General features: G+C 68.1%; 50 protein-coding genes and 1 pseudogene (1 of these 51 running past the window's edge). 32 read left to right on the plus strand and 19 right to left on the minus strand.

Features of this window, described 5'->3' with window-relative positions:
* Positions 1 to 180, minus strand: a 180-nt coding sequence (locus A8G15_RS31470; RefSeq protein WP_211270193.1) for a hypothetical protein, incomplete at its 3' end; no start/stop codon positions are given.
* A gap of 20 nt (positions 181 to 200) precedes the next feature.
* Here A8G15_RS31470 and A8G15_RS17975 point away from each other — a divergent pair.
* From A8G15_RS17975 to A8G15_RS18035, 13 genes are all read left to right on the plus strand, one after another.
* Positions 201 to 389, plus strand: a complete 189-nt coding sequence (locus A8G15_RS17975) for a hypothetical protein (RefSeq protein ID WP_068162629.1) — start codon at positions 201 to 203, stop codon at positions 387 to 389.
* A 275-nt stretch (positions 390 to 664) separates the two neighbouring features.
* Positions 665 to 1477 carry an MlaE family ABC transporter permease gene (locus A8G15_RS17980; protein WP_068162485.1) on the plus strand — a complete coding sequence of 271 codons (813 nt, stop codon included), beginning with the start codon at positions 665 to 667 and terminating at the stop codon, positions 1475 to 1477.
* The gene (locus tag A8G15_RS17985) at positions 1474 to 2328 is read left to right on the plus strand and encodes an MlaE family ABC transporter permease (RefSeq protein ID WP_068162488.1); all 855 of its coding nucleotides are present in this window, start codon (positions 1474 to 1476) and stop codon (positions 2326 to 2328) included. Before A8G15_RS17980 ends, A8G15_RS17985 begins: the two co-directional genes overlap by 4 nt.
* Position 2329: 1 nt before the next feature.
* On the plus strand, positions 2330 to 3619 hold the full coding sequence (locus A8G15_RS17990; RefSeq protein ID WP_068162491.1) for an MCE family protein: 1290 nt from the start codon (positions 2330 to 2332) through the stop codon (positions 3617 to 3619).
* Complete coding sequence (locus A8G15_RS17995) at positions 3616 to 4653, plus strand: MCE family protein (RefSeq protein ID WP_068162494.1); 1038 nt, start codon at positions 3616 to 3618, stop codon at positions 4651 to 4653. Before A8G15_RS17990 ends, A8G15_RS17995 begins: the two co-directional genes overlap by 4 nt.
* Positions 4650 to 4868 (plus strand): hypothetical protein, encoded by a 219-nt coding sequence (locus tag A8G15_RS18000; RefSeq protein WP_156665449.1) that lies wholly within the window; start codon positions 4650 to 4652, stop codon positions 4866 to 4868. Before A8G15_RS17995 ends, A8G15_RS18000 begins: the two co-directional genes overlap by 4 nt.
* Entirely contained in the window at positions 4868 to 5917 is a 1050-nt protein-coding gene (locus A8G15_RS18005; protein ID WP_068162632.1) for an MCE family protein, read from the plus strand. Before A8G15_RS18000 ends, A8G15_RS18005 begins: the two co-directional genes overlap by 1 nt.
* A gap of 8 nt (positions 5918 to 5925) precedes the next feature.
* The gene (locus A8G15_RS18010) at positions 5926 to 7047 is read left to right on the plus strand and encodes an MCE family protein (RefSeq protein WP_068162636.1); all 1122 of its coding nucleotides are present in this window, start codon (positions 5926 to 5928) and stop codon (positions 7045 to 7047) included.
* Positions 7044 to 8123 (plus strand): MlaD family protein, encoded by a 1080-nt coding sequence (locus A8G15_RS18015; RefSeq protein ID WP_082899979.1) that lies wholly within the window; start codon positions 7044 to 7046, stop codon positions 8121 to 8123. The genes A8G15_RS18010 and A8G15_RS18015 overlap by 4 nt, the downstream gene beginning before the upstream one ends.
* A complete protein-coding gene (locus tag A8G15_RS18020) occupies positions 8120 to 9340 on the plus strand; it encodes an MlaD family protein (protein ID WP_068162500.1) in 1221 nt (406 codons plus the stop codon). The genes A8G15_RS18015 and A8G15_RS18020 overlap by 4 nt, the downstream gene beginning before the upstream one ends.
* 67 nt (positions 9341 to 9407) lie before the next feature.
* A complete protein-coding gene (locus A8G15_RS18025) occupies positions 9408 to 10316 on the plus strand; it encodes an oxygenase MpaB family protein (RefSeq protein WP_068162503.1) in 909 nt (302 codons plus the stop codon).
* A gap of 25 nt (positions 10317 to 10341) precedes the next feature.
* The gene (locus A8G15_RS18030; RefSeq protein WP_245687887.1) at positions 10342 to 11076 is read left to right on the plus strand and encodes an oxygenase MpaB family protein; all 735 of its coding nucleotides are present in this window, start codon (positions 10342 to 10344) and stop codon (positions 11074 to 11076) included.
* 42 nt (positions 11077 to 11118) lie between these two features.
* Entirely contained in the window at positions 11119 to 11823 is a 705-nt protein-coding gene (locus A8G15_RS18035; protein WP_068162508.1) for a type 1 glutamine amidotransferase, read from the plus strand.
* 73 nt (positions 11824 to 11896) lie between these two features.
* Here A8G15_RS18035 and lhgO read toward each other — a convergent pair whose 3' ends face one another.
* Complete coding sequence (gene lhgO, locus A8G15_RS18040; RefSeq protein ID WP_068162511.1) at positions 11897 to 13096, minus strand: L-2-hydroxyglutarate oxidase; 1200 nt, start codon at positions 13094 to 13096, stop codon at positions 11897 to 11899.
* A gap of 68 nt (positions 13097 to 13164) precedes the next feature.
* Between lhgO and A8G15_RS18045 the strand changes: the two genes are divergently transcribed.
* A complete protein-coding gene (locus A8G15_RS18045) occupies positions 13165 to 13503 on the plus strand; it encodes a winged helix-turn-helix domain-containing protein (protein WP_068162514.1) in 339 nt (112 codons plus the stop codon).
* A 30-nt stretch (positions 13504 to 13533) separates the two neighbouring features.
* Here A8G15_RS18045 and A8G15_RS18050 read toward each other — a convergent pair whose 3' ends face one another.
* Positions 13534 to 14730, minus strand: coding sequence for an FAD-dependent monooxygenase (locus A8G15_RS18050; protein ID WP_068162515.1), 1197 nt, complete (start codon positions 14728 to 14730; stop codon positions 13534 to 13536).
* A gap of 43 nt (positions 14731 to 14773) precedes the next feature.
* Positions 14774 to 16024 carry an MFS transporter gene (locus tag A8G15_RS18055; protein ID WP_068162518.1) on the minus strand — a complete coding sequence of 417 codons (1251 nt, stop codon included), beginning with the start codon at positions 16022 to 16024 and terminating at the stop codon, positions 14774 to 14776.
* 90 nt (positions 16025 to 16114) lie between these two features.
* Here A8G15_RS18055 and A8G15_RS18060 point away from each other — a divergent pair, with 90 nt between their 5' ends.
* The 4 genes from A8G15_RS18060 (at position 16115) to A8G15_RS18075 (ending at position 19614) form a co-directional block, all read left to right on the plus strand.
* A complete protein-coding gene (locus A8G15_RS18060; RefSeq protein WP_156665457.1) occupies positions 16115 to 16921 on the plus strand; it encodes an IclR family transcriptional regulator in 807 nt (268 codons plus the stop codon).
* Between the two features lie 75 nt (positions 16922 to 16996).
* Positions 16997 to 18067 (plus strand): cupin domain-containing protein, encoded by a 1071-nt coding sequence (locus A8G15_RS18065; RefSeq protein WP_068162526.1) that lies wholly within the window; start codon positions 16997 to 16999, stop codon positions 18065 to 18067.
* Positions 18068 to 18072: 5 nt separating this feature from the next.
* Entirely contained in the window at positions 18073 to 18894 is an 822-nt protein-coding gene (locus tag A8G15_RS18070; RefSeq protein WP_068162529.1) for a fumarylacetoacetate hydrolase family protein, read from the plus strand.
* A 6-nt stretch (positions 18895 to 18900) separates the two neighbouring features.
* Positions 18901 to 19614, plus strand: coding sequence for a maleylpyruvate isomerase family mycothiol-dependent enzyme (locus tag A8G15_RS18075; RefSeq protein ID WP_068162532.1), 714 nt, complete (start codon positions 18901 to 18903; stop codon positions 19612 to 19614).
* A gap of 82 nt (positions 19615 to 19696) precedes the next feature.
* Here the strand turns inward: A8G15_RS18075 and A8G15_RS18080 are convergent, their stop codons facing one another.
* Positions 19697 to 20089 (minus strand): excalibur calcium-binding domain-containing protein, encoded by a 393-nt coding sequence (locus A8G15_RS18080; protein WP_068162536.1) that lies wholly within the window; start codon positions 20087 to 20089, stop codon positions 19697 to 19699.
* A gap of 133 nt (positions 20090 to 20222) precedes the next feature.
* Here A8G15_RS18080 and A8G15_RS18085 point away from each other — a divergent pair, with 133 nt between their 5' ends.
* The gene (locus A8G15_RS18085; protein ID WP_068162540.1) at positions 20223 to 20999 is read left to right on the plus strand and encodes an alpha/beta fold hydrolase; all 777 of its coding nucleotides are present in this window, start codon (positions 20223 to 20225) and stop codon (positions 20997 to 20999) included.
* Between the two features lie 95 nt (positions 21000 to 21094).
* Here A8G15_RS18085 and A8G15_RS18090 read toward each other — a convergent pair whose 3' ends face one another.
* A complete protein-coding gene (locus tag A8G15_RS18090; RefSeq protein ID WP_068162544.1) occupies positions 21095 to 26572 on the minus strand; it encodes an ATP-binding protein in 5478 nt (1825 codons plus the stop codon).
* Between the two features lie 738 nt (positions 26573 to 27310).
* Here A8G15_RS18090 and A8G15_RS18095 point away from each other — a divergent pair.
* Both A8G15_RS18095 and A8G15_RS18100 read left to right on the plus strand, forming a co-directional pair.
* Complete coding sequence (locus A8G15_RS18095) at positions 27311 to 28489, plus strand: hypothetical protein (RefSeq protein ID WP_068162641.1); 1179 nt, start codon at positions 27311 to 27313, stop codon at positions 28487 to 28489.
* A gap of 75 nt (positions 28490 to 28564) precedes the next feature.
* A complete protein-coding gene (locus tag A8G15_RS18100) occupies positions 28565 to 29032 on the plus strand; it encodes a hypothetical protein (protein ID WP_082899980.1) in 468 nt (155 codons plus the stop codon).
* A gap of 12 nt (positions 29033 to 29044) precedes the next feature.
* Here A8G15_RS18100 and A8G15_RS18105 read toward each other — a convergent pair whose 3' ends face one another.
* Positions 29045 to 29875, minus strand: a complete 831-nt coding sequence (locus A8G15_RS18105) for an oxygenase MpaB family protein (protein WP_068162547.1) — start codon at positions 29873 to 29875, stop codon at positions 29045 to 29047.
* Between the two features lie 164 nt (positions 29876 to 30039).
* Between A8G15_RS18105 and A8G15_RS18110 the strand changes: the two genes are divergently transcribed.
* The 3 genes from A8G15_RS18110 to A8G15_RS18120 all read left to right on the plus strand — a co-directional run bounded on the left by A8G15_RS18110 (position 30040) and on the right by A8G15_RS18120 (position 32580).
* Positions 30040 to 31140, plus strand: a complete 1101-nt coding sequence (locus tag A8G15_RS18110; RefSeq protein ID WP_068162552.1) for a zinc-binding dehydrogenase — start codon at positions 30040 to 30042, stop codon at positions 31138 to 31140.
* A gap of 76 nt (positions 31141 to 31216) precedes the next feature.
* Positions 31217 to 32074, plus strand: a complete 858-nt coding sequence (locus A8G15_RS18115; protein ID WP_068162556.1) for a ParA family protein — start codon at positions 31217 to 31219, stop codon at positions 32072 to 32074.
* A complete protein-coding gene (locus A8G15_RS18120) occupies positions 32071 to 32580 on the plus strand; it encodes a hypothetical protein (protein ID WP_068162560.1) in 510 nt (169 codons plus the stop codon). The genes A8G15_RS18115 and A8G15_RS18120 overlap by 4 nt, the downstream gene beginning before the upstream one ends.
* A gap of 6 nt (positions 32581 to 32586) precedes the next feature.
* On the opposite strand, the gene A8G15_RS18125 is transcribed toward A8G15_RS18120, so the two are convergent.
* Positions 32587 to 33006 (minus strand): CoA-binding protein, encoded by a 420-nt coding sequence (locus A8G15_RS18125; protein ID WP_068162562.1) that lies wholly within the window; start codon positions 33004 to 33006, stop codon positions 32587 to 32589.
* An 8-nt stretch (positions 33007 to 33014) separates the two neighbouring features.
* Positions 33015 to 33803 (minus strand): hypothetical protein, encoded by a 789-nt coding sequence (locus A8G15_RS18130; protein ID WP_068162565.1) that lies wholly within the window; start codon positions 33801 to 33803, stop codon positions 33015 to 33017.
* 94 nt (positions 33804 to 33897) lie between these two features.
* Between A8G15_RS18130 and A8G15_RS18135 the strand changes: the two are divergent.
* Positions 33898 to 34735, plus strand: a pseudogene (locus A8G15_RS18135) (enoyl-CoA hydratase-related protein).
* Here A8G15_RS18135 and A8G15_RS18140 read toward each other — a convergent pair.
* The 4 genes from A8G15_RS18140 to A8G15_RS18155 form a co-directional block, all read right to left on the minus strand.
* The gene (locus A8G15_RS18140) at positions 34695 to 34988 is read right to left on the minus strand and encodes a cytochrome C oxidase subunit IV family protein (protein WP_068162567.1); all 294 of its coding nucleotides are present in this window, start codon (positions 34986 to 34988) and stop codon (positions 34695 to 34697) included. The pseudogene A8G15_RS18135 and the gene A8G15_RS18140 overlap by 41 nt on opposite strands.
* Positions 34989 to 34991: 3 nt before the next feature.
* The gene (locus A8G15_RS18145; RefSeq protein WP_156665458.1) at positions 34992 to 35510 is read right to left on the minus strand and encodes a cytochrome c oxidase subunit 3; all 519 of its coding nucleotides are present in this window, start codon (positions 35508 to 35510) and stop codon (positions 34992 to 34994) included.
* Between the two features lie 111 nt (positions 35511 to 35621).
* A complete protein-coding gene (locus A8G15_RS18150; protein ID WP_068162575.1) occupies positions 35622 to 36368 on the minus strand; it encodes a hypothetical protein in 747 nt (248 codons plus the stop codon).
* Positions 36365 to 37105, minus strand: coding sequence for a hypothetical protein (locus tag A8G15_RS18155; RefSeq protein ID WP_068162647.1), 741 nt, complete (start codon positions 37103 to 37105; stop codon positions 36365 to 36367). The genes A8G15_RS18150 and A8G15_RS18155 overlap by 4 nt, the downstream gene beginning before the upstream one ends.
* A 188-nt stretch (positions 37106 to 37293) precedes the next feature.
* Between A8G15_RS18155 and A8G15_RS18160 the strand changes: the two genes are divergently transcribed.
* From A8G15_RS18160 to A8G15_RS18170, 3 genes are all read left to right on the plus strand, one after another.
* Complete coding sequence (locus A8G15_RS18160) at positions 37294 to 37896, plus strand: TetR/AcrR family transcriptional regulator (RefSeq protein ID WP_068162649.1); 603 nt, start codon at positions 37294 to 37296, stop codon at positions 37894 to 37896.
* Between the two features lie 250 nt (positions 37897 to 38146).
* Positions 38147 to 40039 carry a TerD family protein gene (locus A8G15_RS18165; protein WP_082899991.1) on the plus strand — a complete coding sequence of 631 codons (1893 nt, stop codon included), beginning with the start codon at positions 38147 to 38149 and terminating at the stop codon, positions 40037 to 40039.
* A gap of 52 nt (positions 40040 to 40091) precedes the next feature.
* Positions 40092 to 40943, plus strand: coding sequence for a sulfurtransferase (locus A8G15_RS18170; RefSeq protein ID WP_068162578.1), 852 nt, complete (start codon positions 40092 to 40094; stop codon positions 40941 to 40943).
* 157 nt (positions 40944 to 41100) lie between these two features.
* Here the strand turns inward: A8G15_RS18170 and A8G15_RS18175 are convergent, their stop codons facing one another.
* The 5 genes from A8G15_RS18175 to A8G15_RS18195 all read right to left on the minus strand — a co-directional run bounded on the left by A8G15_RS18175 (position 41101) and on the right by A8G15_RS18195 (position 47930).
* Complete coding sequence (locus tag A8G15_RS18175; RefSeq protein ID WP_068162580.1) at positions 41101 to 41982, minus strand: YncE family protein; 882 nt, start codon at positions 41980 to 41982, stop codon at positions 41101 to 41103.
* 193 nt (positions 41983 to 42175) lie between these two features.
* Positions 42176 to 44428, minus strand: coding sequence for a glycoside hydrolase family 3 C-terminal domain-containing protein (locus A8G15_RS18180; protein WP_082899981.1), 2253 nt, complete (start codon positions 44426 to 44428; stop codon positions 42176 to 42178).
* A 94-nt stretch (positions 44429 to 44522) separates the two neighbouring features.
* Positions 44523 to 45224, minus strand: coding sequence for a hypothetical protein (locus A8G15_RS18185; protein WP_156665451.1), 702 nt, complete (start codon positions 45222 to 45224; stop codon positions 44523 to 44525).
* Positions 45225 to 45303: 79 nt separating this feature from the next.
* Positions 45304 to 47589 carry a TPR repeat domain-containing protein gene (locus tag A8G15_RS18190; RefSeq protein ID WP_068162587.1) on the minus strand — a complete coding sequence of 762 codons (2286 nt, stop codon included), beginning with the start codon at positions 47587 to 47589 and terminating at the stop codon, positions 45304 to 45306.
* Positions 47586 to 47930: a hypothetical protein gene (locus A8G15_RS18195; protein WP_068162590.1), complete on the minus strand. Its 345-nt coding sequence runs from the start codon at positions 47928 to 47930 to the stop codon at positions 47586 to 47588. The genes A8G15_RS18190 and A8G15_RS18195 overlap by 4 nt, the downstream gene beginning before the upstream one ends.
* A gap of 242 nt (positions 47931 to 48172) precedes the next feature.
* Here A8G15_RS18195 and A8G15_RS18200 point away from each other — a divergent pair, with 242 nt between their 5' ends.
* Entirely contained in the window at positions 48173 to 52747 is a 4575-nt protein-coding gene (locus tag A8G15_RS18200; RefSeq protein ID WP_068162660.1) for an AAA domain-containing protein, read from the plus strand.
* Positions 52748 to 52838: 91 nt separating this feature from the next.
* Here A8G15_RS18200 and A8G15_RS18205 read toward each other — a convergent pair whose 3' ends face one another.
* Positions 52839 to 53414, minus strand: coding sequence for a DinB family protein (locus A8G15_RS18205; protein WP_068162593.1), 576 nt, complete (start codon positions 53412 to 53414; stop codon positions 52839 to 52841).
* 288 nt (positions 53415 to 53702) lie between these two features.
* Here A8G15_RS18205 and A8G15_RS18210 point away from each other — a divergent pair, with 288 nt between their 5' ends.
* The 3 genes from A8G15_RS18210 to A8G15_RS18220 form a co-directional block, all read left to right on the plus strand.
* Entirely contained in the window at positions 53703 to 55280 is a 1578-nt protein-coding gene (locus A8G15_RS18210; RefSeq protein ID WP_068162664.1) for an amidase family protein, read from the plus strand.
* Positions 55277 to 56614, plus strand: a complete 1338-nt coding sequence (locus tag A8G15_RS18215) for an MFS transporter (protein ID WP_082899984.1) — start codon at positions 55277 to 55279, stop codon at positions 56612 to 56614. Before A8G15_RS18210 ends, A8G15_RS18215 begins: the two co-directional genes overlap by 4 nt.
* Positions 56615 to 56924: 310 nt before the next feature.
* Positions 56925 to 57671 carry the 5' portion of an ABC transporter ATP-binding protein gene (locus A8G15_RS18220; RefSeq protein ID WP_082899985.1) on the plus strand. It continues 300 nt past the right edge of the window, so only the first 747 of its 1047 coding nucleotides appear in the window; its start codon is at positions 56925 to 56927; its stop codon lies beyond the right edge, outside the window.

Here is a 57671-nt window from a genome sequence, read left to right on the forward strand (position 1 = left end):
GCGGCGGTCGCGGGGGCCGGTGGGTCTGCCGGTGGTCCGTCGCGCGGCCCCGGTGCCGTCTCCGCGCAACAGGGTCGTCACGCCCGTCTCGCTCCACGTCGCGGTTTCGTCCGGCGCGCGGCGTTCCCTGCCTTCCGTCCGCCCATCGTCCAGGAGTCCGACCGGTGCTCGATGCTGCACGCAAAGTCCTGTCCTACGAGATGTCCGTCGCCGAGTTCGCCGGCCTCGTCGTTCTCGTCGCCATTCCCTACGGCTTGATCGGTGTGGTCTGGACGCTCACCCACACCTCGCACCTCGCCGACATGGAGGGCGTCGATCTGGTGATCTCGTTCCTCGGATCCGTCGTCTGCTGGCCGGTGCTGACCTTCTCCGACGTTTGTATGACCTGACGGGTATCGGCGTTCTCGTAGTGCTCCCGACGTGGATGGGAGAGGGGCCGGACCGTTTCGCGAAAACGGCTGTCGGTAGCCGGTTGTTCGCAGGTCGTGGGCATTCGCTCCCGTTCCCTCTCCGTCGGGAGCACCGTCACAACCGGTGAGAATCGCGGTTCACTTAGCTCTTGCTCTGCACCGGTGGGTGTGTCACACTTCACCTCGAATCCACGTCTGCTTCCGTACCCGATCGACGGAGCCACCCCTGTGCGAAAACCGAAGGGATGCAGTAGATGACCTATGAATTGCCGGCTCCTCGTGGGCCGGTTCGCGACGTCGCGACCGAGGGTGGTTTCCTCATCGGGTTCGCCGTTCAGTCGCTGGTCGTAACGCTCGTCGCGGTGTTGCGGCGCCGGCTGTCGCTGCACGAGACGGTCACCCAGACGCTGTTCATCGGGCGCGTGTGCACGGGTCCGTCGCTGCTGCTGATGATCCCGGTCGGTGTGTTCATCGCAGTGTCGGTCGGCGAACTCGCCGGCCGCATCGGTGCCGGTGGTTATTCGGGCGCCGTCGTCGCGTTCATCATCGTCGGCCAGGCCTCCGCGCTCGTGTGTGCGCTCATGCTCGCGGGGGTGGCAGGCTCGGCCATCTGCACCGACCTCGGTTCGCGCAAGATCCGCGAGGAGATCGACGCGATGGAGGTCATGGGACTCGACGTTCTCGAACGTCTCGTCGCGCCCCGCCTCGTCGGCGCGGTCGTCGTCTCCCTCGCGCTGTGCTCGATGGTCACCCTCGGTGGTGTCGGCGCGTGCTGGCTCTACCACATCTACGTCCAGCATCTGCCCGCCGGAACGTTCATGGCGACCTTCGCCGAATACGGCCGACCGGCGGATTTCGTGATGGCGCTGGTCAAGTCGGCCGTGTTCGGTCTGCTCTCCGCGCTCGTCGCGACGTTCAAGGGCCTGCACACCAAGGGAGGCCCGCGCGGCGTCGCCGATGCGGTCAACGAAGCGGTCGTCATCGCCTTCGCACTCGTGTTCATCGTCAACACCGCGCTCTCGGCGCTCTACACGGTCATCGTTCCGGCGGTGGGTGAGTTCCGGTGACACTGGCCACCCGCGAACCGGTTCTCACCGCGACCCGCGCGGCCACCCGTGTCGGCGACAACCTCGCGACACTCGGCATGCACGTGTCCTTCTACTTCCGCACGCTCGCGTCCATTCCCTACGCGCTCAGCAAGTTCCGCAAGCATGTGATCGCGCAGATCAGCGAGGTCAGCTTCGGCACCCAGTCCCTGCTCTCCGGAGGCGGCACGATCGGCATCGTGTTCGCGATGTCGCTCGCCGCGGCCATGATGCTCGGCGTCGAAACACAGCGCGGTCTCGAACTGGTGGGCATGACCACCATGTCGGGCATGCTGTCCGCAGTCGCGAACACCCGCGAGCTCGCCCCCGTGGTCGTCGCGATCGCCTTGTCCGCGAAGGTCGGTGTCGGCTTCACAGCGCAGATCGGTGCCATGCGGATCTCCGACGAGATCGACGCGCTCGACTCGATGGCCATCCGGTCGATCCCGTTCCTCGCGGCGACACGCGTGCTCGCGGCGATGGTCTGTGTCATCCCGATCTACATGATCGGCCTGCTCGCGAGCTACCTGTCCACACGTCTGGTCGTCGTGGTCTTCAACGGCGCGTCGGCCGGCACGTACGACTATTTCTTCCACCTCGTGCTCACCCCCCAGGATCTGCTGTACTCCGGAATAAAGGCCATGGTCTTCGCGATCGTCGTCAGCCTCGTGCACTGCGCATACGGGTACTACGCGTCGGGTGGGCCTGCGGGTGTGGGTGCCGCGGCCGGCCGGGCCCTGCGCACCGCGATCCTGTCGATCGGGGTCCTCGACGTGCTGCTGACGTTCGCGCTGTGGGGTCTGGTTCCCGAAGTTCCCGGAATGGGGGTGTGAGGTGGATCGACCCACATCACGTCAGAGAACGAAGTACATCCTGTGCGGAGCCCTGAGCCTGTGCGTCGCGGCGGGTGTCGCGGCGGGCATGGTGCTGCGCGGAACGGGAACGTTCGAGGACACGACCGACGTCTTCGTCGAGGTGCCGGCTGCCGTGGGTCTCGTCAACGGCGGTGCGCCCGTGCGTTACCACGGTGTCGAGGTCGGGCGGATCGCCTCCGTCGAGGCCGGTTCGACCGAGTCCCAGGTGCGCCTCGCGATCGACTCCGGCGCGGCGGAGCTCGTCCCGGCGGCAGTGCTCGCCCGCGTCGTGCCCCGCACGTTCTTCGGGGACATCTACGTCGAACTCGTCGACCCGGCCACCGGTACCGATCCCGCGGCCCCGGTGCCGTCCGGCAGCCAGGCCACGGCAGCCTCCGCAGCGAGCACGCTCGGGCAGGTCGACACCATCGCGGTCGACTCGGGTCCCGAAGCCGTCGCGATGTACGACGTGTTCACGAAGATGGCAGGCGTGCTCGACGAGATGCGCCCCGACCAGCTCTCGGTCGCACTGAGCGCCTTGAGCAGCGCGCTCGAGGGGAACGGCGAGACCATCGGCCGCACGATCGACCGCTTCACCGCGGTCAGTGATCAGATGGCCCCCGCCGCCGCCGAATTCCTCGACGCGACACCGCAGTTCGTCGAGGTCATGCGGTCGTTGTCGCTCGCCACCCCCGACATCGTCGGGATGGTCGCGTCCGCGGCGGAGGTGTCCGGCGCGATCGTCGAGAACCGTGACCGGCTGGCCGACACCTTCGACGCGGCGACACTGCTCGCCGCCTCGGTCGACGGATTCGCCGGTGAGCGCCGGGATGCGATGATCACCGTCACCGATTCGATCGGGACGATCCTCGCCACGACCGCTGCCAACCCGAGCGGGCTGTACAGCACCCTCGAGAACGCCGAGTTGTTCGGCAACGCCGGCGCGAGGGTCTTCGCGACCGGACGGTTCAACATCACCGCGGTGCCGTCGTTCGCCGACCCGCTGCCGTACACCTCGGCGGACTGCCCGGCCTACGGTTCGCTCACCGGACTCGAATGCAACAGTCCTGCCAACGGCACCTACAGCGCGCCAACGCGGATCGTCGGCGGGCCCGAGGAAGCAGAACCGCTGCGGCTGCTCGAGGACGCTCTCGGTGCGGCCGGGGTGACCGTTCCCGCCGGGCTCGACGCGACCGGAGCGGCGCCGAACCCCGCGACGACGTTCATCCTCGGCCCGCTCGTCCGTGGAAGCGAGGTGCAGATCCCGTGAAACTCACGCGTTCCCAGGTGGTGTCGCTCGTCGCCTACTGTGCCGTTGGCGCGGTCTGCGGATCCCTGGTGTTCAACACCCTCGCCGTCCCGGTTCGCGGCTCCACCGACCGGTACGTCCTCGAATTCACCGATGTGGAAGGCCTCAACGTCGGCAATCCCGTCACGGTGTCCGGTGTGCGCGTCGGTCGGGTCGACTCGGTCGATGTCGCCGACACGGACGGCGGGGCCGCGCTCGCGCGGGTGACCGTCGAGATCGAGGGCGATCAGGTGCTCACCGGCGACGTGCAGGCGGCCGTGCGGTACGGCGACATGCTCGGTGCCCGGTACGTGGCGATCACGATGCCCGAACCGTATGTCGACGCGCCCGGTTCGTCCGAGGTGCTCGCGCCCGGCTCGGTGGTTCCGGTCTCGCAGACGACACCTCCGGTCGACCTGACGGCGCTGATGAACGGGTTCCGGCCGTTGTTCGATTCGCTGCCGCCCGAGGAGGTCAACGTCCTCGCCCGCAACATCACCGACACGTTCAACGGACGCGGCGACGCCGTCGCCCAGTTCCTGGACCGGGTCGCGACCCTGACCGGCAGCCTCGGCGACCGCGAGGACATTCTCGGTGAGGTCGTCGACAAGACGACCCGGCTGCTCGGCACCCTCGACAACCGCAGCGACGAGCTCACCTCACTCGTGAACGGGCTTGCCGTACTCGGTGATTCCGTCGTCGGAGACGGAACGGATCTCGCCGAGTTCCTCGACACCGGCAGCGCGACGGTCGACGAACTCGCCGACATCATGGCGCAGTCCGACGGCGCCTTCACGCGCTCGCTCGCGAGCCTCGCGTCCGTCACCGACACCTGGATCGCGAACACCCCGGAGTTCGAACGCATGGTGGCGAATCTCCCGAACTTCGCGAACCAGATCAACCACACCGGCCAGTACGGAAGCTTCGTGAGCCTCTACCTGTGCAATTTCACCCTGAAAGCAGGCGACGCAGAAGTGAACATCTTCGGTCCGACCCACTCGTCGGTGTGCCGATGATCCTGTTGACACGACTCATCGACCTCGTCGTCCGCGGTGTCCACTCGCTCGGAGGCCGTAACGGACGGATCCTGCAGAGTTTCGCCTGGATGTTCGTCGTCGTCCTCGGCGCGGGTGTCACGCTCGTCGCGATCGGGGTCGCACACATCGACGATCTCGTGGACGTGCTGGAGAACTCCGCGGCATCCGTACCGGGGGAGGGGACGCCACAATGATGTTCCTGGTCAAACTGATCGACGTGTTCGTCGGTGCACTCGAGTTCCTGTTCGGGTTCGGCCGCCGGCAGAACACCTCGCACATGCCGCTGGTGCTCGGCACCATCGGCATCGTCGTCCTAGTCGTCGGCCTCGGTGCCGCGATCGGCATCCCGCGCTTCTGGTACCAGGCCCGAACAGAGGCGTACACAGCGGAATTCGCGAACGCCGCCGGTCTGGCGACCGGCGACCCCGTGTACGTCGCGGGTGTCCCCGCCGGACGGGTCGAGAACATCGTGCTCGCAGGCGACCACGTCGACGTCGAGTTCCGGCTCGACCGCAACCGCACGGTCGGCAACACCTCCACCGCGTCGGTCCGCCTCGAAACGGTGCTCGGCAAGCGCTATCTCGACGTACGCCCGGGTGGTGTCGACGACGGCGCCGACACGATCCCGCTCGATCGCACGACCGTCCCCTACTCGCTCGACGAGGTCGGTGCCGGTGCCGAGCGCGTCTCGCAGGAACTCGATCTCGACGCGATGGAACAGATGATGACCACGCTGTCGCAGGTGATGCCGTCCGACAGCGACCAGGTCGAACGCACCCTCACCGGTATCAGCGCGGCGTCGACCGCGTTCGGCCGGCACAGTGAACAGTTCGACCAGCTGCTCGAGATGTCGCGCCGGCTGTCGGTGATGGCCGTCGACCAGCAGGACTCCCTCGTCGCAACCGCGGTGGACGCACGCACTCTCGTGCAGACCATGTCGGTCCGCAAGGAGGCCCTGACCGGACTCGCGAACAACCTCCGCGCCGTCATCGCGACCCTGTCGCAGACGTTCACGGAGAACCGGGAGGAAGCGGACCGGCTCGTGGCCAACCTGACCGCCGTGACCGCGACGCTGCAGCAGAACTCGGACAACGTCGCCGCACTCATGATCCAGCTGCCGCCTGCGCTGCGCACCGTCACCGACGCCACCGGCAACGGCACCTGGGCCGACGTCACGACGCCCGCCGCGGTCCTGCCCGACAACCTTCTGTGCGCGATGGGAGTGATGCAGGAATGTCGGTGACACAGGAAATGCCGGGGAGCGAACAGGCCACCGCCGCCACCGGGCCGTCGAACCGGAAGAAGATCGTCTCGCTCCTCGTGGTCGCGCTTCTCATGATCGCTGTGCCCGCCTGGTACGTCTTCGGCCGCACCGACCGGGTCACCACCGTGCAAGCCGACTTCGAGTACGTCAACGGTATCTACACCGGCAGCAAGGTCGCCGTCCTCGGCGTCGGGGTCGGTACCGTCACGGGGATCGAACCGCAGGGCACCTCGGTCCGGGTGACGATGACCGTTCCGGAGTCGGTGAAACTGCCCGCCGACGTCTCCGCGTACGTGATGAGCCCGGCGATCATCAGCGAGCGCTACATCGAACTGGGACCGGCCTACACCGACGGCCCGCAGTTGCCCGACGGCACCGTGATCCCGATCGAGCGCACACACTCGCCGATCGACATCGACGGCATGCTCGGCAGCCTGTCGACGCTCGTCGACTTCATGGGTCCGGAGGGCGGTGACGTCGGATCGGTGCTCGCCAGCGGCGCGCAGACGTGGGAAGGCCAGGGCGAGGCGTTCAACAACGCCATCCGCGACCTCAGCGCCGCCACCGGCGTCGTCGGCGGAACCTCCGACGACTTCTCGGTGCTCGTCGAGAACCTGACGACGCTCATCGACGCGATGGACGCGCGCCAGGTGTCCCTCGACAGCATGATCGAGGACATGTCCACGCTGTCGACGGTGTGGCAGGACGCGGATCTCGACATCACCGTGCCGCTCGAGGAGCTGCAGACGGTCTTCGCCGAACTCGACAGCTTCGTCACCGAACACCAGGAGAGCTTCGGGGCGATCTCGGCGAACCTGGAGGGGCTCGGCTACGCCCTGACCGACAATCAGGCCGGGCTCGCGGAGTTCATGGATCTCGTGCCGCTGATGATGCAGAACCTCGAGAACACGGTCGGCCCGGACGGACGCAGCCGCATCCGGCTGAACGTGTCGACGAACCTGACGCAGTTCGAGGTCGCCGGCCCGCTGTGCGCGCAGTACAAACTGCCGTTGTGCACCGGCGCCGGATTCACCAACCCGATCTCGTTCCCGATCAGCGCGTCCGATCCGCTGGGAATCGTCACCGCTATCACCGGGGGGAACCCGTGACCACGCCACCGTCCCTTTCGTCCCGGCGCGGTATCCGGCTCGCCGCGCTCGCCGTCGCGGCGGCGGGCACCGTCACCGTGTCCGCCTGCGGTTACGGCATCCAGGATCTCCCGGTCGGGCGGTCCGCCGGGGCCGGCGCGTTCGACGTCGAGGTGCAGTTGCCGAGCGCCGACGGCATCGTGCTGGGCGCCGACGTCCGGTACGGGCAGCAGATCGTCGGGCGGGTCGCGTCGCTGAGCACCGCGACCACCGGCGCGAACCTGCAGGTCTCGCTGCAGCGCGAACTCGAGGTCCCGAGCAACGTCCTCGTGTCGGTGGAGATTCCGTCCGCATTGGGCAGCCCGTACCTGCGACTGGTCACCCCCGTGGACGCGGCATCGGACCGGTTGTCCGACGGAGACGTGATCGCCGTGGAGAACACCGATCTCGGCCCGCGGGTCGAGACGATGCTCGCCGCGCTCGGCAACGTCGTCAGCGGCAGCGGAATGGACCAGCTCGCGACCGTCGTCGACGAACTGAACGTCGCGTTCACCGGACGCTCCGATCGGGTTCAGTCGCTCGCCGACACCGCAACCGACCTGATGACACGGGCGATCGATCAGCAGACCGCGTTCGACGAGGCGATGACGCTGGCCGCCGACGTCACCCGGCGCATGGCCGACGAGGAGCAGGCGATGGACACCTACCTCGCGAACACCGCGGGTGCGGTGGATGTGCTCGTCGCGCAGCGCGACTCGATCTCCGCGCTCCTCGACTCGACGACGCGGCTCGCCGGGAACGTGCAAGCACTGACCGGTGCCGTGCCGCAGGGCACGGCCGGGTTCCTGATCGACGCGGAGACGGTCGCGTCCACCCTCCAGGCATTCAACGACAGGATGGGCAGCACCCTCGTGGCGATGAACGCGTTCATGGACGCCTTCGGCAGATCCGTCCGCGGCGACTACCTCGTCTTCGACGGGGCGCTCGAGATCCCGGAGAGCATCGACACCGTCCTGACCGGTGGCTACTTCACCGGAACCCCGCCCGAACCGTCACCCACGTCGCTGCAGGATCTGCTCGGAGGGGGCAACCGATGAAGAAGATCGTCCTCGTCCAGCTCGTCCTGTTCGTGCTGGCGGCCCTGGTCGTGGTGCCCTACGGGATCTACTACATCGTCGGTCCTCGCGGACTCGGCGACGAGATGCGGCTGTCCGCGTATGTCGACGATGCGCTCGGTGTCTCGGAGGGCACCGTCGTCACCTACCGCGGTGTCCAGGTCGGTACCGTCTCGGCGGTGGCGGTCGAACCGCAACGCGGCGGCGCCCGGCTCGAGCTCGAACTCGAGGGCAGCACCGAGATCCCGGCAGACTCGATCGCGAAGATCACCCAGGGCACGCTCGCCGGCATGCTCAACGTCGACATCTTTCCGCGTGTGGATCACGGGCCGTATCTCGCGAACGGCGACTCGATCGACATGCCCGCCGACGAACAGCCGGTCCAGATCGCCGAGACGCTCGCGAGCACATCCGCGCTGCTCGACACCGTCGAGCCCGGCGCCGTCGCCACCGTCGGTGCCGAACTCGGCGCGGCGTTCCAGGGCCTCGGTCCCGATCTGGCGCGTCTCATCACCGACGCCGACGACCTGTCCGGCCGGCTCGAGACCCACGCGACGGACCTCACCGGACTACTCAGCCGCACAGCCGGTCTGACGTCCACGATGGCGGACAACTCCGCGCAGTTCGTCGACGGCATGGCCGCGGCCCGCACGATCGCGGACACGTTGTACGCCAACGAGGACCGGATCGGGGAGATGATGACGACGACCCCGGACGCGATGCGCCGCGCCGACGGTGTGCTCGCCGCCAACGAGGAGTCGTTCGCGGCGGTGCTCGCCAACCTCGTCGATGTCGCACCGATCATCTCGGATCGTTCGGCCGCCCTGCAGACCGGTCTGGTCGCCATCCCCGCGGGGCTGGCCGCGCTCGAGTCCATCGTGCACGGTGACCGCGCGGACTTCGCGCTCATCGCGACGCAGGGCCCGGTGTGCGTGTACGACACACCCCGCCGTCAGCTCGGCGACGAGTCGCCGGTGACGGTGGATCTCACCCACTACTGCCCGCCCGGTGAGGATCACGGCCAGCGCGGCGCGCAGAACGCCCCGCGGCCGAACGATCTGGGCGTGACGAACCGGACGACCCCCGGCACGGTCATCGGCCCGCCGGTCGTTGCCGACCCGATCCTCATCCCTGCGGGCGAAGAACTCGCGGCCTTCTGGCGGATGCTGCTCCAGGGCATCGGCAGCGAAGGGAACTGACAGGCAGGGAACGCCCATCCCGCGCCGATCCGGCGCTACCGTCCGAACAGAACCTCAGGAGGACCCGATGCCCGCGCATTACCTCGACGAAGCTGTGGATACCGAACCCGTGCTGACTTCCGCACGCACCCGCATCAAGATCACCAGTGGCCCGAACAGGTGGAGCCGCAAGCAGCACGCTCTGTCCGATGCCATCGACTTCTGGTCGTTCGCCGGTGCCGCCGCGAACGTGATCATGCAGCTGGGCTGGCCGGAGGTCGCGTACGGCGTCATGGAGAGCCGTGTGCCGTCCGGATCGCTCGTCCACCATCCGTGGAAGCGTGCTCGCACCACCACGCAGTACCTGGCGGTCGCGATCCTGGGCACGGACGAGGAGCGCGTGGCGTTCCGCGAGGCCGTCAACGGTGCGCACCGCCAGGTTCGCTCCGACGAGAACAGCCCCGTGAAGTACAACGCGTTCAACCGCGAACTGCAGATGTGGGTCGCCGCGTGCCTCTACGTCGGCATCGAGGACAGCTACCAGTTGCTGCACGGCGCCCTCGACGACGAGCAGATCGAAGACTTCTATTCCACCGCATCGAAACTCGGGACGACTCTGCAGGTCACCGAGGAGATGTGGCCCGCCACGCGCGCCGACTTCGAGCGCTACTGGAACCGCGGGTGCGAGCGTGTCGTGTTCGACGAGACCACCAAGCAGTTCCTGCTGGATCTCGTCGGGCTGAAGATGATCAACTGGCCGATGCGGATGATGTTCCGGAACCTGCTGAAGTTCCTCACGATCGGGACGTTGCCGCCGTACTTCCGCGAACAGCTCGGGCTGAGCTGGAGCGAGGACGACCGCCGCCGTTTCGAGCACCTGTTCATCTTCGTCTCGTTCGTCAACCGGTTCATCCCCAAGTTCATCCGGCACGGCGGCAGCCTGGCGCTGATGGCCGACCTCCGCCGTCGCATCGAGTCCGGTAAGAACATCATCTGAGCGGTCGGCCGGGCTCACCGTGGTCGTGTACTCGACCGACATCGATCCGGACGGTCTGCTGCGCCGGTATCTCGGCGACCGGAGGTTCCTGCTCGCGCTGCCGCGCGCTGTGGGACTGCAGATGCTGCATCCGGCGATCGCTGCGGGAATGGAACATTCGCGAACGCCGCGACGACTGTGGCTGCACAAGAGGCATACCGTTCCGCTGTTGATCCGGATGGCCTACGACGACACCGACCTGTCGTCGATCATCCGGCGCGGACACGAGCACATCAAAGGCGTCGACGATCTCGGCCGCCGCTATCACAGCCTGAACCCGGACCTGTTCCAGTTCCAGCACGCCACCTACGTGGACACGCTCGTCACCATGATCGAGACGTTCGTGCGGCCGCTGACCGCCGGCGACCGGGAGGATCTGTACCGCGACTGCGGCGCGTGGTATCGCCGATACGGGATCAGCGACCGGGGGTTACCGGACACGTGGGCCGGGTTCGCCGCGTGGTTCGACGACACCTGCCGCGCCGTGCTGCACCGGACCGCGCGGGGCGATGCCTACCGGGATCAGGTGCTGCGTCCCCGGGACTGGGTGCAGCGACGCGTGCCCACCCGCGCCGTCCGCGGGCTGATGCATCCCGTCGCGCAGGAGCTGTGGGACATCGAGGTCACCGCGGGCGATCGGCGTGCGTTGCACCGCTACGTGCTGCGACGCAAGGCGGTCGCGGCACTGTCCCGTCGCCCTCCAGCCGTCGTCCGGCTCTGAAACGGACTACCGCGCGTAACATTCGGCTGCCATGATGTGGCGATGACTTCTGGCTTCCTCGAACTGCGGCACGTCGAGTGCGAAGGACCCGCCGAGTATCTGCCGGCGCTGGAGGAGTACGGCCCGGTGCGCACGGTCCGGTTGTGGCGGGAGCCGCTGCCCGACACGCTCGACCACCGGGCCATCGTCGTCATGGGTGGCCCGATGGGTGCGTACGACGGTGCGGTCGTCCCGTGGATCGACGACGAGATCGACTATCTGCGTTCGGCTCTCGCTGCGGGTGTCCCGGTGTGGGGGGTGTGTCTGGGTGCGCAGTTGCTGGCCGCCGCGCTGGACGCGAAGGTGTACCCGGGCGGCGCACCGGAGGTCGGGGTGTGCGATGTGGAACTGACCGACGCGGCAGCCTCGGATCCGGTGTGGGGCGAGGTGCCGGCGAGTTTCCCGACCCTGCAGTGGCACGGCGACACGTTCGATCTGCCCGTGGGGGCGACGCTGCTCGCGTCGTCGCCGGCCTACCCGAACCAGTTGTTCCGGCACGGCCGCAGCTACGGCGTGCAGTTCCACCTCGAGGCCGGCCCCGAGGTCGCCGCCGAGTGGCTCGCGATCGACGAGTATCGCGGCGCACTCGAACGCACCCTCGGAGCGGGCGCGGCCGAGGCGGTGCTCGCGGAACTCGGCTCGGTGCACTCGCAGACGTCGGCGCAGGCGCACGCGGTCATGACGCGGTGGCTCGAGTCGATCGCCTGAGCGCCGATCGCCCGTGTTGCGCACGGTGACATGCATCTGCCGCCAACGGATCTCGTGACAGTTCGCCGAGGGATCAGGGCGCGACCCGTTCGAGTGCTGCGTCGACGAGGTATTCGGCGATCGCCATCGACGACGTCGCGCCCGGGGAGGGCGCGTTGCGCAGGTGTACCAGACGTCCGTGTCCGGTGACGACGAAGTCGTCCTCGAGGCTGCCGTCCGGATTCATCGCCTGGGCGCGGATTCCGCGCGGTCCGCGCTCGACGTCGGCGGCGGTGAGACCGGGCACGTATTTCGCCGCTTCGGTGACGAATTCGCGGGTGCTCACCGCGGTCCTCAGTTCCCGCAGTGCCGCGGGCACGTTGCGGACCGCGAACCGTGCGAACCCGGGGAAGGCGAGCGCGTCCCACAGGTCCCGCGCGGATCCGGAGCGCCGGTCGTACGCCTCCCGGCCGGGGGCGAGGAAAGCGTTGGGGCCGAGCATGATCGAGCCGTCTATTCGCTTGGTCAGATGCACGCCGAGAAACGGGTAACGTGGGTCCGGCACCGGGTAGATCAGGCCGCGCACCGTCGTGGACAGTTCGGGCCGGAGCAGGAAGTAGTCGCCGAGGAACGGCACGATCCGGGGGGTCGGCGCGTCGCCGGCGCCGCGGGCGAGCCGATCCGATTGCAGTCCCGCGCAGGTGATCACGAGATCGAATGCGTCGGATGCGGTTTCGGTTCCGACGAGGACCTCGTCGCCGCGGGGGCTCAGGTCGGTGACCTCGGTGCCCGTGCGGACGGTGCCGCCGCCCGCGACGACGTCGCCCGCGAAGGCGGTGGTGATGGCGACGTAGTCGACGATCGCGGTGTGCGGGGAGTGCAGCGCGGCGATACCGCGTGCCCGCGGTTCGATCGCCTCGATCTCGCCGGGTCCGATCCGCCGGATCCCGGGCACCCCGTTCTCGGTCGCTCGTGCGCCGATGGCGTCGAGGCGGCCGAGTTCGGAGTCGTCGAGTGCGACGACGATCTTTCCGCACTCCTCGTACGGCAGGTTCCGTTCGGCCGTGTAGTCGCGCAGCAGGTCCACGCCGCGCCGGCACAGTCGTGCCTTGAGGCTGCCGGGCGTGTAGTACAGCCCGGCGTGGACGACGCCGCTGTTGTGTCCGGTCTGGTGCGCGGCGAGGTCGCGTTCCTTCTCGAACAGGGTGACGGTGGCGCCGCACTCGGTGAGCCGGCGCGCGGTTGCGGCGCCGATGATTCCGCCGCCGACGACCGCGGTCCGTAGGGCATTCATGCGCGCAATGGTAGGTGCCGCCCCGCGACAATAATGTCAGTTGTACGTAAAAGTGTTATGGTCGAGCCATGGGTTTCAAGTACGAGAACGTCGCGACCGACCTGAAGCACCGGCTGGCCTGGAAGGAATGGGCCGTAGGCGATCAGCTTCCCGGCGTGCACGAACTCGCCGCGCACTACGGGGTCTCCCCGTCCGTCGTGAAGGACGCGCAGGACGTGCTGCGGATGGAAGGCCTCATCGAGACGCGCCGCGGAAGCGGATCCTACGTCCTGGCGATCCCCGAGCCGGGGGACATGACGCTCGGGATGCACCGGCAACTCGCCGCCCTGCGCGACGACCTGGTCACCGCCCGCGAGGCACTGGCCAGTGCCGAGCGCCGCCTCGCGTCGCTCACCGGAACGGAGTGACACGAGGCGGAGTGCGCCGACGGGTGGGAATCAGCGGCGGCGGTCCGAGTTGTAGCCCCACAGCCAGTCGGTGTACTTGTAGCTGGACGTGTCGCGGATGCGGAACAACTCGTTGCGGGCTTCGCGTCCGGCCCCGTCGAGGTGCCACAGGTCGCCCCACATGCGGCCGACGGTGAGGATGCGGTTGCAGCGCGGGGCGCGCTCGGCGTTGACGTCGTGCAGGATCTTCGTCCAGTTCCGCGGGTCGCCCTGCAGGTCCTCGGCCGCGTAGTCGGCGAGGCACTTGGCATCCTCGAGGGCCATCACGGCGCCGGACGCGAGGTACTGCAGCGGCGGATGCGCGGCGTCGCCGAGCAGCATCATGCGGCCGTCGACCCAGTTGTCGACCGGGTTGCGGTCGAACATCGGCCACCACCGGTCGGTCCACAGGTACTTCAGCGCGGCCCGGACGCTCTCGTGGCAGTGATCGTAGGCGTGCGCGAGTTCCTCGGGGCTGCCCCACTTCTCCTCACCGCGCAGGAACGCCGGCGACTGGAACACGGCGACCTGGTTGAGCATGTCACCACCGCGCAGGGGGTACTGGATGAAGTGGCAGCGCGGGCCGATGTAACCGACGACGTCCTCGATCTCCTCCTCGAGTGGCACCTCGCTCATCGGGAAGGTCCCGCGGAACGCAACGTATCCGGAGCCGACCGGCTTGTCGTCGTGCAGCTTGGCCCGCAGCCGCGAATGCAGGCCGTCCATTCCGAGCGCCACGTCGCCGACGTGCTCGGAGCCGTCCGCGAGGATGACGCGGACGGTGTCACCGTCGTTGACGACGTCCTGCACGGCGGAGTCGACGCGCAGGTCGGCACCGGCCTTGCGGGCGGCCTCGACGAGCACCGAATGCAGATCGGACCGGTGCACGACGAAGTACACGCCGCCGTAGTGTTCCTGGTATTCGCGCCCGAGGTTGACCTTGGTGAGGATCTCCGCGGTCACCGCGTCGCGGAAGACGAGATTCTTGGGCAGAACCCCCTTGGCGATGACCTCGTCGTAGACACCGAGCGACTGCAGGATGCGGCTGCCGTGCGGTCCGATCTGCAAACCGGCGCCCACCTCGCCGAATTCGGCGGCCTGCTCGAACAGGGTGACGTCGGCGCCCTTCAGGGCAAGGGCGAGGGCGTTGGCGACACCGCCGATACCGCCCCCGGCGATGAGAACGCGGGCGTTCTTCAGATCGGACATGACACTCCTTGGACTCGAAAACGGTGGGGTCGGGGGCTTCGGCTCAGTGCGCGGCGACCGGGCGAGGTGCTTCGTGGCGGGGAGAGAAGGACTTCCAGATGATCGTGAGCAGCAGCGACGAGGCCAGGGCGCTGACACCGAACAGCAGGAAGTTGGAGTTCGCGCCGAATCCCGCGGCGAGCAGCCAGCCGCCGATCTGCGGGGCGGCGACCGCTCCGATCCGGCCCACGCCGAGCGCCCAGCCCAGTGCGGTGCCGCGCAGGTGATCGGGGTAGTAGGACGCGACGGCCGCGATGATCAGGGCCTGCGTGCCGTGGGTCCCGACACCGGCGAGCACGAAGATCAGGTAGACGACGGCGACCGGCGGGTTCAGCAGCAGGGCGAGCAGCGCGATACCGGCGACCAACGCCGCGACGACGCTCGTCGGCACCGAGCCGAAGCGCACCCCGCCCCAGGCCGTGATGAACGATCCGGCGACCGCGCCGAGATTCAGCGCGAGGGCGAAGGTCAGTGCGCTGCCGAGGTCGGTGCCCTCGCCCTGCATGAGCTTCGGCAGCCAGGTGCCGAGGCCGTACCAGGCCAGCAGGGTCACGACGGTGACGGCCGCGAACATGATGCTGATGACCCGGAAGTTCGGTCCGAGCAGTTCCCGGAAGCCACCGGCCGACTTGTGGTCGTTGTGCAGGACGGTGGTGTTCGGCAGCACCTTCAGCGCCAGCGGCACGAGAACGACCAGCGGAATCAGGGCGAACAGGAACATCGGGCGCCAGCCCCAGTTCGGGATCACCGGGATGCCGAGCAGCGCCGCGATCGATCCGCCGATCGGCACACCGGACATCATCATCGTCGCGACGGCGGCACGCCACTTGTCCGGAACCAATTCGGCGGCAAGGGCATTCGAGGTCGGCACCAGTCCGCCCAGGCCGATGCCCGCGATCAGGCGCAGGATCCCGAAGACGGCCGGGTTGGGCGCGAGCGCACACAGGGTGGTGAACACCGACAGCGCCACGACGCAGCCGATCACGGCCTGCTTGCGTCCGACGGCGTCGGAGAGCCGGCCCGCGAGCACGGCTCCGATCATCATGCCGACGAACGCGAGGCTGCCGAGTGTGCCGGCGGTCGAGGGGCTGATGCCCCATTCGTTCTGCAGGCTGGAGATGACGTTGCCGTAGACGATGAGGTCGTAACCGTCGAAGACGACGAACAGCCAGCACACGATGACCGCGATCATCTTGCCGCGGGGCAGAACGATGTTGCCGTCGCGCGTGGTGGCGACGTCGGGCGTGGAATGCATTCCTCCACGGTGGTGCGTGGCGCGCGTCTCATGCAATAAAGTTCTTGTGTGCAGAATAAACCGATCGGGACGATCCGGAAGCCGACGTACATGCTCGAGTCGGTGGACAACGCGCTGCGCCTGCTGCAGATGCTGCGCGACGTCGGGGCGGTCCGCCTGAAGGACGCCGCGACCGAACTGGGGATCGCGCCGTCGACGGCCCACCGGCTGCTCGCGATGCTCGTCTACCGCGGATTCGCGATGCAGGACGAGAAGCGCCTGTACCACCCCGGTCCGGCCATGGGCGTCGGCCCGGCCCGGCAGGGCTGGACCCGCCGGTTCACCGATCTGAGCCGTCCGCACATGGAAGCCCTCGCCGCGCTCGCCGGCGAGACGATCAACCTCGTGGTGCGGGTCGGTACCCAGGCGCGCTTCCTGTGGACCGCCGAGACCGAATCGATCCTGCGCGTCGGCGATCGCCAAGGTCAGGTGCTTGCTGCCGAACTGACGGCCGGGGGTCGCATCCTCCTCGCTGAGCTTCCGCGACCGGTCCTCGAACAGCTCTACCTGCGGCCGGTGGGCGAGGCGGGCGACCGCTCGCCGGCGTACGAGACGGACCGGCGGATGGCGGTCGGGGAGTTCGAGGAATTCGTGCACGAACTCGAGGCCGCGCGGCGGGTCGGTTTCGCCGTCAACGTCGAGCAGACCGAGGAGGGGGTCGCGGCGATCGGCGTCGCGATCCGCAACGGCACGGGCCGCGCGATCGGCGCGCTCACCGCCGCGGTTCCCGTCAACCGGTACCGGCAGCACCTGCGCGGTCACCTGGTGGCTCAGTTGCAGGCCGCGGTGCGCGGTATCGAGGTCGACGTCGCGGACGTCGATGAAACGGAGGCAGAGGATTCCGCAGAGCAGAATTAGATATCTTCCGGCGTGACGGCCGCCCTACCTTGGAGTCGACGACGAATCCGAGCCGGACGTTTCGCGAGGAGAACCATGACTGCGACCGAGCCCGTCGACCCGGAGCTGCAGCAGCTCTATGCCGACTTCGAGACCGAGCACCTCAACCCCCTGTGGACCCAGCTCGGCGATCTCATGCCGATGACCCCGACCTCGAAGGCCGTGCCCTTCGTGTGGAAGTGGTCGACGCTGTACCCGCTCGCGCAGCGTGCCGGTGATCTCGTGCCCGTCGGCCGCGGCGGTGAACGCCGTGCCATCGCCCTCGCGAACCCCGGCCTGGGCGGCGTTCCCTACGTCACCCCCACGTTGTGGGCGGCGATCCAATATCTCGGCCCCAAGGAAACCGCGCCCGAGCATCGCCACGCGCAGAACGCATTCCGCTTCGTCGTCGAAGGTGAAGGCGTGTGGACCGTGGTCAACGGTGACCCGGTCGCGATGCGCCGCGGCGACTTCCTGCTCACCCCGGGCTGGAACTTCCACGGCCACCACAACGAGACCGATCAGCCGATGGCGTGGATCGACGGTCTCGACATCCCGTTCGTCCACTACACGGACACCGGGTTCTTCGAGTTCGGCTCCGACGGGGTCACCGACGAAGGCACCCCGGACGTGTCGCGTTCGGAACGCCTCTGGGCACACCCCGGCCTGCGGCCGCTCGTCGGACTGGATCGCAAGACCAGTTCGCCGATCGCGTGCTACCGCTGGAAGTACACCGACGCCGCACTGAACGAGCAGCTCGCCCTCGAGGACGAGGGTTTCGCGGCCACCCCGGAACCGGGCCACGCGGCCATCCGCTACACCAATCCCACGACCGGCGGCGACGTCATGCCGACGATCCGCGCCGAGTTCCACCGGCTGCGCCCCGGCGCCCACACCCGGCCCCGGCGCGACGTCGGCTCCGTCGTGTTCCAGGTCTTCGAGGGCGAGGGCCGGTTCACCCTCGACGGCGTCGACCGGGACGTGACGAAGGGCGACATGATCGTCGTCCCGTCGTGGGTCGAATGGTCGCTGACCAGCGCCGACGGCATCGACCTGTTCGCCTTCTCCGACGCGCCGATCGTGGAGCGTCTGCACTTCAACCGCACCATCATCTCCGAAGGAGCCTGACCCCCATGCGACTCGCCACCCTCCGTCTCGACGGCGGTACCGCCGCTGTCCGCGTCGACAGCGATTCCGCCGCCACCGTGATCGACGGCTACGCCGACCTGTCCGCGCTGCTCGGCAACCCCGACTGGAAGTCCGTGGCCGAGCAGGCGTCGGGCAAGACCGTCGACCTCGCCGCCGCCGACTACGCACCGGTCGTGCCGAGCCCCGGCAAGATCGTGTGCGTCGGCCTGAACTACGCGACCCACATCAAGGAGATGGGCCGCGACCTGCCCGAGTACCCGACACTGTTCTCGAAGTTCAAGGAAGCGCTCACCGGCCCCTACGACGACGTCGTCGTCCCCGCCTACGCAGCGTCGCAGCTGGACTGGGAAGCCGAGCTCGCCGTCGTCATCGGCAAGCAGGCCTACCGGGTCGCCGAGGCGGACGCCGCCGAGTACATCGCCGGCTACTCGGTGATCAACGACTACACGATGCGCGACTACCAGTACCGGACGCTGCAGTGGGACCAGGGCAAGACCTTCGAGAAGACCAGCGGCTTCGGCCCGGTCCTCGACACCGACTACCGGCTGGGAACCGGCATCGAGACGCGTCTCGAGGGTGAGGTCATGCAGTCGTCGAACACCAGCGATCTGGTGTTCACCCCGGCGAAGCTCGTCGACTACATCTCCCACATCGTCACCCTGCAGCCGGGCGACGTCGTCATCACCGGCACCACCGGTGGTGTCGGCCACGCCCGCAAGCCCGCCCGCTACATCCAGGACGGCGAGGTGTGCGAGGTGACCATCGAGGGCCTCGGCACCGTCAAGAACAAGACCGTCGTCAAGTAGGACATCGTGGGATTCAACGATCTCGAACTGTCCGAGCGGCTGCTCGTCGCGCGGCGCGGCACCGCCTATCTGTCGCAGCGGCTCGCGGAACTGACCGACGACGAGCTCGACGGCCCCACACTGCTCGACGGGTGGACCCGCCGCCATCTCGTCGCGCACCTCGGCTACAACGCCGCGGCGCTGTGCCGCCTGATGGACTGGGCCGCCACTGGTGTCGAGACGCCGATGTACGCCTCGCCGGAACAGCGTGCGCAGGAGATCGCCGAAGGGTCGACCCTGAGCGCGGCAGCTCTGCGGAACCTGTTCGCGCACACTGTTGCCCGCCTCGACGAGAAGTGGCGGAACCTTCCGCGGTCGGCGTGGCAGGCGCAGGTCCGCACCGCGCAGGGCAGGCTCGTCCCCGCTGAGGAGACCGCGTGGATGCGCACCCGTGAGGTGTGGATCCACGCCGTCGACCTCGGCAACGGCGGCCGCTTCGGTGACTTCCCCGAGGTGGTGCTCGATTCACTGCTCGACGACATCGTGGGTATGTGGCGCAAGAAGGGTCTCGGCACCGGCCTCGTCCTCGAGGTCGACGGCCGCGAACCGCTCCGCGTCGTCGAGGACGAGGCGGTCGAGCACACCGTGCGCGGTCCGCTCGCCGGCATCGTGCGCTGGGCTGCCGGCCGGGGCGCCGTCGGTGTCACCGGGGGCGAGGCGACGCCACCGCGCTGGCTCTGACCACCGGTTGCTCCGGGGCCGCACCCCGGGGTGATGGGACCATTCACCTTGTCAGACCGGATGAATGGTCCCATCACCGTTTCTAGCGGGGATCCCGCTCGCAGGCGACACCGTCGCCGTCGCGGTCGAGCTTCGGCGCGTACCCCGCCTCGCCGCGGTAGAGCGGCGCCACACCGGCGTTCCACGCCTCGGTGCAGTTCTTGTAACCGCTGCTCGGTGCGGCCGGCGCCGGGGACGCCGGCGGTGCCGGGGGTGCGGGCGCTGCAGGAGGAGCCGGGGGAGCCGGAGGCGCCGGGGGAGCCGGCGGTGCGGGCGGTGCGGGCGGCGCGAACAGGCCCGCGGATCCGCTCGGGAAGATGTCGGCGACGCCGGTCGGCAGCAGATCGGTGAGGCTGAACGCGTTGGCGGTCGTGGGGGCGACCACGGTGAGCGAAACACAGCCGAGCGCCGCGATCGCGAAACGACGGAACTTCATTCGCGCTTGTTCCTTTCGGGAAAGGGGAGGGGACGGCCGAACGGCCGACCGAACCGGATAATCGGGAACATCCAGACCATCGTTACGAGTTGCCGCGCGGCCGGAACTGCCGAGGCCACTAGGGTGGAAAACCATGAGTGACACCGCCACCGTGCAGTTCGACGACGTCTGCCTCGAGGTCCTCGTCGACGGCACGGGCCCCACCGTCGTCCTGCTGCCCTCGCTCGGTCGCGACTCGCTGGATTTCGACGACGTCGCAGCCGATCTCGCCGCCGCCGGATTCCGGGTGCTGCGCCCGCAGCCACGCGGTGTCGGTGCGAGCGAAGGACCGCTCGAGGGGCTGGACCTGCACGACCTCGCGGCCGACGTCGCGCACGTCCTCGAGCAGCTCGACGCGGCGCCCGCCGTGCTCGCCGGTCACGCGTTCGGTCACTACGTCGCCCGTGTCCTCGCCGCGGACCGGCCCGACCTGGTGCGGGGCGTCGCCGTCCTCGCCGCCGGCGCCCGGCATTTCCCGGAGTCTCTGACCGCTCGCGTCGCCCGTTGCTCGGACCTGACCCTGCCCGACGACGAACGGCTCGAGAACCTGGCCGCGGTGTTCTTCGCCGAGGGCAACGATCCGTCGGAATGGCTCGGTGGCTGGTGGCCCGACGCCATCGTCGCCCAGCGCGCCGCGATGGCCGCGACCGACAAGGAGTCGTGGTGGTCGGTCGCGCCGTCGCCTTTGCTCGACGTCCAGGCGGGCGAGGACGTCTTCCGCCCAGCCGACACCCGCGGTGAACTCCTCGATGAGTTCGGCGCCGGCAAGGTCACCACCGCCCTGATCCCCGGCTGCGGGCACGCGTTGATCCCGGAGGCACCGCACGACGTCGCGCTGGTGGTCGTCGACTGGATCCGCTCCCTCGGCTGACCCCCGCCTCTCCCGAGCGAAGGGTACATTCGCTGGGTCTGAGGAGACGAGCCCCGCACCTGCTCGAGGTGCGGGGCCCTTCGGCGGCTGCCGGGTTACGCGAGCGTCTTCGCGACCCCTCGTTCGACGGCGGCGATGATCTGCGGGCGCAGTTCGGCGGCCGGGACGATCCGGTGCACCGAGCCGACCTGCTGGGCGCGCTGGATGTTGTGGATCGCCTCGAACTCCGCGGCGACCTCGCCGAGCTTCTCGGACCGCACGGTGGTGCGCAGCGTCGCGAGTTCGACACCGAGCCGGGCCTTTTCGCCGTCCTCGGCGGCGGCGAGCTGCGCCTCGAGTTCGACGATCCGCGCGTCGCCGGCGGTGCGCTTGTTCACGTCGCGGGTGAACACGACGGCTGCGGCCGGGGCACCACCGAGCACGGATGCGAACGATCCTTCGACGGCGAGCACCTCCATGTTCTCGTTGAGCGCTCCGGAGAACACGACGAACGCGCCGCCGTGGTAGCGGGAGACCACGACGAAGACGATCGGGCCGTCGAAATTGACGATGGCGCGGCCGATTTCGGCACCGTACTCGAGCTGCAGGTTGCGCAGCGACTCGGGGGAGCCGTCGAAGCCGGACAGGTTCGCCAGCACCACCAGCGGCCGGTTGCCGCTGGCCGCGTTGATCGCGCGGGCCGTCTTCTTCGACGACCGCGGGAACAGTGTGCCGGAGGTCCACTGGTCCGGGCCGTCGGTGGGGAACCAGCCCTTGCGGGCGATCGCCCGGGACTCGATGCCGACGACCGTGACCGCGTGGCCGCCGAGGTGTGCGTCGAACACGACGGACGTGTCGGCGTCGGCCATGTCCGCCCAGCGTTCGAGCACCGCATGGTCCTGGTCGACGACCGAGCGCATCACCGTGCGGATGTCGAACGGCTTCTTGCGATCGGGGTTGGTCTCGGAGGAGAAGATGTCGCCGACGGTGGTGAAGTCGCTCGACGGATGCACGTGCGGGTAGACGCGCACGTCGCGGTCGATCGGGTCGTTCGACTCGGCCTTGCGCGGGAACCGTTCTCCCGGTGCGAGGTACGCGTGCTCGTAGTGACCGAAGAGGATCTCGACGGCGGCCGACAGGTTCGGCGCCCAGTACTGGGCCTGACCGTTCGGGCCCATGACGCGGTCGTAGCCACCGATGCCGAAGTTGTCCTCGGCCGACACACCACCGGAGTAGTCGAGCGACTGCTTGCCGGTGAGCACCATCGCGCTGTCCGGGGTCATCACGAGGATGCCCTTGGTGTGCATGAGCATCGTCGCCTCGGCGTTCCAGTACGGCTGCGCGCCGACGTTGATGCCGGTGACGATCACGTTGATCTCGCCGCCGTTCTGCGTGAACGTGATGATGCGGCGCAGTCCGCGCGACACCCAGTCCATGTTCTCGGTGCCGGAGTCCATCGAGATGGTGGCGCCGGACGACAGCGCGAACCATTCGACGGGGGCGCCGAGCTTCTCGGCCAGGTCGATCGCGGCGACCAGGCGGGAGCATTCGGCCTCGGCGACCGTGCCGAGCGCCTTGGTCGGGTCACCGAACAGCGCGACCCGGGTCATGCCCTCGGGGTACCGGGCGGTCTTGGTTGTGATGACGCCGACGATCAGGCCCGCGGTGTTGCGTCCGTACGGACGATCCACCGGCACCAGCACGCCGGAGGCGTCGAGGTCGTATTCGACGAAGCTGCCGTCGGTCGTGGTGAGCAGCGGGATCAGCTCGTACGGATACACGGTGCCGCGTGCACGGGAGCGCTGCACCTTCTGGGTGTACTCGTCGAGCGGCTGCAGCGGCTCCTTCGGCGGCTCGGTCACCCGCGCGACGACACCGGCACCGGAACGGTACGAGAACCGCAGCGCGACTTCGCGTGCCGGAGATTCCGGGTTGTCGCGCAGCCAGCCGATGACCGTGATCTCCTCGAGGCCGGCGCCGACGGTGAGCGGTGCCGCGCCCTGCCCGACGCGCTTGAGCTCGTCGAGGGTCAGGTCGACGACCGGCCACACGAACAGCACCACGCGGTTCGAGTCGAGACGGCGGTTGCCGCGGGCGGCCTGCGCCCGGCGCATCCCGTCGAGGCAGCTGGCGAGGGCCCGCTCGAACGCGGGCAGCGCCACGATCGTGCCGGTCTCGTCACGCTGCGGGGCGATGTCGCGGACCTCGGCGAGCGCGACGAACCGCTCGTCGGACGGATTCTCGTTGGCGACAAGGTGATACAGGTACGTGTCGGGGTTCGCGGGCAGGCGCGTGCCGACGAAGTTCTTGAGCCGCCACAGATCCAGCCGCTGCCCGGTGAGCGGGTGGATGTCGCGGATGTTGTCCTCCTCCGCGTATCCGGAGGGGAACGGGCGGAACGTGAAGACGTGTTCCTCGGCGTTGTCGGTGTGGCACACCGTGACCGTGACGCGGCGGGCCGTGGCCGTCACCGGACGCGCGAGCAGTTCGGTGCGCAGCGCTTCGGCCTGTGCGTCGGCGTCGGCGGGAGCGTCGTCCCACGCCACGTACAGATCGACGACCAGGTTCTCGGTGCTCGGCAGCGGCTTCGCGGCGGCGTCGACGGCGTCGAGCATCGCCGGCAGTTCGGCGTGCCGGGACTCCCCGGAGATCAGGTACAGACGGGTGCCGCGCAGATCGAAGTTGCCGGTGACGAACTGGCGTCCGTCGGCCGTGTACGACTGCACGTCCTCGAGGGTGCGGATCTTGTACGCGCGGCGGGTGATGACCTCGAGCAGCGGTCCCGGCACCGATTCGGGGCGGGTGATCTGCTGTGCGAGCAGGTCGATCAGCGGCTCCGGGGTCGCGACGAGCGTGTCGATGCGCTGCGCGTAGTCGTCGGCCTGCGGATTGTCGGCGAGGTAGGCGAGGCTGCCGCGCACCCCGTCGTACACCTGCTCGCGAGCCTTGCGGATCACCGGCTCCTCGAAGAACCGGAACCGCAGGTTGCGGGCGGTGTCACCGATGAGCGGGTAGCGGACCTGGGTCGCGACGATCAGGCGGTCGAGGACCTCGTTGAGTTCGTGTGACAGACGCGGGGTTTCGACGTTCGCGAGCCAACGCTCGAGCAGTGCCGAGACCACCGGCACGGCCGTCTCGATGCGCTGCTGCGCAAGGAACAGCCGGTAGACGGCGTCCTCGAGTTCGGGAGTGCGGTCGAGGGAGTCGACGTCGTAGTGCCGCAGTGCGCGGGACAGCCGGGTGCGGAAGCTGTCCGGCAGGCCGCCGACCTCGACGTCGAGGGACTGGAGGTAGCCGTGGAAGTACTCGCGGGGGCTGTGCACCCGGTCGTCGCCGGACTCCTCGTCCTGCGTGGGCCGGTTGCGCGACAGCTCACACACGTCGGCGAACGTGGTGAGCAGCGACAGTTCGGCGCGGACCAGATCGCACTGCTTCCCGGCTTCGGTGCGCAGCCGGTCGTATTCGCTGAGCAGCGTCGCGGTGCGCTTGGCGGACACGTCGTAGCCGGTGATCAGCGCCTCGAGGGTGTCGATGCGCGCGAGGGCGTCGGAGCCGGCGTCGCCGGTGACGGCGGGCGCGGGCTCCGGGAACCGGACGCGTTCGACGACCGCGGTGACGGTCTCCTCGGCGACCTGGTCGACGCGCAGCAGCGGGGCGCCCGCGTCGACCTGCGAGTTCACGACCGCGAGCACTTCGCGGACCTTGCCGGCGAACGGCGCGCGGACGGCGGTTTCCATCTTCATGGATTCGAGGACGACGAGGGTCTGACCGGCCTCGACCTCGTCGCCGACGGCGACGGGCACCGCGACGACGACGGCGGGCGCGGGCGTGCGCACGACGCCGGCCTCGTCCTGGCTGATCTGGTGACTGACCCCGTCGACCTCGACGAGGAAGTGGGCGGGTCCGGCGATGGAGACGACGTGATGGCGACGTCCCGCGACCGTCACCCGCGATTCGTAGTCGCCGAGCCGGTCGACATCGACATCCTGTTCGCCGCTGCCGGTTTCGACGCGGTAGCGGTGCGGGCCGACCTGCCCGACGAACAGTTCGTAGGCCTGGCCCTGGTAGCTCAGTTCGATCTTGCGGCCGACGGTGTGACCGGCGCGGGGGCGGCCGCCGCGCGCGGAGGTGAGGAAGGCGGCGCGTTCGCGGGCTTCGTCGGCGTCGTACACGTCGATGGCGGTGGCGATCAGAGCGACGTCGGCGACGCGGCTGGGGCCGGTGGCGGTGCCGGCGCCGGTGCGGTCGAGCCAGCCGGTGTCGGCGGTGGCGTCGACGACCTCGGAGCGGTCGAGCAGTTCGAGCAGGAAGGATTTGGTGGTGGTGCCGCCGTCGAGCACGACGGTGGTTTCGCGCAGTGCGGTGCGCAGGCGGGCCAGGGCCTCGTCTCGGTCGCGGCCCCACGCGATGATCTTGGCGACCATCGAGTCGTAGTCGGGCGGGATGACGTCGCCCTGGGCGATGCCGGTGTCGACGCGCAGCCCGGAGCCGAGCGGGAACTTCAGCAGCTGCACGGTGCCGGGGGCGGGAGCGAAGCCGTTGTCGGCGTCCTCGGCGTTGAGCCGGGCCTCGACGGCGTGGCCGAACTCGGGCGGGCAGTCGCCGGGCAGGGCCTCACCGGACGCGACGAGGATCTGCAGCTTGACCAGGTCGATGCCGGTGGTGGCCTCGGTGATGGGGTGCTCGACCTGGAGGCGGGTGTTGACCTCGAGGAACGTGAAGATCTTCAGGTCGGGCTGGTACAGGTACTCGACGGTGCCGGCGCCGCTGTAACCGGCGGCGCGCACCAGATCCGCCGAGACGCTGCGCAGGTGATCGGACTGCTCCTTGGTGAGCAGCGGCGACGCGGATTCCTCGATGACCTTCTGGTTCTTGCGCTGGATCGAGCAGTCGCGCACGCCGGGTGCCCACACGTTGCCGTGGTTGTCGGCGATGACCTGCACCTCGACGTGGCGGGCGTCGGTGACGAGACGCTCGATGAACACGACGGGGTCGCCGAAGGAACGCTCCGCCTCACCCTGGGTGCGTTCGAGAGCGAGCTCGAGTTCGTCCTCCGCGTACACCTTGCGGATGCCGCGGCCGCCGCCGCCGGAGCGGGCCTTGATGATGAGCGGGTAGCCGATGGCCTGGGCGTGCCGGCGGGCGTCGGCGCGGTTCTCGACGGGGCCGCCGGACCACGGGGCGACGGGCACGCCGACCTTCTCGGCGAGGAGCTTGGCCTCGACCTTGTCGCCGAGCAGTCGCATGGCGTCGGCGGACGGTCCGATGAAGGTGATGCCGAGCTTGGCGCACAGTTCCGCGAAGGCGGGATCCTCGGCGACGAAGCCCCAGCCCACCCATACGGCGTCGGCCTTCGCTTCGATGAGGGCACGCTCGAGTTCGGCGTGGTCGAGGTAGGAGGTCGCGGCCGTGGTGGACGGCCGGAGGGTGACGCCTTCGTCGGCCTGGCGGACGAACATGGCCCGCCGTTCGGCGTCGGTGTGCAGCGCGATCGTCTTGATGTCGTAGTTGTGCTCGGAGTTGAGCTCCCGGACTGCGCGGATGAGACGGACGGCCGCCTCACCCCTGTTCACCACTGCGATCCGCTTGAACATACTCGTTGCCACCGTTCTCCAAGGTTGTGCGCGCGATGCGACGCTCGTCGAAACTCCGCCCCAATGAGGAAGACAAATTAACCGATCAGAAAACCAACGTCACGACTTGATAACGCGGACGCGTGCATGTATCGGTCTGCTCCTCACGGTGGGCACAGGCAGGTCATGGGGCCCGACGGCCGGGCTGGACCCGGTCCGGCGGACGGCACTGCGGCAGGTTTCCCGCCACTTCCGGTCATCGTCGTCGATGACCGGACCCCGCACGGGTGATCCTTCCGAGTAACAGCATGAAGGAAACATGAGGGTTTGTCACGTTTTGGATCCCGGTGTCGCCGGGTTCGGGTGTTCGGATGCGCATGTTTCGGGAAAGTGTTGCCCTGGTGCGGAATTGGATATCGGCGGGGATGCCGGCGGGGGTGGAGTGGCGACTGTCACATGCGTACTCTCGGGTAACACCGGCCGGTAACGTTGCGGTCTGCATGGTTTGCGCCCGCTACTCGTCGGTATCTCCGCGCGATCCCGGTTGACGTCGACAAAGCGCCGAATTTGTACAGTAACTCCCTGTGAGCCGCTCGAAAATCCGAAGATATTGTGACCCATCTCACCGAATTGTTCCTGTGGTTCCGGCATTTCACGAACACGAACACCGGGGTGCGCGCCGGCTCACACGCCGACCCGCGCCGCCGTGCGGCGGATTCTGGAACAGTGGAAGGGTCCGGACACCACGAGGAGGCCCTGATGTCCGACGAGCAGACCTTCGAATCGCCCGGCCTGCGCCGTGAGCGGATCGACCGCCAGGTGCGCCACTGGTGCGAGAACCGCCGCATCGACGGCCGGCACGCGCCGTTGAGCGACGCCGCGGCCCTGTGCCTGGCCGCCGGGCACCTCGACGAGGAAACCCGCGAGATCCTCGCCGCACGACGCCGCGCCGGCCGGCCCCTGCCCACGCTCGACGGCTTCGGCGAGCTGCGCCGCCTCGCCGACGAACACGCCCGCACAGCGGCGCGCGCAGCGGACCTGCGTCCGGGCGCGGCCCGGCTCGTGTTCGAGTACCGCGCACTCGAACTGGACAAGCGCCTGCGGGCCGCGCACCGTGCGTTCGTGCATTCTCCGGCGCACTACGCGCAAGGGGTGCGGGCGATGCGCCGCGACCGCCGTGACGGCGTGCACCTCGATCCGGCGCAACGAGATGCGTTGTTCGCCGCCCTGCAGCGCACACCCGTCCCACTCGCGGTACCGGTCACCTCGCAGGCGCGCGGCGCGGTGCTCGGCGTCGCCGGCGAGCGGGTCGCACGCTGGTCCGAGGGCACCCCCGCCGCAGCGGCCGGCCGTCGTGCCGCCGAGGCGCTGACCCGCCGCGTTCCCGAGGACGATGACCGTTTCGCCGACCGGTACGACACGCTGCTGTACCTCGCGGGAATGCTCTACGACCGCATCGAGACATCGGCGGCGTGGAACTCCGAACACCTCGTCGTCCAACGCGCGCAACTGGATCTGGCCGACGAGCTCACCCAGATCGCCGTCGACACCGTCGCGTTGCGCGGTCTGCTCGCGGAACTCGCCGACGCCGCGCGCGCCGCACCGGCGGCCCGCCCCGGTCTGGAGGCGAGAGCGACAGTGCTGGAGGCGGTGTGGGATCAGCTCGTCGACCGCGTCGCGGCGCTCGCGCGGATCGGTGATCTGCTCACCACGGCCGAGGAGCAGTTGCGCCTGACCCGGGTGGCCGAACGTACCGCAAGTCTCGACGAGCGCATCGACCGCCTCATCGGTCGCTCCGGTGCTCGCGAATTGTCTGCGGAGAACACGCATTTCGTTGGTGATCAGTTCGATGCTGCGGCCGGGTCGATCCGTACCCTGCAGCTCGCCCTGCACGGCGACATCGCCGAATTGACCACGCGGGACCGGCCCTCGGTCTGACCCGCGTGGACTCCTCCCCGGCCGGGTGATAGCTTTCACGCCGTCCTTGGTGGGGGAGTGACAGGAGTTGTCCGAGTGGCGTCGTGCTGGGCACGGAAGATCTGGATTCTGGGACTGGCTGCCGCGGTGGTGGCAACGGGCGCAGCGTGTGGCGGGCCGAGCACCGTCGAGATCGTCGAGGACCTCGTCCTCGAAACCGCCTTCGAAACGGTTCTGGTCAACGGGGAGACGCGCACCCTCGGCGACATCGCCGACACCGCGAGCATCGGCGGAGGGTGGGACCGCATGTATTACTTCCGGGTTCCGCTGCTGATGAGCGAAGTGAACCGCAGCATCGGCACCGCGAGCACCATCTGGAAGAACCTGCCCACCACGGGAGCCGACGGTGTCATCATCTTCCTGTCCGGCAACACCGTCGTCCGTGCGGTCGTCGACCACGCGCCGAGCCTGGATCTGCACGGCTACGCGACCGCGGAGTCGGCCGTGACCGCGAATCCCGGTGGGGTGCGCGGCACGATCGCCGTCGAGGCCAAGGGCCGATAGCGCCCGCCCCGTTCAGAAGACGCGCAGACCCAGCCGGCGGCGGGTGCGCATGTCGACGAGGTAGGTCTTCCACAGCAGTGGCCACACGCGTCCGGTCACGCGGTGGAGGCGGCGGACCGCCCGGAGGTACCGGTCGAATCGCCGCTGGTCGTCTGCCGTCCACGGGTAGTGCATCACGTCGCGGAATTCGGGTGGCAGCGCGCCGCGCGTGACCAGCTCGAACGGTGTTCCGAGCGAGCGGTGGATCGCGCGACCCACCCGGCCCAGACGCACTTCGAGGAACGCGAGATTGCACAGGGCGGTGAGGTATTCGCGTACCTCGTCGGTCATCGAGATCTCCGCGACCCCGGCCTTCCAGAGCTCCTCGTAGTCGGCGCGGGTGGTCGGCCAGGCCTCGCGGCGCACGTTCAACGTGGTCGCGAGGGTGGCGCCGTCGAGCAGGATCCGGTGGTATTCGTGCTCGTCGAGGGGTCCGTAGAGGAACTCGTGCTGGTCGATGAAGTACTTGAGCAGGCACAGCGCCACCCACCGCTGCAGGGCCGGGGAGTTCGCGCTGTAGCGCACGGCGGCGTCGGGTTCGGAGGCGACGCGGGCGTGGATCCTCCGCACGGACTCGCGCACGAAGGCGCGGTCGTCGTCGGTGCCGAACACGGCGACGGCGAGGTAGGTGCCGGTCGTGCGGGCGCGTTTGACCGGGTGCAGGTCGGCGCGGCCGGAGTCGACCTTGCTGTCCACCACGCCCTGCCCGACGCCGGGGTTCGCGAGCTGCATGATCACGTTGGCGGCGTTGATCGAGCCGCGGAGCGGCGAGACGAGGTCTCCGAGTGTGTCGATCGTGCGCATACGCCCCCTCCATCTGATTACGAGTGTGCTCAGTTGATCTCCACTGTAGTACCACCGCCGAGCGAAGGGAATCGCCCGGACTCCGGGCGCTCCTGCCACCGCGACCACCGAAGCCGTACTAGCGTGGGCGTGACCCGACGACACCGTACGGAAGGTGACAGGCCGTGAAAGCTGCTGTGTTCGAAGGAAACGCACCGACCCTCGTCGTCGAGGACATCCCACGGCCGAACCCGCGTCGCGGCGAGGTCCTGGTGAAGGTCTCCGCATGCGGGGTGTGCCACACCGATCTGCACGTCCTGCGGTCGGAGGTCGCGTTCCCGGTGCCCGCGGTTCTCGGGCACGAGGTGTCCGGCACCGTCGCCGAACTCGGTGACGACGTCGAGGGACTGGAGGTCGGCGACCCGGTCGTGTGCAGCTTCATCATGCCCTGCGGAGTGTGCCGTCACTGCGTGCGCGGCGCGGAGGACCTGTGCGAGAAGTTCTTCGCCTACAACAGGCTCGGCGGCACACTCTACGACGGTGAGACCCGGCTCTCCCGTGCCGACGGAACACCCCTGGCCATGTACTCGATGGGCGGGCTCGCCGAATACTGTGTCGTCCCGGCCACCGACGTGTTCCGCGTGCCCGAGGGGGTCGGGCTCGGCGAGGTGTCGATCCTCGGGTGCAGCTCGTTCACCGCCTACGGTGCGGTCGCGAACGTCGCGCAGATCGTCGTCGGCGATCGGGTCGCGGTGATCGCGGCCGGGGGCGTCGGCTCCAGCATCGTCCAGTTCGCGAAAGCCGCGGGCGCGACGCAGATCATCGCCGTCGACGTCGGCGACGACAAGCTCACCGCCGTCGCGGCCCTCGGCGCGACCCACACCGTGAACTCCTCGGTCACCGATCCCGTGGAGGCCATCCGGGAGATCACCGGCGGCACCGGCGTCCGTGTCGCCTTCGAAGCGCTCGGTCGGGCCGACACGTTCGCGACCGCCCTGAACGTACTCGACGACGGCGGCCGCGCGGTCGTGGTGGGTATCGCCCCTGCCGGATCGACCGGCGAGATCGACCTGGCCCGGCTGGTGCGCCGCAAGCTCGAGATCCGCGGCTCGTACGGAGCCCGGGCCCGCACCGACATGCCCGCGTTGCTCGCGATGGTCGCCGCCGGGACCGTCCGGCCGGAGAGCGTCATCACCCGGCGCTACACGATCGACGACGTGGACGAGGCGTACCGGGCGCTCGGCCGCGGAGAGATCGTGGGCCGCGCCATCGTCGAGTTCCCCTGACCTGCCCTCTGGTGAGAATCCGACCCCGCCGTATAGTTTCGCGCGCAACGAGAAGGATGTGCGGAGGGAGCGGGCCGTGGCGCGGGTCATCGCGACGATCAACCTGAAGGGCGGTGTCGGGAAGACCACGACGACCGCGGCACTGGCGGAGTTCATGGCCGCCGATTTCGGGCAGCGGGTGCTGCTGATCGACCTCGATCCGCAGACCAATCTCACCACCATGATGGTCGGCGAGGAACGCTGGCAGGAACTCAACGAACTCGGCTGGACTCTCGCCACGTTGTTCGACAAGGCCGTCAACCCGTCGGCGCCGGGCTTCGACCTCGGGAAGGCGGTGCAGCGCAACGTCTCCTCGGTCAGGTCGGTCAGGGGCGTGGACCTGCTCGCGTCGTCCCTCGACCTGATGGATGTCCAGGAAGGGCTGAGCCACCGGCAGTTCGCCGACCCGCTCTCGACGCGGCCGGTCGAGGTCCTGCGCGATGCGATCGCCCCGATCGCCGGACAGTACGACTACATCCTCGTCGACTGTCCGCCCAATCTCGGCATGCTCACCCTCAACGGTCTGCGCCTCGCCGACGGATACATCATCCCCACGATCCCGGACATCCTGTCCACCTACGGGATTCCGCAACTGCAGTCGCGGGTGGCGAAGTTCGGCGAACGCGTCGGCCATCCCATCCGGGAGATCGGGCTCGTGATCACCAAGTACCGCAGCGCGTCGAATCTGCACCGCAGCACCATCGAGCGGTTGCAGCGCGACGAGCGCATCGCCAACGTGGTGCCCGCGTGGATTCCCGAAGCAACACAGATCGCGCAGTCCGCCGAGTTCGTGCCGTACGGCACCCTCAAACGCAAGTACGGCACGAGCGGCCAGTACGACGCGCTGCGCATGCTCACCGAAGACGTCCTCATGAATGCGCAGGTACTGCTGTGACCGACATCGACCGCACCGAAGCCCAGCTGCGGCTGCACATCGGCGAGGCGGGCGCGGCCCTGCTGCGCCTGAGCGAGAGCGCACCGTCGGCCGCGACCGCGCTGGTCGCGCTCGTTCAGGCCGTCGCCGACGAGGCGGCCCGCACACCGCGGTTCGCGAAGGCGCTCACCGCGGCCATCGCCGCGTCAGGAGACCTGGTGGCCCCGACCCCACCGGCCCCGGCTCGAGCGGTGGCGGCGAAGCCGGCGGAGAAGAAGGCCGCCGCACGGCGCGGCAAGCGGTCGCCGGGCCCGTTCGACCCGTTCGCCGTGTACCGCGCCGACGGCGAGGACGGGCTGCGGGCCCGGCTGGCGCCCCTGGACCTCGAACAGCTCAAGGACATCGTCGCCGAGCACAACATGGACTACGACCGGCTGGCCATGCGATGGCGGACGGCATCGAAGCTGCACGATCGCATCGTCGAACGCGTCAAGGCTGCGTGGACGAAGGGCGACGCGTTCCGCTGAGCGTGGTCACCTCGCGCCGCGCCGGCGCCACTCGATCGCCGGGCAGGTGTCCATGACCATCGGGACACCCGCGGCGACCGTCCTGTCGAAAGCGGCCTCGTCGACGACCCCGAGCTGGAACCACACGGCCTTCGCCCCGACCTCGACGGCCTGGTCCGCGAACTCGCCCGCCGAGTCCGAACGCCGGAACACGTCCACGACGTCGATCGGGAAGGGCACGTCGGCGAGGGTTGCATAACCCTGCTCCCCGAGCACCGTCTGCGCCGACGGGTGGATCGGCACGATGCGTTTGCCCCGCGACTGCAGCAGCTCCGCGATCTCGTATGCGGTGCGGGTCGGATCACCGGACAACCCGACGACCGCCCACGTCTTGCAGTCGTCGAGCATGAAGTCGACGGCACCGGGGTCCTGCCACGAAGTACTCATACGCAGAACTACCCGGAAACGAAGCCCTGTATTCCCACGGTGCACAGCGGTGGCACCGACGGTGTGCACAGCGGTGTGATCGCGCGGGGAGCGGCCGGCTCGTCGGCGAATGCTGCGGCCACATCGGCCGAAAGCTGCCCGGCCGACCCGTAGGTCGAGGCGGCCACCACGAAATCCGATCCGAAGGAGGCGGAGGCGTGCGCGGAACTGTGATCGTCCGTCCAGCCCCACTTGGTGCCGATCACCCCCGGCAGCAGTGACGTGCCGAAGTTCTGCGGGTAGCCGTCCGCCGAGAGTTCGTGGGCCGACGCCATCGCCGCGAGCACCGGTGATCCGGGATCCGTGCGGATCTTCGTCTCCAGGTAGGTGACCATGTCGTAGGTCGACGTCGTCGCGGTGCCCCAGTATCCGGAGCCGTAGGTGTCGACGAGGCCGAACTCGGAGATCGTCGCCTCGATCGCGCCGGGGTACTTCGAGGACAACCGGTCCGCGATCACGTCGTCCGATGCTCTGATCATCTCGACCGCGGCGCCCCGATCCTCCGGATCGCCGTGCCGGACGACGTGCTCGGCGAGATAGAGCTTGACGATCGACATCGCCGTGCGGGATTCGTGTTCGTTCGCCGTTCCGGTCCGGCCGCCGGGCAGGGAGACGAACGAGATCTGGGTGCGCGCGGGCGCGCTGACGGACCCGTCGGGGCCGGGAATCGGTGTCGGGGCGGCCCACGCCGGCCCCGGCCCCAGCACGATCGCCATCAGCGCGGCAGCGGCCGCGAAAATCCTCGCTGTCCTGCGCATATGCCCGAACTCTAGTCCTTCGGCGGGCCGGATGTGGCCGTACGGGTGAACCCTGCGACAGGCCCGGCTCCGTGCGGCTCGTACCCCTGAAAGGATGTGCGCCGTGTCCGAGACCGCCACCGAGGAATCCGTTGTCGTCGAGCGTGACGGCGCCGTCGCGATCGTGCGGTTGAACCGACCCACTCGGCTCAACGCGTTCACCACCGAGATGTGCCACCGGCTCCTCGGAGTCTCCGACGAGCTCGACGCGGACGACGACGTGCGCGCGATCGTGCTGACGGGCACCGGCCGGGCGTTCTGTGCGGGCGCGGACCTCGGGGCGGGTGGCGACACGTTCGTTCTCGACGACGATCCCTCACCGGCGTCACCATGACCCTGCCGGCCGACATCCGGATCTCCTCGGACACCGCGAAATTCGGATTCGTGTTCACGCGTCGGGGATTGGTGCCGGAAGCCTGCTCGACGTGGTTCCTGCCGCGCGTTGTGGGGATCGCCACCGCGGTCGAATGGACCGTCGGCGGGAAGATGGTGCCCGCGGACGAGGCGCTCGCGCGCGGCCTGTACGCGAGATCGTTCCCGCCGGCCGGGTCCTCGACCGTGCGCTCGGGGTCGCCCGCGAACTCGTCTCCGGGACCGCACCGGTCTCGGTCGCGCTGACCCGGCAACTGATGTGGCGGATGCTCGGCGCATCCTCGCCCGAGGTCGCGCACCGCGCCGAATCCCTTGGCATCTACGTCCGCGGAACCTCCGACGATGTGCGCGAAGGCGTCGAAGCGTTCCTCGAGAAGCGCGAACCGCTGTTCCCGAACCGGGTCTCGGACGGGCTGCCGGACTTGTTCGGTCAAGTCGCCGGGATCCGTCGACGGGCGGGATCCAGTCGCGGGCCAGTGCTCAGATCAGGTAGATCACCACCACCGCCCCGATCAGGGTGACGAGCCAGCCGTCGGTCGCCCACTGCAACCAGTGTGGAGCGCCGCGAACCTCCATGAAGTTCCGGATGATCAGGCGGCACTTGACCGCGGCGAGCGCGAGCACCAGCACGGTGACGGTCACGCTCGCGCCGACCGTGCTCGACGAGTGTCCGGGCGCCAGCCACCACGAGGTGATCGTGATGGCCGTCAGCACGAGCCACGTGACGGTGATCGTGCGGGTCGAGGTGCCGGGTCGGGTGGTCGTGGTGGACATCGCTCACCTCATCACGTAGAGCAGGGCGAAGATGACCACCCAGAGAAGGTCCACCATGTGCCAGTAGACAGCTCCGGATTCGGCCATCGACACTCTGCGCCGGGCAGGATTGCGCAGTTCGCGCACGACGACCCCGAGGACGATGAGGCCGATCAGCACGTGCAGCAGGTGGACGCCGGTGATCACGTAGTAGAACGAGTAGAACAACTCGGAGTTGGTCTGCCCGCCGGTGATCTTCGTGTACCACTCGTAGAGTTTCAGCGCCGCGAACAGCACGCCGCACGCGCCCGCGGCGTACACCAGCCGGATCGCATGCCCGTGCCGGCCCTGCCGGACGGCGGGTACGCTGAGCGCGACGAACCATGAACTGGTCAGCAGCACAACGGTATTGATCACAGCGATGTCGACGTTCAGGTGCTGTTGTGCTTCGAGGAATGCTTCCGGTGTCATCGACCGGTAGATCATGAAGATGACGAAGTAGCCTCCGAAGATGACCATGTCGCCGAGCACCATGATCCACATGTCGCGATCTCCCGGCAGGTGACGGGGGGATGCGGCGGCGGGGGCGGTGGTCGTCGGCGCGGTCTGCACGGGGATGTGGGTCGAGCTCGAACGGTCCATGATGTGACCCCCTCAGTCCGGTCCGGGCGAGTCGGCGGGTTCGCGTGCGGTCGCCTGTTTCAGCAGGATCATCAGCGCGCCGAGCCACACACAGAACACGACGACGGCCAGCCAGAAGGCGATCGAGCCGTTCCACGCGAACGGTCCCGCCCGGAAGACGAACATCTGGGTCGCGATCACCTCGGTGACGATCTGCCAGATACTGACGTAGGCAAGCCATTTCGGGAAGATTCCGTTGCGGTCGTAGAGTATCGCGACCGCGAGGACCAGGTAGGCGGCGGAGAAGCAGCCGAGGGAACCGTTGTACGACAGCATGCCCAGGTCGTAGAGGAGGCCGATGAGCTCCGGGTCGCGGTCGGGACGGAACGTCGCGGTGAGGAAGCACGCGGCGACGAGCAGGAAACCGGGCAGGGCCCCGACCGCCATTCCGCCGATGTAGCCGTAGGCGAACACGGAGCCGACCGACATGCGTTTCATGTGGTAGCCGATCAGGCCGTTGGTGATGGCGGCGCCGCCGAGCAGGACCAGCAGCAGGCAGAACCCGATCTGGATCGTGGTGTGGTGCTGGGCGAAGAACTCGACCTTCTGTGCGGTCGACACGTCCGGCCGCGGCGGCGGCGTCACCCGCGTCAGCAGGCAGATGATCACGCCGAACGCGGCGTAGAAGCCGGGGAAGATCCAGTACACGAACCGGACGTCGGGTTTGCCGCCGCGCCCCGGTTCCGCGGTGACGTCGCGTTCCGGGATCAGGGTGCTCATCGGACGACGCCCTCGTCGAGGGCCTGACGCAGCACCGTCCGGCGCAGGACGAAGAACATCACGACCGTGAACAGCGCGAACGCGCCGTTGCGCAACCAGAACGAGAGCAGGCCGTCCCAGGCGAGCGGACCCGTCTGCGCGACTGCGGCGCCCGCGGCGGGGATCATCGCCACCGCCGTGGCCAGCGAGTAGTGCCCGACCCATCGGGGGAACACCGCGTCGGGGCCGTTGTCGAAGTGGACCGCGGCCGCCAGCAGCAGGAACTGGCCGACCACCATGCCGACGGGGGCGATGAACACGATCCATGCGAGGTCGTTGAGGAGCAGCACCAGCTCCGGGTCGCGTTCCGGGCGGAACGCGGCGACGAGGAAGAAGATGTTCGACAGCGCGAAGATCGTTGCGCCGCTGACGATCGCGGTGAGGTAGCAGTACGCGAACACATGACTTTGTCGCATGCGTTTCATCTGGACGACGATCACCATGAAGAACGGGAGGATCATGATCCCGCACAGGTTGAACGTGACCATGCTGAACCGGATCCATGCGGTGTTCTCGCTGTAGAACGAGGCGACCTCTCCGGCGGGCAGCGTCGGGGACATCGGCGGCCGGAAGCCGGGGAATGCCAGGCCGGCGACCAGCAACACGACCGCGGCCGCGGGACCGGTCCACAGGCTGACCCACTGGGCCTTGATGTTGCCCGCGGTAGGGGAGTCCTGGGCTTGTTCGAGTATCTGCACCACAACCTCCAAGAGACTGACTTCAGTCGATTCGTCCGCGAGCGGGCCGAGGGGCTTCGGGTGAACGCTAGCGGTCTGCAGCCGTCAGCGGAAGAACTTTTCTGAGTTGAGTCAGTTTTGTGGACGCTGTCGTAGACTCGCCGCAGGTTCGAAACGATCAGCCCGACACGGGCGGAAACGGGTTGTGGATGACGGCGAGTAAACCGCAGACGCGCGGATCGAAGGGACTCCAGACACGGGAACGGCTGCTCGGCGCCGCGATCGCCGAATTCAAGCGCGACGGGATGGCCGCGGCCGACACCGGAGCGATCGTCGCCGCCGCGGGCGTCGCACACGGCACGTTCTTCTTCCACTTCCCGACGAAGGAACACGTCCTGCTCGAGCTCGAGAAGCGCGAGGAGGAACGCATGGCCGCCGAGCTCGAGCGGTTCTTCGTGACCGAGCACAGCGTCCGCGACACCCTGGCCGAAGCCGTCCGCATCCTGAAGGCACTCGAGCGGCGCCTCGGCAACAAGTTGTTCAAAGATTTTCTGGCCCTGCATTTCTCCACGAAGCGTCCGCCCGCCGAGGAGTGGCCGCACCACCCGGTGATCGTGGCGTTCGTCGACGAATTCCGGCGCGCGCAGGAACGCGGTGAGATCCCCGCCGAGGTCGACACCTTCCACAACGCGGTCTCGTTCCTCGTCGGTCTCTACGCCCTGCTCATCTCGATGCCCGACTCGGACGACATCCGGACGCCGTTCGTCGACCAGTACCTCGTCACCTACATGTACGGGCTCAGGGCCGCGTAGGACCCCGCGTTCATCGCGCCGGGCGGTCAGCGAGCCGACGGATCGAGGCCGTAGGTGCGGATCGCCCGGTACAACGTGGTGCGGCTGATTCCGAGCTCGATCGACGCGATCACCACCCATCCGGGCTCGGCGAGATGACGGCGCAGCCCGGCTCGAGCCAGGCGCGACCCGAGCTGCGTACCACCCCCGGTGTCACTTCCCCCGACCGGATTCGGGGGTGGCGGCGATCGTGTCGGAAGGCCGGGTCAGAATGTCCCATGCGCCGGGGTGCAGCCCGGCCGGGGACGACGAGCCGGAGGCCACCGTGATCGATACTCGGACGACGACACTGCCGCGCGAGCACCGTTGGGTCGTCGTCGACGTGGAGACATCGGGGCTGCGTCCCAACGCCCACCGCGTGCTCAGTGTCGCCGCGCTGGTGCTGGGCGAGGACGGCACCGTCGAGCGCGAGTTCTCCACCCTCGTGAACCCGGACTGCGACCCCGGTCCCGTCCACGTGCACAACCTGACCCGCGAACGGCTCGCCGGCGCACCGCGATTCGAGGACATCTCCCGCGACCTCGCCGACATTCTCGACGGCGGCACCCTCGTCGCCCACAACGCCACGTTCGACTACGGCTTCCTCGACGCAGAGTTCCGCCGCACAGGAACATCGATGCCCGCACAGCAAAGGCTGTGCACGATGGCGCTGTCGCGGCGACTCGAACTCGATGTCCCCAACTTCCGGCTCGCCACCCTCGCACAGCACTGGCGGGTGCAGCAGCTACAGGAACACGACGCCTACGACGACGCGCGGGTGCTGTCCGAGGTGTTCGTACACAGCGCCGCGCTCGCGGACAGCCTGCAACTGCCGCTGCCCGTCGTGAACTGCCGCGGCCGCAAGTCCGTCCACCCGGATCCGGTGCCGCGCGTCGCGTGCGACTGGCAGAACCCGGGACGGCTCACCGACAGCGGTCTCGTGCAGGGTATGAAGATCGTCGTCAGCGGGTCGACGACCACCCCGCGCCTGACGCTCGCCTCCCGGCTGACCGACGCCGGCCTCGACGTGATGAACCAGGTCAGCCGCCAGACGAGTGTGCTGGTGTGCAACGACCCGTTCGTGCAGACCGGCAAGGTCCGCAAGGCCATGGCCCTCGACATCCCGATCATCGACGAACCGCAGCTCGAACGGCTGCTCGCCGGTGTGCGGCCAGGCGTGCCGAAGGTGGCGGCCGTCATCGATGTGGTGCCGCAGCCCGGAACACCGCTGGAGACCCCGATTGTCCTGGAACAGCCCGCACCGATCGTTCCGCCACAGACATGGGCACTGGCCGGGCAGAAGCCGAAACTGTGGTCCGGGCGGCGGGTGCTGCTGCTCGGGGGCAGCCACCTCGACGGGGTGCTGATGCGCTCGCGTATCACACAGCTCGGCGCGCGGCCCGCGCTCAACTTCACCGCCGCAGTCACCGATGTGCTCGTCCTCGACGGCGGCCACGACGACAAGCGCATGCCGCGCGTGACGGCTCGGCAATTGCCGGTCCTGACCCGAGACGACGTCGACGCCGCTCTCGACCGGGGCGTCGTGCCGCCGCACATGCGCCTCGAAGCGCAACTGTCCGCCCCCGTGCTGTCGCGCGGCGAAGTCATCGACCTGCCCTCGAAGAACACCTCGTGGGCGGTGAACGTCGCGTGGAAGGCCGAGGCCGGTGGTAGCGACGATGGCGACCAACTCGACGTCGACATCGTCGCCTTTCTGCTCGGGGACGACGGCAAGGTCGACACCGACGACGATTTCGTGTTCTACAACAACCCGCTCGTCGACGACGGAGTCGTCGAACTGACCGTCGACGGACCCAGCGAACAATGCGTGCGACTCGACCTCGCCGGTCTGCCCGAGGACTGCCGGCGCATCGCGATCGCGGCAGCCATCGACGGCGATCGCACGTTCGGCGACCTCGGTGCCGTGTCGGTGAGCGTCGACGGCGACGACGTCACCGCCGCGACGTTCGTTCTCGACGCAGGCACGACCGAACGCACCATGGTGCTCACCGAGATCTATCGCCGAGACGGCAAGTGGCGGGTGCGGGCGGTCGGGCAGGGTTACGACGACGACCTCGCCGCCCTGGTCGCCCGGTACGGCGTCGAGGTCGACGAAGACGACTGACACGGAGGAGGATCGACGCCGAGACACGATCCCTTCGACCGGCAGGACACCCATGACCCTCGTCTCCGCGGCAGCACTGACAGACCTCCTCGCGTCCGGCACACCCGTCCGGGTCCTCGACGTCCGGTGGTCGCTGACCGAACCCGACGGCCGCGCCGCGCACGAGGCCGGGCACATTCCCGGCGCCGTCTACGTCGATCTCGAAACGGACCTCAGCGACCACGGTGCGACCGGGCGCGGCCGGCATCCGCTGCCGTCCGCCGACGCCCTCGAAGCGGCGTTGCGGCGGTGGGGCGTCGACGACGGCGACACCGTCGTCGTCTACGACGACTGGAACCGTGCCGGATCGGCGCGCGCCTGGTGGCTGCTGCGCGCTGCCGGTCTCGACGACGTCCGGATCCTCGACGGGGGATGGGCGGCATGGCGTGCCGACGACCGTCCGGTCACTGCGGAACCGGAAGATCCGCGGGTCGGGTCGATCACTCTCGCGCGCAGGAACTTCGACGCAGGAGCGCTCGCAACTCTCACCGTCGCCGACGCGGCGGGCCTCGCACGCGACGGGGTGCTCCTCGACGCCCGTGCGCCCGAACGGTTCCGCGGCGACGTCGAACCGATCGACCCGGTCGCCGGGCACATCCCGGGAGCGGTGAACCTGCCGTCCACGGCACTGCTCGGGGAGGACGGCCGCTTCGCGCCCGCCGAGGACCTGCGTGCCGTGTTCGCGGCGCACGGCGTCGACGGTGACCGCAGCGCCGGCACCTACTGCGGCTCCGGTGTCACCGCGGCCGTGGTCGTCGCGGCCGCCGAGGTCGCCGGTCTCGATCTCGCGTTGTTCCCCGGATCGTGGTCCCAGTGGTCGTCGGATCCGGCCAACCCGGTCGAAACCGGGCCCGCGACCGACTGAACGGTCGCCTCGCCGCCGCCCGCCACCGGGTGATGGTTCCCATCGCCCGGTCAGGCCGAAAATTGGTTCCCATCACCGTGAGCCACCACCGAACCTCGGCGATCCCGGGATCTACGACGGGCGAAACCTCGATCACGTCCGGGCGCGTCGTCGGATGTCAGCGGCACGCCGGCGCGGGCTCGATCATCGAGATGCTGCGGGACGGACCGTCGGACGTGTAGACGATGTGCGTTTCCGGGTCGACGACGGGGCTGCGCGGAGCATCACCGACCCGATGGGTGCGCACCAGTTCCATTGATTCCAGGTCGACTTCGGACACGGTGCCGGCGCTGAAGTTCGTGATGTACAGCGTCTGCCGGGCCGGATCGATCGCCGAGTCACCGCCGCCCTCGAATTCGACGGGGTGCGGCCCGGTGACGGTGTCGGTCACGGGGTCGATGACCGAGATCGTCTCGTCGTACCGATTCACGACGTAGATCGTCGGACCGGCGGGGTCGAGGACGAGATCGGGGGATCGCCCGACGGTGATATCGGTGATCACACCGCCGGTGGCGATATCGATGACGGCGACTTTCCCTCCGGCCCAGTCGAGTTCACCGCCGATCGGAATCGGCACGTACAGTCGTCCTGCGATCACGGCGAAACCCCGGGAGACCTCCGGGTACTCGTTCTCGATCCGGAAGCGCGAGGTGACGACCCTGCGAACGGTGTCGATGACCGTGAATTCGTCCCCGGTCATCACATACAGTTCGTTCGCCGACGGATCGGCTCGGACGGCCCACGGTTCCTTCTCCACCGGGATCGTGGCCGTCACCGCCCGCGTCCGGGTGTCGACGACCGAGACGGTCTTCAGCGCGTAGTTGGCGACGTAGAGCTCGTGGTGGTCCGGTGCGATCGTCACGGCGGTCGCGTCCTCGACGCCGGGAATCGTCGCTGAAACACCGCCGCGGGCCGGATCGACGACGTCGATCGTGCTGTCGCCGCCGATACCGGCCCTCGTCACCACGTAGATCGTGTGGGTCGCGGGGTCTATCGCCATCGAGCCGGGTCTTCGATCGTGCAGCGAAATGGTCGGCTCCGACGATATTTCCCCACCTGTCACCGGTACTTCCTCCGCCCGTCATCGTATGAACGCCGGCCCCCCAGCCAGTGCTACCCGAACCAACCACATTGTGTGGTCGTGCACAGTCGGTCGAACGACCCACACGACTCGCACCCTACGGTGATCGCCTTCAACTGTCAGCGTTCGCGGCGTCGATCAGTTGCCGAAGCTTCTCGCGATCGAAGCTGTCGCCGAGGAACCCGACCATCCGGCTCAGTGGCATCGACGCGGCCATCTTCAGCACGCTCGGATCCAGCGCCGGAGCCTCGCCGTCCCCGGTGAGCGATGCGAACGCCTCCATCACCAGGCCGGCGGCCACCGGGTCCGCCAGGACCTCACCGATCGACGAATCCAGCGACAACGGAATCCGCACCTCGTCGCCGGTCACCTCGACCGTGGAGGTGGCGCGGATGTCACGGCTCGACGCCCCGATCTCGACCGTGTAGGTGCCGCCCTCGACGACCCAGGCGTCGATGCGGGTGTCCCAGTAGCCGAGGTCGGCGCGACGCACCGGGATCCGCACCTCCCGGGACTCACCGGCCGCCAGGTGCACCTTCGCGAAGCCCTTCAGCTCGCGGGGCGCCCGCGCCACCGCGGAACCGGGAAGACCGACATAGACCTGCACGACCTCTGCGCCGGCCCGGTCACCCGTATTGGTGACGGTGACTGTCACGGTCATCCCGTCGTCGCCGAACACCGTGGCGTCGCTGTACTCGAAGGTGGTGTAGGACAAGCCGAATCCGAACGGGTACGACACGTCGAGCTGCCGGGCGTCGTACCACCGGTAGCCGACGTGCAGGCCCTCGCCGTAGCGGACACGGCCGTGCTCGCCGGGGAAGTTTCCGTGCGCGGCGGTGTCCTCGATGCGCAGCGGGATGGTCTCCGCCAGTCGCGCCGACGGATTGACCACCCCGTAGAGCACGTCGGCGAGACCGCCGCCGCCCGCCTGCCCGAGCAGCCAGCCTTCCACGATCGCAGGCACCCGGTTCGCGAAACCGGACAGCCGGACCACGCCGCCGTTGGACAGCACGACGACGGTGTCCGGGTTCGCCCTGACCACCGCGTCGAGCAACTCCACCTGTGAGGCAGGCAGTTCCAGGTCGTCGCGGTCGAAACCTTCCGACTCCAGCTCGGCGGGCACTCCGAGGAACAACAACACCGTGTCCGCTGCCGAGGCCACCGCGGTCGCCTCGGCGGTCAGATCGGGTGACGCGGAGCCGTCGGACCCGTAACCCGGAGCGAACGGCACGTCGGTGGCCGCGAGTGTCCGGATCTCGTCGAGGGCGTTGTCCAGTCGCGTCGGGTTGATCCGCGACGACCCGGCGCCCTGGTAGCGCGGCGTGCGCGCGAGTTCGCCGATCACCGCGACGTTCGTATCGGCGGACAGGGGGAGTACGCCACCTTCGTTGCGCAGCAGCACGACCGACGCCGCAGCGGCCTCCCGCGCCAGCGCGTGGTGTGCGTCCGCGTCGTAGGTGGCGTCCGGCTGCGCGCCGGTGACGGCCTTGCGTACCAGTTCGACGACCCGCCCGGCCGCAGTGTCGAGCACCGACTCGTCGAGGGTGCCTGCGCGTACCGCGGCGACGATCTCGGCGTCGGTGCGGCCGCCGGTCGACGGCATCTCCAGATCCAGACCCGCCGTCAGCGCAGCGACCCGATCGGCGACCGCGCCCCAGTCGCTGACGACGACACCGTCGAATCCCCACTCGTCGCGCAGCACCTCGGTGAGCAGCCACCGGTTCTCCGACGCGTACACGCCGTTGATGCGGTTGTAGGAGCACATCACCGTCCACGGCTGCGCCTCCTCGACGACCCGCTGGAAGCCGCGCAGGTAGATCTCCCGCAGTGGTCGCGGATCGACGTCCGCCGAGACCCGCATCCGGTCGGTCTCCTGATTGTTCGCCGCGTAGTGCTTGAGCGACGCCCCCACACCCTGCGACTGCAGTCCGCGCACCAACGCGGCCCCGAGCGCCCCGGACAACACAGGATCTTCCGACAGGTACTCGAAGTTGCGTCCGCACAACGGGGTTCGCTTGATGTTGATACCCGGTCCGAGGAGGACCCCGACCTGCTCGGCACGGGCCTCGGTACCCAGCGCAACCCCGACCCGCTCCAGCAGCTCGGGATCGAACGTGCCCCCCAACGCCACCGCGGGCGGGAAGCAGGTCGCGGGCACCGCGTCGCCGAGACCCAGATGGTCGCCGCCACCGGTCTGCTTGCGGACCCCGTGCGGGCCGTCCGTCAACATGATCGACGGGATCCCGGCACGCTCGACCGGCTCGGTGAACCAGAAGTTCAGACCACTCGTCATTGACGCCTTCTCCTCCGGCGTGAGGTCGGCGACGATGTCGGCGGTCGGACGGTCGATCCATGTCTCGGTCATGTTGCTCCTCGCGTCCGGCAATTCCCCGTACGGTAACGCCGGTCGAGTCCGAAACGACAGAGCGAAATGCCGTCGGCGCATCGTGACGATGCCGTCACTGCGGTTGCGCGGGTCCGATCCATTCGGGGTATTGCTGTGCGACGGGGAGGCCTGGGGTGACCGTACCTGCCGGTATATGGACGTAACCGTCCACCGTGGTGGAGCCGGGATAGCGTTGGAGCCACCAGTCGGTGCATGCCGGTGCCGCTGTGTTCCGGTCTCGTCCACCGGTGCGGAGCTGGGTGATGCGCCAGCTGTCGAAGACGTTCCAGTCGGGGACGCGCCGTGCCCGGGGATCGGATGTTTCCGGGGAAGTGTCCGGGATGCCGGGAAGTCCGGGGGTGTCGCCGGTGTTGCGCAGGCTCACCACCCATGAGAAGCCGACCCACGATTGTTCCGATCTGGTGACCGATGTGGTTTTGTCCTCGTCGTCGCATACTTCCGCGGTGATTTCGGTGGGGGTCTCGGTGAGATCGGCGATGTGGTAGCGAGTGGTCCACGGGCCGGCGCCTCCGTTTCCGGAACCGTTCGGGACGAGGTCGGTCCAGATTTCCGAGCCGTCGATGCGGCGGCGGTCGCCGAACGACTCGAGGTAGCCGGGGAATGTGGTGCCGATCGAGTAGAGGGCGGCGTACTGACCGGCTTCGAGCGACGCGCGGACGAGTTCCGCGCCGCGGCCGAACAGGTCGATACCGGGTTCCGCGGACCACACCTGTGAGTAGGGGACGTTTTGATCCGGTGTCGGTCGGGTCGTCATCGGAACAGTAGTGTCGGAGGCTTGAGTGCAAGCGCTGGTGAGCATGCACAGTGTTACAGCAAGGATCGCTGTTCGACGTCTAGCCATCGTTGAGTACCACCGTGTCGTATCCATCCTTGATTGCAGTGCCGTGTCCGTTCTCGGGATCTCCCAACTTGTTGAACATCTCGCGAACGACCCATTCCAGTCTTCTTTCATCGCCGTTGATGCCGTCAGTCCTCAGCAGCTCGTCGTACGGTAGAAGTTTTCCGTTGCTGTCGACGTAATCGGCGTATTTCGACCCTGCCGCGAATGGGATCTCGTCGGCGGCGGCAAGCGAAAGATAGTAGTGGTCCTCGAAGTTGGGTGCGCTGAGTTCGGCTTGTTGTTCGGGCTCCGGTTCCTTGCCGATGTACATCTCCTTGAGCGGATCACCGCCCGCTGCGATTGCTGTCGAGACGATCTCGCCGATCGGGGTTTTCCCGAGCGCGTACGATCCGATTTCCTTCACCGCGTCGTAGGCGGCGGACTTCCGGTCGTAGATTTCCTTCTGTTGCTCGGCCTGATCGTGGAATCGGTCCTGGGTGGCCAGCATCAGACCGCGGTCGCTCAACCCGAGGAGGCGTCCGGCAGTCGTCAGATTTCCGGTCGTTCCGGGCGAGTACGGGTCCTGTCCGTACCGTGTCTCGGCTGCCGCAGTCTCGGCGTAGGCACGAGCGAGGAAGTGCCGTCCGGCCTCCTCGTCGGTGTTCAGTGCCGCGAAGACGTTCGCGGAGCCGCGGAAGCTGTTGTTGTCCTTCGGGTCCGCCCAGCCGGAGCTGTCGAAGCCGGGGAGGTTCTCCGGATGTGCGCCGGCAAGGGCGGGGATGTACGGGCTCATCGAATGGGAAACCGACCGAACGAGGTCCGCATTGACTTGCCCGATCGATTCCCCGTCGGTCCCCGGGATGCTCGACAACAGTTTCCACGACGACTCTTCGCTCATGGCGCGAGCCACCGCCGACATGATCGCGCCACTTCGGCCGGCATCCGCGACGTCGACAGGGTCGGCGGGGTCGCCGACCGTGCTTTCGGTTTCGTCGAACGCGAACAATGCGGACACTGCTTTCCCGTCGTCGGGCCACTGGTGAACCAGCACGTCGCGAACGAAGTCCCCGCCGTGCCCCGGATCGGTGACGACCTGTTCGACAGCGGCACGATCATCGGCGACCGCGGCGAAGATCGGTTCGGTGAGCGTGAGGTCGTCGGATCCGGAGCCGTCGGCGGTGAAGATCCGGAACTGCGCATCGGGATTCTGCAGATGCGCCACCTGGGCGTCGAGATACTGCCGGCCGACATCGAGGAGCCCGCGATCCAACGCCGACCCGTTGCGGTAGTCGGCATCGCCGGCCGCGACAATTCCGGCGATCGCCTGATTGTCCGCGACCCCGTTCAACTCGGTGCTCGCGAAGAAGCGATCCCCGGTGAACACGGTGTCCCTGACGACGAGGTCGTCGCGTGTCAGCGACTCGCGGATGCCGTCGGGAAGGAGGTCGAGGCTGCCGTGCGTGGGCACTTCGGGATCACCGCCGGTCGCGACCGTCACGGTGTCTGTGGAGATGAGCTGCAGGGTGTTGGACAGAGCGGTTCGCGCGTCCGGGGGAAGACTCGACACCAGGCGATCGATCTCCTCCGGACCGCGACCGTCGAGTGATCTGCTGATCGTGTTCAGGTACTCCATCTGCGACGCCGGGATCGCGACCGTCGCCCCGCTCTGCAGGCCGGCGAGTTGTTCGGGTGTCAACGCGCCGGCTTCGACGAGCCGCCGTACCGCTTCCGGACTCAACGTGCCCTCGGCCAGAGCGGCCGCGTCGCGCCGCCCCTGATCGGATCCGAGCGCGGCGGCCGCCGTGAACACGATCCGCAGGTCCTCGCGCGCCGCGTTCAGGTTCTGTTCGAGGTCGCGGTCGGCGGTTTCCGCTGCCCGGGCTGCGATGAGCAGATCCTCCTGCAGTGCGACCCGGATCGGTTCGCGGTCCGGGTCTTCTGCGGGATCGAGCACCGCGAGTCCGTCCGTGACCACGAAGCACTGCTCCTGTGCAGATGCGATGAGATCGCGGGCACGCCGCAACGGTCCGTCGATCGCGTAGAAGCCCTGACGCATAGTGCCTGCCAGCGCTTCGACTCGATCCGCGAGACCGATCGCGGTCTTGTGGTCGTCGGAAGCACGGTCCTGCACGGCCTCTGCCGTGGTGCCCTCCCAGTACTGGCCTTCGACCTTCACGACCGACTCCACGTACTTCCCGAACAGGCCCTCGACCGACGACGCCAACGTGCACCACGCGTCGGCGAGCGCGGTCAGCGCGCCGGGGTTCCACTCGTCGATCTGCTGCTTGGTCGGGCTCACGCGCCGGTCTCCGTGGTCCAGTCGCCCGTCGACGACAGATACGCCGCGGCCAATTCGGCGACGGCGTCGTCCTCCCGGTTGCGATACGCCTCGATGGACGACCTCATGACGTTCGAGGTTTCCTCGAACCGTTCGGTGACCGCGGGAACGAGTGCCGCGTCCAAGAGGTCGGTGGAAATGCTCGACGCGGCCAGCACCGACGGCATGATGCCGCCGGGCCCGGCGGCATGCGGCCCGGCCGCCGGTCCGACGGTCAGTGCCGCGGCGTCCTTGGCGAGAGCCCCCAACTCGCCGGCCAATACTTCCAGTCGTTCCAGATCGACCTTCAAAATGTCGCGCATCGTGCCCCCCCTGCTCAACGCCGGGGAGGACAGTAGCATTCGGGCAAAGCGGGAGTCGGCTCGACGATCTGGTCTCGGGTTGTCCGTGTCGGCGGCAGGTCGACCGGCGTGCGGCGGGACCGGACACGGACGTGTCGGTGACAGTTCCTAAGGTGGTCTTGCCCGTTTCCGTCGACGGGTGGAAGCGGGTGAGTGGAGTGGGTGCCGAGTCGAGGGAGAACGATCCCGAACTGCGGGATCGCGTGCAACGCCTGCTCGCCTTCTTGTCCGAGCTCGTCAGGGCCCGCAGCGCGCCCGTCCGAGTCCTCGGCAAGCACCGTGCCGTGTTGTCCCTGGACGAGGGGAACCTCGATGTCGGCCTCAGTGCGGATGCCGCGGCAGGCGACGTCGTCCTCCGCGCGCGGCGTGTTCAGCTCGAAGACCCACCGAGACCTCCCGAGGTGCTCGCGATGTATGTGCACGGGGCGATCGGCGATTCCACCGTCGAACCGACTCTTGACCCGCAGGCCCCGGGCGGTATCGACGGCTTCGACACCTGGCTCACGGAATGGCGGGCCTGGGCAGCCGCCGATCGCGAACGCCGCCCCGCGTCGGAGCTCTACACCTTCCTGCAGCGCGCGATGCTCGACCTCGAAGCCCAACCGGAGTCGCTGGAGCTCGTCGTCGCCTCGGGGTTGCTGCAGCTCTCCGCAGATGTGGCAGGGGAGCGGGTGTGCACTCACCTGATCACGCAGTCCACCGTCGTCGAACGCCACGCGGAGTCCGGCGACCTGCTGGTCCGGTTGAATCCCGACGCCGGCCCGTCGCTCGAAGACACCCAGCTCCTCACCGGGCTCGAGGTGTTCGAGCCCTCCACCACCCGCAACCTGCACGAATCCCTGGCAACCCAGGTCGCGTCACCGGTCGATCCCGCGGCCCGGGCGTTCTTCAAGGACTGGGCCGACCGCGCGCTCACCCTCCACGTCGACGTCGTCGACCGCGCCGACGAAACACCGTCGTCCGGCGCATTCCTGACGCCGTCGCCCGCGCTGGTGCTGCGTAAACGCGGCGCCTCTGCGCTCATCGAGTACTACACCCGCATGACCGAGGCCGTCGCCGACGAGGCGAACCCGGTGCCGCTCGGCCTGGCACAGCTCGTCGAAGCGATCGAACCGGCCGACCGTGTCGCATGGCTCGACCGCATCGGCATGTCGTCCGCCCGGCTCGCCGACGACCCGCTGTTCCCGCTGCCCGCGAACGAGGAGCAGTGCGACATCATCGACCGCTTCACCGGCGACATCGGCGTCGTGGTCGAAGGCCCCCCGGGTACCGGCAAGACCCACACCATCGCCAACCTCGTCTCCGCGTTGCTGGCGCGTGGACAACGCGTGCTGGTCACGAGCGAGAAGGCGCAGGCACTGCGCGTCCTCCGCGACATGCTGCCGCCGGAACTGCAGGAGCTGTGCGTGTCGGTGACCGATGCGGCGCGCGGCGGGTCCGAGGAGCTCAACCGCAGCGTCAGCGAGATCGCCACCCGCAAAGCGCAATTCAACCAGCGACGTGCGGCGCAGCGCATCGCCGACCTCACCACGCAACGCGACGATGCGCTGAACCGTCGAGCGATGCTGACCGAACGGATCCGGCAGAACCGCGAGCAGGAGACGGTCACCCACCCCGAGGTCGCCGCCGGCTACGGCGGGACGGTCGCGTCGATCGTCCGTCAGGTCCGGGCACAGGAATCCCGGCACGGATGGCTCCCCGTTCCGCTCCTCACCGACACACCACCGCTGACCGTCGAAGAATTCCAGGTCCTTCTCTCACATCACCAGCGGTCGGATGTCGACCGCGCCCGGCGCCGATTCCAGGTCTTCCCGGAGCTGTCTCTGCCCACCCAACGCGAACTGCAGTACGCGTGTGACGCGGTCGCGCAGGCACCGTCCGCCGCGGCGGGCAGTGACATGCCTGGACTGCTGCAGATACTCGACGGTGCGTCACCCGATGTGCTCGCCACTGTCCGTGTTCTCTGCGAACAACTGCAGGGTGCCCTGCAGGACGCGGAACGACTCGACCCGCGATTCCAGCGCGTGGCCGACGCAGTCCTGTCGGGTCGGGCACAGCACCTGTGGGGAAAGACCGCCGAGTTGGCGAACCTCGTGCAGGCCGCACAGGAGGCCGACCGGTTCGTCGGCGCCACCTCAGTGGAGACGCCGGTGACAGGGCGACAGGCCTTCGAGGCCTACGACGCGCTCGCCCGCAAGCTGGATGCGGGGGACACGTGGCGTACCGGTTTCACCCGGTTCCGGAGGAGCGACGAACAATCCGCCGTGGAGGAGCTCGGTGAGCTCGCGACCGTCGACGGGGTCCCGGCCACCACCGCCCACACCGCCCGGATCGTCGCCGAGCACCTGCGTGCCCTCGACGCGGTCCGGGTGGTGGCGATCATCCTCCACGATCTCGGCATCGACGTCCCGCTCGACGAGTCGCGCAGCCGTGCCGTCGGCACCCTGGCCTTCATCGCCCGGGACCGCGCCATTGTCGACAACCTCGTCGCCCGGGCACGGGACGTCGAGCTGGCGTTGCGGGAGATCAACCCCGGTGCACCGCGGATCGCGAGCGCCGAACAGGCGCGATTCCTGGCGCAGTCGGCGCGGGCCATCGCCGCGGCAGGCACGGCGGAAGCGAGCAGGACCTGGCTCGAATCCGTCGGCATGCACGTGCGCGGCGAGATAGCCGGGGGCGCGTCGCCCGAGGGTCGTGCGCTGGCACGGGCCTTCCACGACGCGGACTTCGACGGCATCAACACAGCGCTGGACGCCTGGGATCGTGCCGCCGGCGAACACCGTGAAGAGCTCGAACTCGTATCCCTGCACGCGCGATTGACCGAGGCCGCACCGGCACTGGCGCACGCCATCGGCGACAACCCGTCGCTACCGGAATGGCCGGCCCGACTCGCCGACATCGAGCGAGCGTGGGCGTGGCGTCGCGCCGAACAATGGGTGCGGGACTACCACGAGCACCGCGACGACGGACAGTTCGATCGCGACCTCGACGAAGTCGAGCAGGACATCGCGCGGCTCACCGCGCAGCTCGCTGCGGAGAAGTCGTGGAGCGCGTGCCTCGACCGCACGACCGCCGAGCAGGTCCAGGCGCTGCATTCGTACCGCGACCACGTCGTGAGCATCGGCAAGGGCACCGGCCGGTACGCGGAGCGCTATCGGGCCGCGGCGCGTGAAGCCATGCAGGTCGCGCAGGGTGCGGTACCGGCGTGGGTGATGCCGCTGCAGCAGGTGCTGGCTTCGATTCCGGCCGAACAGAATTCGTTCGACGTCGTCATCGTCGACGAGGCGAGCCAGGCCGACATCAGCAGCCTGTTCCTGCTGTGGCTGGCGCCGCGCGTCATCGTGGTCGGCGACGACAAGCAGTGCGCGCCGAGTGCGGTGTCGCTGGGTGCGCTCGACGGGGTGTTCAGCCGCCTCGACTCGTATCTGCCCGACATCCCGAAGTACCTGCGCGACAGTTTCACTCCGCGGTCGAGTATGTTCTCGCTGCTGCGGTCGCGGTTCGGGAGCGTCATCCGTCTGCGAGAGCATTTCCGGTCCATGCCGGAGATCATCGCGTGGTCCAGCGACCAGTTCTATGCGGACGATCCGCTGGTTCCGTTGCGGCAGTTCGGGGCCGACCGGTTACCGCCGCTGCGCACCACCTTCGTCGAGGGCGGTGTCGTCACCGGACAGAACTCGTCGTTGACCAACCGTGTCGAAGCCCGCGCTCTCGCCGACACTCTCGTACAGTGCCTCGCCGACCATGCGTACGACGGGAAAACGTTCGGTGTGGTGGTTCTGCAGGGACAGTCGCAGGTCGACGCCATCCAGAACGAACTGCTGGACAGACTCGGTCCCGAGCAGTGGGAGGAACGCCGGCTCCGCGTCGGTACGCCCCCGGATTTCCAGGGCGACGAACGGCACGTGGTGTTCCTGTCGATGGTCGTCGCGCCCGAACAGAACATCGCGGCGATGACGCGGACCGAATACCAGCGGCGGTTCAACGTCGCCGCGTCGCGGGCGCAGGACCAGTTGTGGTTGTTCCATTCGCGGACCGTCGACACGCTGCGGCCGACGGACCTCCGGCACTCGCTGCTCACCTACATGCAGTCCACCTCCCCGATGCCCGCACCGCCCATGCCGGAGGGGGTGACCCGCGACGAGCGGCACGAGGCGTTCGGCAGTCTCTTCGCGCAGGAGGTCTTCCTCGACCTCGCTGCTCGCGGATTCCACGTGAACCCGCAGGTCGAGGTGAACGGCCACTTCATCGACCTGGTGGTGACCGGCATGGCAGGCAAACTCGCGGTCGCGTGCGACGGCGACCGGTGGCACACCAGCCCCGATCGGCAGCGTCGAGAACTCGAACGGGAACGGGAACTACAGCGCTCCGGGTGGAGGTTCTGGCGGATCCGCGAATCCGACTACTACTTCGATCCGGTCGAGTCGATGTCCGGATTGTGGGACGAGCTCGAGCGGCGAGGCATCCTGCCCAGCAACGCTGTGCCCGAATCTGCGATCACCGAGCGAATCCCGGTGCTCACCGCGCCCGCGATCGGACCCGGCGGATTCACCGATGTGCCGGTACCGATATCGGCATCATCACAACTCGCGAACCTGATCGTGGAAGCACTCGGGACCGAATCGCAGCCGGTCGTCGAGCTCGCCGGCCGGCTCGACATGGACTGGACGGTCGTGCTCGCAGTGCTCGAAAGCCTCGTCGTCGCGGGGGTTGTCGACCAGATCTCCGCGCCGGGGGAGCGGACGGAATATCGGGTTGCGGGGGTAGTGCCTTCGTAGGGCGGGTTCACGCGCCGGTCAGACAGCCGCGCAGGTCCAGGATCGACGTTCATGTCCGTTGGGCGAGAGGATCTTCCGGCTGCTCGGGAGGTCACCCCAACGGGGCAGCGCGATGCGTGTGCGCGTACAGGTCGCGCAGCAACGCAACCTCGGACAGGTGATGGATCAGCTCGCGGTGGATGTGCAGCACCAGATCCGCCATCGTCAGTTCCGGATACGGTTCCTTGTCGCCGACCGGGACCAGCAACCCGTCGTTGCCCAGATCCCGGACACCGGCCAGCCACACGCCGAGCTGCGTTTCGAGCTGGTCGAGGGCGGTCGCGGCGTCGCCCGCGTACTCCCACGAGTCGTACGACGCCGGTGGGGCACCGAAGTGCGACGCATTGCGGGCAGCGAGCACGCCGACGACGACGTGCCCGAGCTGCCACGCGATCGTCGTGAACGGTGCCGGGTCGGGTTCGGCGAACGCGAAGTCGATGGTGAAGTCGCCCGAACCGGCCTGAATCGGCGCTGTCGATGTGCCCCGCGGTCGCACACTCCATGCGTCGGGCACGGGTGACCAGAAGTATTCGTCGTCGGTGAGGCCGTCGAGCCTGGTTCGGATCTGGTGGTTCCAAAGGAATTCCCACTGCTCGCGCAGCGAACGGTTCAGGTCGAATGGGTTCATGAACCCACTGTCCCGGAAGGTCGTCGGGTTCGGGCGCCGATCGGACACCCGTTCACGTCCAGGACGGAGGTTTGTGTCCATCCGGCAAGCGGATCCCGAGGGACCGCGTGTGGGTGTGACGGCGGTTACCTGGCGGAGGTGGCAGCGCGCGCCGCGATCGCCGCGCAAACGCGCAGGTCAGGACCTGCAGCGAAAAGTGTTGCACTGGCGTAACAGTGCAGACCCGTGCAGCGGTGGAAATCCGGCCGCGACCGGCGCACCTTTCCCTCATCCAACTGGGAGGTGAAGATGGCCGGAAAACCTGGAATCGACGAGATCATCGAAGTCGCGGAGCGCCTGGGAATCGGAATCACGTCAACAGAGGCGGAGGTGTACCAGAGCCATCTGGGGAATCTTCTCGAGGAGTTCGACGAGTTTCTCGGTTCGGACCTGCCCGAGGATCCGGCGCCGCAGTTCGCGACGGCACGACCCGCCGGGTATCGGCCGAGCGAAACGGAGGATCCGCTCAATGCCTGGATGTGGAAGGCACGGATCGAAGGCGCCGCGGACGGCCTGCTCCACGGAACCACCGTCAGCTTCAAGGACCACATCGCAGTGGCCGGGACGCCGACGGCATACGGACTGCAGGCCCTCGAAGGCAACATCGCGGACTACGACGCCACGATCGTGTCGCGCAGCCTGGCGGCCGGCGCAACGATCGTCGGGAAGAACGTCATGGACGGACTCGGCGGCGGATTCGGCTTCGGCGGAGGGATCGGCGACTTCGGACGAGTTCTGAATCCCCACGACCACAAACATCTTTCGGGAGGCTCCTCGTCCGGATCGGCCGCCGCCGTGGCGATCGGAGACGTCGACATCTCGTTCGGCGGGGACCAGGGTGGTTCCATCCGCATCCCGGCGTCGTGGTCCGGCACGGTCGGCCTGAAGCCGACCTTCGGTGCGGTCTCGCACTTCGGCGCGGGGTTCGGCTCGGATCAGAGCGTCGACTACGTCGGACCCCTGACCCGGTCCGTGCGGCTGGCCGCGTCCGCATTCCAGGCCGTCGCCGGGCGTGACGGTCTCGACCCGCGGCAGTCCGCGGCGACACCCGAGTGCTTCGACGTCCTCTCCGGGCTCGAGGGCGGTGTCGAGGGTCTGCGCATCGGAATCCTGACCGACGGGTTCGCCGGAGCCGATCCCGAGGTGGCCGCATCGGTGTCGGCGGCCGCCAAGGTGCTGACCGGTCTCGGCGCCGAGGTCGTCGAAGTGTCCGTCCCCGCGTTCGCCTGGGCCTCGCGTGCGCAGACGGCGCTGATGCCCGAAGGCGCACGGGCCGTGTTCGACACCGGATTCTTCGGGGCGTTCACGCGGACGTGGTACCCGGCCGCGAACATCGAGGCGATCAACCGCATGTGGGCGAACGAGGCGGACGGGCTGGATCCCCGGATCAAACTCAACTATCTCGTCGCCGACTTCAGCCGGCGACTGTACGGCGGGCGCGTCTACGCGAAGTCGCAGAACATGCGCGGCCAGGTGATCGGCGAGTTCGATCGTGTCCTGACCGGTATCGACGCGCTGGTGATGCCGACGACCCTCACGACGGCACCCGAGTACGAAGCACCCGCGCCGGGGGAGGCGCTCGCGGTCAAACTGGGCGGCGCGGTCGTCGGAAAGGCGGTCCGGAACACCCGGCCCTTCAACTACACCGGCCATCCCGCGCTCGCGGTGCCGTGCGGAATTATCGGCGGCCTGCCCGCGAGCATGCAGCTCGTGGGACGCTTCTTCGACGAAGGAACCCTGCTTCGCATGGCATATGCCTTCGAGCAGGCGAAGCCCGACCTTCAGGAAGAGTTGGCGTCGAGCGCACGAGCGACCGTGACCGTATGAGGCGCCGGAGCGACTCCGCACGACACGAGGGGCGGGTGTTCCGGTCACTCACGGTCCCGAACTATCGCCGCTACTTCTGGGGAAGCTTCGTCAGCAATATCGGCGTGTGGATGCAGCGGACGGCCCAGGTCTGGGTCGTCATGCAACTCTCGGACCGCAACGGCGTAGCACTGGGGGTCGTTGCGTTCCTCCAGTTCGCCCCGACCCTCGTGTTCGGCTTGTACGCCGGCCTGGTGGGGGACAGGTTCAGCAGGGCGAAGATTCTGCTCGTCACGCAATGCGCCATCAGCGCGGTCAGCGCGATAATGGCGGTCCTCGATTTCGCCGGGCTGATGTCGCTTCCGATCATGTACGTGCTCGCCGCAATCGTGGGAATTGTGACGGCCTTCGATGCGCCCATTCGTCAGACTTTCGTTTCCGATCTCGTCGTGGATCCCGAATTCATCGGAAATGCAGTCGGACTGAATTCCGCGGCATTCAATTCGGCACGTTTGATCGGGCCGGCGGTGGCCGGCGGGCTCATGGTGGTTACCGCGACCTGGACCGTATTCCTGCTGCATGTCGTGGCGTCGCTGGGAATTATCGCGTCGCTGTATTCGATCGGCCGCAGTGTCCCCGGAGGTGGGCGGGTGCCGCGCGAGAAGGGGCAGCTCAGGGAAGGGATCCGGTACGTGCTTTCGTCGAGGGACCTGGTCGGGTTGCTCCTCATCGCAGGATTCATCAGTGCTCTCGGCCTCAACGGTATCCAGGTGTTCATCCCGCTCGCGGCGGGTGAGCTGTTCGGTCGCGGGGCCCTTGCATTCGGCATGCTGACGTCGGCAATGGCGATCGGTTCCGTCATCGGCGCGCTCGTGTCGAATCTTCGGTCGGGAATACCGAAGCGGCGGACCGTCTTCGGTGCTGCTGCCGCCGCGGGTGTGTGCGAGTGCGTCCTCGGTGCCATGCCGACCTACGAGCTGTTCGCGGCGATGCTGCTGCCGACCGGGATCGCCCTGATGTACTTCGTGGTCGCGGTCAACACCCGGGTCCAGATATCCAGCCCGGACTGGGTGCGAGGGCGGGTCATGTCGTTGTACATGATGGTGTTCTTCACCGGAGCCGCACTCGGATCGACCGCGACGGGCGGTCTGTCCGAGCTCCTCGGAGTTCCACTCGCTGTCGTGACCGCGGGGGCATCGATGATCGCGTGCGCGCTCCTCGTCGGTGCTGTATTGCTCGTCCGGGCCCGAAGGTGCGATTCGGCCGAAAGTGAAGACGTGGTCAGCAATTCCGATTCCGCAATTGCGACCGAGATCACGTCGGTAATTTCGACGGGCGCGAAATCCCGGGTGTAACCCCGGGCGGGCGCTCGACCGCGCAGTCTCCATCTGTCTGCCGATCGGCCCGATTGTTACGAAATGACCGGTTCTGTAACACGCGGTGCGGTTTCAAGAAACAACACTCTGGAATATTGATCCTCGAAAGGTCAAGCGGGCCCGATCATTTCACGACAAGTCGGATGCCCACGGAAGATGCATTCTTCTCCTTCGTTCGGTGCTGCGACGATGCCGGCCGCGATGAAGCGAGTGACACGGACGCGGAGACGTCCGTCATCGAGGATTCCGCCCCACATATCAGCGGCAACGTGAAAGGAAGGGTGAGTAGATGAGCCAGGCAGTCGTCAAGGAGCCGGTTGTTGCGACCGGAGATCAGTTGCGCGTCTCTGCACCGGCCCTCGAAGTTCGCGACCTCGTCACCGAGTTCCGCACGGAGAAAGGGAATCTGCGAGCGGTCAACGGTGTCTCGTTCTCGGTGCAACGCGGCGAGGTCCTCGCCGTGATCGGGGAGTCGGGTAGCGGCAAGAGCGCAATGCTCCGCTCGATTCTCGGCATCCAGCCGGCGGGAACCTTGATCGAAGGTGAAGTGCGACTGGCCGGCCGGGACCTGCTCGCGATGAGTAGCCGGGAGCGCCGGCGAGTTCGCGGACGAGACGTCGCGATGGTCTTCCAGGACCCGCTCACCGCGCTCGATCCGGTCTACACCGTGGAGCAGCAGTTGGTCGAGACGATTCTCGTCCACCAGAAGATGTCGCGTTCTCGTGCCCGGGCACGGGCACTGGAACTGCTCGAACTCGTCCAGATTCCGTCGCCGGAAACGCGATTGAAGGCATACCCGTCCGAGTTGAGCGGCGGCATGCGGCAACGCATCGTGATCGCGATGGCGATCGCGGGAACCCCGCAGGTGTTGCTTGCGGACGAACCCACCACCGCTCTGGATGTCACCGTGCAGGCCCGGATGATCCGGCTGTTCCGCCGGATTCAGATGGAAGCCGACATGGGACTCGTCGTGGTCACTCACGACCTCGGTGTCGCGGCCGAACTGGCCGACAACGTGGCGGTGATGTACGCCGGG

This window comes from Rhodococcus phenolicus (assembly GCF_001646785.1).
GTDB classification, from domain to species: domain Bacteria; phylum Actinomycetota; class Actinomycetes; order Mycobacteriales; family Mycobacteriaceae; genus Rhodococcus; species Rhodococcus phenolicus.

Coding starts and splice junctions, on each gene's coding strand:
- A8G15_RS17975 (WP_068162629.1), top strand. CDS start 201: ATGTCCGTCGCCGAGTTCGCCGGCCTCGTCGTTCTCGTCGCCATTCCC.
- A8G15_RS17980 (WP_068162485.1), top strand. CDS start 665: ATGACCTATGAATTGCCGGCTCCTCGTGGGCCGGTTCGCGACGTCGCG.
- A8G15_RS18000 (WP_156665449.1), top strand. CDS start 4,650: ATGATCCTGTTGACACGACTCATCGACCTCGTCGTCCGCGGTGTCCAC.
- A8G15_RS18005 (WP_068162632.1), top strand. CDS start 4,868: ATGTTCCTGGTCAAACTGATCGACGTGTTCGTCGGTGCACTCGAGTTC.
- A8G15_RS18010 (WP_068162636.1), top strand. CDS start 5,926: ATGCCGGGGAGCGAACAGGCCACCGCCGCCACCGGGCCGTCGAACCGG.
- A8G15_RS18020 (WP_068162500.1), top strand. CDS start 8,120: ATGAAGAAGATCGTCCTCGTCCAGCTCGTCCTGTTCGTGCTGGCGGCC.
- A8G15_RS18025 (WP_068162503.1), top strand. CDS start 9,408: ATGCCCGCGCATTACCTCGACGAAGCTGTGGATACCGAACCCGTGCTG.
- A8G15_RS18035 (WP_068162508.1), top strand. CDS start 11,119: ATGACTTCTGGCTTCCTCGAACTGCGGCACGTCGAGTGCGAAGGACCC.
- lhgO (WP_068162511.1), bottom strand. CDS start 13,096: ATGAATGCCCTACGGACCGCGGTCGTCGGCGGCGGAATCATCGGCGCC.
- A8G15_RS18045 (WP_068162514.1), top strand. CDS start 13,165: ATGGGTTTCAAGTACGAGAACGTCGCGACCGACCTGAAGCACCGGCTG.
- A8G15_RS18050 (WP_068162515.1), bottom strand. CDS start 14,730: ATGTCCGATCTGAAGAACGCCCGCGTTCTCATCGCCGGGGGCGGTATC.
- A8G15_RS18055 (WP_068162518.1), bottom strand. CDS start 16,024: ATGCATTCCACGCCCGACGTCGCCACCACGCGCGACGGCAACATCGTT.
- A8G15_RS18060 (WP_156665457.1), top strand. CDS start 16,115: ATGCTCGAGTCGGTGGACAACGCGCTGCGCCTGCTGCAGATGCTGCGC.
- A8G15_RS18065 (WP_068162526.1), top strand. CDS start 16,997: ATGACTGCGACCGAGCCCGTCGACCCGGAGCTGCAGCAGCTCTATGCC.
- A8G15_RS18070 (WP_068162529.1), top strand. CDS start 18,073: ATGCGACTCGCCACCCTCCGTCTCGACGGCGGTACCGCCGCTGTCCGC.
- A8G15_RS18080 (WP_068162536.1), bottom strand. CDS start 20,089: ATGAAGTTCCGTCGTTTCGCGATCGCGGCGCTCGGCTGTGTTTCGCTC.
- A8G15_RS18085 (WP_068162540.1), top strand. CDS start 20,223: ATGAGTGACACCGCCACCGTGCAGTTCGACGACGTCTGCCTCGAGGTC.
- A8G15_RS18090 (WP_068162544.1), bottom strand. CDS start 26,572: ATGTTCAAGCGGATCGCAGTGGTGAACAGGGGTGAGGCGGCCGTCCGT.
- A8G15_RS18095 (WP_068162641.1), top strand. CDS start 27,311: ATGTCCGACGAGCAGACCTTCGAATCGCCCGGCCTGCGCCGTGAGCGG.
- A8G15_RS18105 (WP_068162547.1), bottom strand. CDS start 29,875: ATGCGCACGATCGACACACTCGGAGACCTCGTCTCGCCGCTCCGCGGC.
- A8G15_RS18125 (WP_068162562.1), bottom strand. CDS start 33,006: ATGAGTACTTCGTGGCAGGACCCCGGTGCCGTCGACTTCATGCTCGAC.
- A8G15_RS18130 (WP_068162565.1), bottom strand. CDS start 33,803: ATGCGCAGGACAGCGAGGATTTTCGCGGCCGCTGCCGCGCTGATGGCG.
- A8G15_RS18140 (WP_068162567.1), bottom strand. CDS start 34,988: ATGTCCACCACGACCACCCGACCCGGCACCTCGACCCGCACGATCACC.
- A8G15_RS18145 (WP_156665458.1), bottom strand. CDS start 35,510: ATGTGGATCATGGTGCTCGGCGACATGGTCATCTTCGGAGGCTACTTC.
- A8G15_RS18150 (WP_068162575.1), bottom strand. CDS start 36,368: ATGAGCACCCTGATCCCGGAACGCGACGTCACCGCGGAACCGGGGCGC.
- A8G15_RS18160 (WP_068162649.1), top strand. CDS start 37,294: ATGACGGCGAGTAAACCGCAGACGCGCGGATCGAAGGGACTCCAGACA.
- A8G15_RS18165 (WP_082899991.1), top strand. CDS start 38,147: ATGTCCCATGCGCCGGGGTGCAGCCCGGCCGGGGACGACGAGCCGGAG.
- A8G15_RS18170 (WP_068162578.1), top strand. CDS start 40,092: ATGACCCTCGTCTCCGCGGCAGCACTGACAGACCTCCTCGCGTCCGGC.
- A8G15_RS18175 (WP_068162580.1), bottom strand. CDS start 41,982: ATGGCGATAGACCCCGCGACCCACACGATCTACGTGGTGACGAGGGCC.
- A8G15_RS18180 (WP_082899981.1), bottom strand. CDS start 44,428: ATGACCGAGACATGGATCGACCGTCCGACCGCCGACATCGTCGCCGAC.
- A8G15_RS18185 (WP_156665451.1), bottom strand. CDS start 45,224: ATGACGACCCGACCGACACCGGATCAAAACGTCCCCTACTCACAGGTG.
- A8G15_RS18195 (WP_068162590.1), bottom strand. CDS start 47,930: ATGCGCGACATTTTGAAGGTCGATCTGGAACGACTGGAAGTATTGGCC.
- A8G15_RS18205 (WP_068162593.1), bottom strand. CDS start 53,414: ATGAACCCATTCGACCTGAACCGTTCGCTGCGCGAGCAGTGGGAATTC.
- A8G15_RS18210 (WP_068162664.1), top strand. CDS start 53,703: ATGGCCGGAAAACCTGGAATCGACGAGATCATCGAAGTCGCGGAGCGC.
- A8G15_RS18215 (WP_082899984.1), top strand. CDS start 55,277: ATGAGGCGCCGGAGCGACTCCGCACGACACGAGGGGCGGGTGTTCCGG.